Consider the following 55,582-nt stretch of genomic DNA (forward strand, 5'->3'; position numbering starts at 1 on the left):
CCCCCTCGGCGCCGGTGGCCGGACCCGAATTGTTGGCGCCGCCGTCGCCCTTGGCACTGACATTTGCCTGCTGCCCGACCTCCTGGGCTATCTCGGCAAGCACCGAATAGGGGTTCTGGAAAAAGTCCGCTTCCGAGTAATTGGTCTCGTCGCCGGAACTGGACGTCTGGTCCTCGCCGGTCGCGGCCGCGGAGCCGACCTTGTCCGCGTCCGCCTTTACCTGGGAGCGCTCGCGCTTTTCCTGCCCGTCGGAGGATTCCACCGGTTTCTGCAGGCCCTTCTTGGCCGGCGTCTCGTCGGAAAGCTTGATCGGGTTGAAGTAGCTGGCCACCGAGGCCTTGGTTTCCTCGTTGGAAGCATTGACCAGCCACATCACGAGGAAGAAGGCCATCATCGCCGTCATGAAGTCGGCATAGGCGATCTTCCAGGCGCCGCCATGCGCACCACCGTGGCCGCCGCCATGCTTCTTGACGATGATGATTTCATTCTTGCCGTGATGATGGTTCTGCTCGCTCATGCCAGCACCTTCTTCAGGCTGGCCGCCCAGGCGGACAGACGCGTGACGAGCACGCTGTCATCGAGATCGACGGCGATGTCGAGATCGGCCGCCGGCTGGTGGCGAAGCGCCGGAGCATCCTCTCCAAGCGCCAGCTTCAGCCGCTCGAAAAGATCGGCGGGACCATGCACCGCAAGCTCCGCCGCATGGCCGGCACCGAGCGACTGGCGAATGACCTCGGCAAGATCGGCAACCGCCTTGGCCGCCAGTGCCTCGGTGATCACCGGCGCGAGCACCTCGGCCACCTGGTTGGACAGCGAGACGCCGAGGCTTTCCGCCATCCTGCGGTATCCCTCCGCCACCCGCAGCGCGGCAGCCTCTTCGAGCTGGCGACGCAGGGCGGCGAGTTCCTCGGCATGACGGGCCTCCATCTCGGCCCGGTCGGCCTCGCGAAGAGCCTGGATCTCCTGCCGGCCGGCCTCCTCCCCTTCCGCCCGTGCCGCGGCGCGCTCGGCATCGATGTCGATCTCCGGCTCCGGCGGAAAGGCATCGAAGGAGAACGAGGGCGCGGCCGCATCCTCCATCAGGCTTTCGGACAGGATCGGCGGCGCGGGCGGCTGCACCGCGCCGAAATCCTTCAGGTAGCGTGCAAGCATCGCGCTCATCGGCCGGTTCCTTCCTGGGAAGAGGCGTTGCGGGCTGTCGGGCAGGTTCCGGCGCACCGGCCGCCGCTGAAGGATGCAAATTTCGCCAACGCAATCATGACACTGTCCCGTTTGGAATACCGGCGCACTCAGCCAGTTTTTAGACAAAGAGCGTGAATATATTGGAACCTTAGGCAGCCAAACTTGCGCGAAAATGAAGATGCCGGACCGCGACCGGGCAAGTCGCGATCCGGCATTGCCGCGCCGATGACCAGCGGCGCGACCGGGATGGGGCCAGAAGCTTACTGCTGGAAGAGCTGGAGGATGTTCTGGGCGTTGGTATTGGCGATGGAAAGCGCCTGGATACCCAGCTGCTGCTGCGTCTGCAGCGCCTTGAGGCGTGTCGATTCCTCGTTCATGTCGGCATCGACGAGGCGGCCGACACCCTTGTCGATCACGTCCATCAGCGTGGAGACGAACTCGTCCTGCATGTCGATGCGGCTGGTAATGGCGCCGAGCGTCGACGCAGAATCGGTCAGCGACTGCAGCATCGCTTCGACCGCGCTCAGCATGCCGGACAGCTGGTCGGTGGTGGTGGTGTTGTCGATCGAGATCTCGGCGCCCGTCCCCATCAGGGTCGAACTGGCATCCAGCAGATAGTAATAGGCGGTGGTGGTGCCGGCCGTGCCGTTCGGCTGCGTCACCGCCCAGTCCTTCGTCAGAAGACCGCGGCCGGCGCTGTAGGTATCGATCATCACCGACCCGGCCGCATCATATTCCAGCGTCGTCAGCGAGACGGCGCCATCGGCCGAGCGGTTGAAGGAGGCGACGATATTCTTGGTGGTCGCGGCGGCTGTCGCGGAATTGTAGAGCCAGTTCTCGCCGGAGAACGATGCCGATTCGGCAATCGAGGCGAGCTGGTTCTTGAGCTCGGTCAGTTCCTTGTTGATCTTGGTCTTGTCGACGCCCGGCTCGGAAGCCGCCACGATCTTGCTCTTGATGTCGTCGACCACCGAAATCGCCGATTCCAGACCGGTATAGGCTGTGTCCGTCTTGGCGGCGCCGAGACCGAGGGCGTCCTGAACGGTGGACAGCGCCTTGTTGTCGGACCGCATGGTGGTGGCAATCGACCAGTAGGCCGCGTTGTCCGCCGCGGTTTCGACACGGTAGCCGGAGGAGATCCGGTTCTGGACCGTTTCCATGTCCTGGTTGATGGCGCGCAAGGTCTGGAGCGCGGCAAGCGCTCCGGTATTGGTGATAATGCTGGTCATTGAGGACTGCCCCTGACAATTGACGGGACATACCGGAGGCTCGACCGGTAACGCACGGGCGCATCATGCTCGCTGACCGGAGATCATTGCCCTGTTGGTCAGCTCGGCGTTCTTAAGCGGTGATTCATGCGTATATGGTTAACAACATATGAACACAAGAACCAATCGTTAAGACATAGTAAAAACGCCGAAGCCTGCGCCAGGCTGGATTGAAGCCTTCCCCACAACGGAAAAGGCCGCGCGGGGCGCGGCCTTGGTGATCGAGGCAAGAAGAATATCTGCTGCGTCAGTCTTACTGGAAGAGCTGGAGGATGTTCTGCGTGCTGGAATTGGCGATCGAGAGCGCCTGGATGCCGAGCTGCTGCTGGGTCTGCAGCGCCTTGAGGCGGGTCGACTCTTCGTTCATGTCGGCGTCCACCAGCTTGCCGACGCCCGTGTCGATCGAGTCGATCAGGTCGGCGACGAAGGTGTTCTGCATGTCGATGCGGCTGTTGATCGCGCCGACGTCCGCAGCGGCGTCCGTCATGTCCTGCAGAACCTTGTCCACGGCCTTGAGGGCTTCGGTCAGGTCGTTGGTGGTAACGTCCAGCGTCAGGACCGAGAAGGAGGTCGTGGCGGTGGAGCCGGCATCGGTGGTGTATTCGATGTTCGAGGACAGCAGGCCACGGCCGACGGAGGTGACGTAGTTGCTGGAGGAGTCAACTTCGATCAGCGAGGAGTTGCTGGTGTCGTAGGTCAGCGTGGTCAGGCTGACATTGCCGGATGCATCGCGGTTGAACGAGCCGACGATGGCCTGCGTGCCGGCACCGGCGGACGCCGTGTGATAGACCCAGTTTTCGCCCGAGAAGGAGGCCGACTTGGAGATCGACACCAGCTGATCCTGGAGCTGGTCGATTTCCTTCTGGATCTTGGCCTTGTCGACGCCCGGTTCGGAAGCGGCAGTGATCTTGGACTTGATCTCGTCGACGACGTTGATCGAGTTTTCGAGAGCGGTGTAGGCGACGTCCGTGGTGGCGGCACCGAGACCAAGCGCGTCCTGTACGGTCGACAGGGCCTTGTTGTCCGAACGCATCGTGGTGGCGATGGACCAGTAGGCGGCGTTGTCAGAGGCAGTCTCGATCTTGTAACCCGACGAAATGCGGCTCTGCGTGGTCGCCATGTCGCTGTTGATCGAACGAAGGGTGGAGAGAGCTGCGATCGCAGCGGTGTTGGTCAGAATGCTCGTCATAGAAAGTGCCCCTTATTGCGGACGAATGGTTCAGGGACATTCCGGTTTCTCTCCGGCAAGAGGTGGTGTGCTTCATGCCCGTCTCAGCTGAAACCAGCAGCGAGACGCACCGCTTGAGTGAGATCAGTTAACCCTAACGTAGTTAACGAAGGGTAAAGCTGGAGCACGATTTCTTTAACATTGCCGCAAAGGCGCAGAGCGGGACAAGGCTGGCGGCGGGGCGGAGACGACGACGGTCTGCGATGCACCTTGGCAGACCCTTCAAAACGAAAAGATCGCGCCCCTTGCGGGGCGCGATCCATGATCGGATTTCCGGTTGGCGCTGTGCGACGATTAACGGAAGAGCGACAGAACGTTCTGCGAGTCGCTGTTGGCGATCGAGAGCGCCTGGATGCCGAGCTGCTGCTGGGTCTGCAGCGCCTTGAGGCGGGTCGACTCTTCGTTCATGTCGGCGTCCACCAGCTTGCCGACGCCCGTGTCGATCGAGTCCATCAGGTCGGACACGAATTCGTCCTGCATGTCGATGCGGCTGTTGAGGGCACCGACGTCCGCAGCGGCGTCCGTCATGTCCTGCAGAACCTTGTCGACGGCCTTGAGGGCTACGGTCAGGTCGTTGGTGGTAACGTCCAGCGTCAGGACCGAGAAGGAGGTCGTGGCGGTGGAGCCGGCATCGGTGGTGTATTCGATGTTCGAGGACAGCAGACCCTTACCGACGGAGGTGACGTAGTTGCTGGAGGAGTCAACTTCGATCAGCGAGGAGTTGTTGGTGTCGTAGGTCAGCGTGGTCAGGCTGACATTGCCGTCGCCGTCACGGTTGAACGAGCCGACGATGGCCTGCGTGCCGGCACCGGCGGACGCCGTGTGATAGACCCAGTTTTCGCCCGAGAAGGAAGCCGACTTGGCGATCGACACCAGCTGGTCCTGGAGCTGGTCGATTTCCTTCTGGATCTTTTCCTTGTCGACGCCCGGTTCGGAAGCGGCGGTGATCTTGGACTTGATTTCATCGACAACGCTGATGGAGCTTTCCAGAGCGGTGTAGGCGACGTCCGTGGTGGCGGCACCGAGACCAAGCGCGTCCTGAACGGTCGACAGGGCCTTGTTGTCCGAACGCATCGTGGTGGCGATGGACCAGTAGGCAGCGTTGTCGGCAGCGGTTTCGACCTTGTAACCCGACGAGATGCGGTTCTGCGTCGTTTCCATGTCGCTGCTGATCGAACGCAGGGTGGAGAGAGCTGCGATCGCAGCAGTGTTGGTCAGAATGCTGGTCATTGTGAATTTAGTCCCTTGTTAGACGGATTACTTTTGGGGGACATACCGGGCTATGAATACCGGTGATGACGTCTGGCCTCATGCCCACTCGGTTCCGGATCTTCTGGGAAACCAAACCCGTCATGTGAGGATGACACTCGCAGACATTCATTGCGGATTCCTTAAGTCGCTATGGACAATTGCAGTGAAAACGGCATTGATTCGTCAAGCCTGTGAAAGCACCGGTTTCGGGCAAGGTCTGCCGTCTAGCATGGCTAATCGAACGTGGATGAGCGCGTCCGCGAACCATGATCGGCAACCCCTTTCCCGGAGCCTGGATGTTGAGCCCGCAGACCTTGTTTTCCGATGCCTCGAAGAGCTTTCATCGCGGCCACTACACCGAGGCCCTGGCGTCTCTCAACAAGCTTCTTGACCATGCCAGGGACGCCAAGACCTATACGCTTCTGGCGCGCACACTGCTGGCGCTCGGCTTTCGCGAGGATGCCGCCCGCACCTATGTGCTGGCGGCGGAACTGGGCGGCTCTCGGGCGGAGGATCATTATGCGGAGGCCATGAAGCTCTACTTCGAGCTCGGCCAGGAGGACATGGCGCTCAGCCTCGGCCGGCCGCTGCTGCAGCGGGCGCAGAAGGACCCGGACCTCGCCTTCATCATCGCCTCGTTGTTCATGAAGCGCGGCGAGAAGGACATGGTGCGCGTCTTCCTGCCGGCCCTGTCGATGAGCCAGAACTCCCAGCACAACAGCCTGGCCTTCCTGCTTCTGACCGGCACACCGGAAAACGATCGCGACCGCGAATCCGTCGCCAACCTGCTCAACCGGATGCCGAACAGCCTGATCCTGATCATGGCCCATCTGGTGGCACAGCGCGAAGTCAACAACTACCAGGAAATGGAACGCCTGCAGCCACGGCTCGACCGCCTCGTCGCCAGCGGCGACCACCGCATTCTCGGCGTGGAGACCCCCTTCTACAATCTGCACTGGCTGACGGACGAGGCCCTGAACAAGCTGGTCGGGCACAAGGCGGACGCTTTTCCGGCAACCCATCCGGCCGAGCGACGCACCATGCCGCACCGCTGGGGACGCAAGCTGCGCATCGGCTATCTCTCCTCCGACTTCTGGTCGCATCATGCCACGATGAAGCTGTTCCGCGCCGTGCTGACCGCGCATGATCCCGAGCGTTTCGACGTGACGCTGTTCTGCTACACCGATCCCAAGCATCTGGAGCACGAGACCGGACGCGACAACTGGGGCCGCATCGTCAATGTGCGCGACCTCAGCTATCCGGCAACGGCGCAGGTGATCCGCGAGCACGAGATCGACATTCTGGTGGAGATGAAGGGGCACACGCGCGGCGGACGGCCCGGCATTCTCAACTTCAAGGCAGCTCCCGTGCAGGTGGCCTGGCTCGGCTTTCCCGGCACCACCGTCAACACCGATCTCGATTACATCATCGGCGACCATCACGTGCTGCCGGATGCCGCCAAGCCGCATTACTGGGAAAAGTTCTGCCGACTGCCGGACACCTACCAGCCGAACGATCCCCACCAGCGCCCGCGCCGCGACCTGTTCAGGCGCGCCGATGCGGGCCTGCCGGAGGATGCCTTCGTGTTCGGCTCGTTCAATGCAACGCGCAAGATCTCGATCGCCAACATGAATCTCTGGATCCGCATCCTCAAGGCGACGCCGAAGAGCGTACTGTGGATCATGTGCAAGAGCAGCGAGGCGCACGACAACATCCTGCGCAAGCTGACCTCGGCCGGCATCGAGAGCCGCCGCATCATCTTCACCAAGGTGGTGCCCTACGAGGAGCACCTGGCGCGTCTGTCGCTTGCCGATGTCGGCCTCGACACCTATCCCTACAACGGCCACACCACCACGTCCGAGCAGCTGTGGGCCGGCCTGCCGGTGCTGACCATGAAGGGCCAGCATTTCGCCTCGCGCGTCTCGGAAAGCCTGCTGAACGCCATCGGCCTGCCGGAACTGATCGCCCGCGACGAGGCGGATTATCTCGCCATGGCTGTGGATCTCTACCAGAACCCCGAGCGGGTGAAGGCTTTCAGGCAGCGGCTGGACGAGAACCGGCTGGTGAAGCCGCTGTTCGACGCAGAGCGCTTCTGCCGCCACCTGGAAACCGCCTATGAGATGATGGCGGAGCGCGCGCGGCAGGGCCTGGAGCCGGACCACATCGACGTGCCGGCGCTTGCGCCGCGCACCACGCCCTTCCTCATCGAAGCAGACTGAGCAACGCCCCGCTCCGGCGGCCGCGCGTCCCCTCCCCGGTCGCCGTCCAGCGCTCCCCGGTCCTCCGGGGAGCGCTTTCTGTTTGCCGTCGCCCCGCCGGGCAGACCGCACGAAAAAAGGGCACCGCCTGCCTGAGGCGATGCCCGTCAGGGACGAGAAACGGGGAGACCGGGACTGCCGAAGCGGTGCGCCGCGGCGCCCGGCGGCCTGCCGGTCAGGAGAACTGTGCCATATAGTTGCGCAGCTGAAAGACGCCATCGCCGGGTGGCACGCGGGCGGCAAAATCCGGATGCATCACCAGCCAGGAGCGCGGCCCCGCATGGTCCGGCGGCAACTGGCGCACCACGCTTGCCTTGAGATTGTCGGGCAGAAGCTGCAGCGCCTCGTCGGTGATCAGCGGATCGACCATCACCGGCCCGCCGCTATAGCCGGAAGCCTCCGTCAGCGCCGTGACGATGGCGGCCAGCGTGCAGACCTGATCGAAGGCCTCCTTTGTGGCCGGCGCGGCATGATAGGCCGCCATGCGATGATAAAGAATGTAGGCCTCCGGCCAGTAGCGGAAGGCCATCAGCAGGCGCAGCGCCACCGACTTGCGCACCAGCATGAACTGCACGAAGCGCTCATGGAAGTGCATGCGTTCGGCATTGCCGAGCCGGCTTGCGATCTGCGCATGCGAGGCGAGATATTCCAGGCCGCCGAGATAGGTATCCCACTGGAACATGCATTCCTTCTTGCCCTGCTGCACGTCGCCATCGGCGGGAACGCCGGTCACGCGGGCAAAGGGGGCCGGCAGGAACAGCACGTCGCCCTTGCCGAGCGCCCGGGTGGTGAACAGAAAGGCCCAGAAGATGAAGGGACCAAGGCTGGAAATGGTCTGGTCGAGGATCTCGCGCCGGATGATCAGGAATTCCGGGAAGACGTGGTGGGTAAGGATGAAGTCCAGCATCTGCTGGTACTCGCCCTTCTGGAAGCGGGAGGGGCCGGGAATATGATAGAAGGGCTGCATGTCGGCGCCGCCCATGCGCTCGTTGACCAGCATCCACGGCGCCTGGATCATGCCAAGCGCCGGATCGTTTTCCAGCATGCGCAGATATTCCGACACCTTTTCCGGGATCAGCAGGTCGTCATCGCCGAGGAACAGCGCATACTTGCCGCGGGCGCGCTGCATGGCAAAGGCATAGTTGCTGAGGAAACCCGAGTTCTTGACCCGGCGGTGATGGGAGATCTCCGGCACGCCGGACAGCGATTCGAGATATTCATGCGTGCCGTCCGTGGAGCGGTCATCGACGATGACCATCTCGAAAGGAATGCCGAGCCGCCGGAAGGCATCCAGATGGAAACGGACATTGCGCTCCAGCATCGGTCTGCGGTTGTAGGTTGGAACGCAGATCGACAACATCGGTATTGTGGCCGGCATGGGGCTCTCCCTGTGCAACATCATGAGCCCTTCGCGCGTGAGGGCCGCTTAGACTGTCGCAATACCTTTCCTTGCTTTCGCGAGGCTGTCGTCACACGCCGGCCCGATCATGCCACAACGCCAGCGCGTCAGCCCTGCACAAGCTATCGCGCCTAGTCTCCTCTTCCAGGGTCATCCGAGGCCTCCTTGCGGCAAGGGTGACAGGGTGTTTCGCGCGCCCGGGCCCCAGCCACGCTTTGCTGCACGTCCGCGCCGACTTGGAGATCATTCGTGAACAAGATCGTTCTCGCACGCTATCTGGAACCGATCGACTGGGTCGTCGAGATTCCGCAGGACTTCGAAGTCCATATCTATAACAAGGGCGACGCGATCACCTCACCGGCCGTAAGGCGGCGGGCGCACCGGATTGTCGAGCGCCCCAATGCCGGGCGAGAATCGGAAACCTATCTCTTTCACATGATGACGGAGACCGAGGACAACGACGACTTCACCGTCTACGCGCAGGCCGACCCCTTCACCCACAGTCCCGACTTCCTGCAACTGCTTCGCGCCTGGCGCCAGTGGGACGATCTGCAGCCGCTCTCCTGGCAGTGGAAGGGCGACCACGAGGTGCCTCCGTCCACCGTCCTCAGACATTACGAGCAGCAGCTGGCCGGACGGCTGCGCGTCCGTCCGGAGCGCTTTTCGCTCTACACCTGGGCGCCGATCGAATTCTTCGACGTTGGCGCCATGAACACCGGGCGCACCTATCGCCATGTGCATGGCCAGCTGCCGGAAGGCATCAACATTGCGGCCCACTTTCTCAGGATGGCACAGCTGCCGGAACTGGCCGAAGAGGCGGAGGCCCATTCGCTCGGCATCTTCACCTATGGCGCGCTGTTTGCGGCCCGCAACCATGTGACCAAGCAATTGCCGCTGGAGGCGGCGAAGCGGCTCTACCAGGCATCCCTGGCCCATCCCTGCTACGGCTACGTTCTGGAGCGCATGTGGCTTCACTTCTTCGGCGCCGAATTTGAACTGCCGCAATCGGCCCCGGCCCGCTCCACGTCCGCCGCATCGACGTCGGTGCAGTCCACACAGGTCGCGGCTCAGTCGGCTTTGTCTCCTTCGGCTCCGACCGCATCGATGAAGCCAGCAGCAGGACAGTCCGCTCCGCCAGAGCCCGCCCAGCAGGTTGCTCGGGCGGAGGCGAGGAAGGGCGCCTGGGAACACCCGCTTGGCTGCGGTCCCGCCTCCGGGCAGACAGCGCCGGCATGGCCGGACCTTCAGCAAACCCAGTACCGGGAGGGCCACGCGGGATGAGGTATCCCTTCACCGAACAGGCGGACGCGGCAACCTCAGCCAGACCGGCATCCTGGACCTCTGTCGCCTTCGTCGACGACGTCTTCCGCCATGCCTTCTGGCCCGCCAAGGAATTCTTCTACGAACTGCTGGCAGCGCCGCTGCAGGCCGTGCTCGGCCGGCCGATGCCACAAAGCATCCGTCGCCAGATGTGGCAGAACGGCACGCTCGGAAACAGCACCGCCACGCCACTGCCCCGGGGGCCGGAAACGCAATGGCTTGCCGAGTTTCGTCAGCTGACGGCGGAAAGCCGCCGGCTGCTCGAGCCCTACATCGATCCGGCAGCCCTTCATATCTGTTACGAGCCGTCTCCCGGACTCCTCGGCTTCCTCGACGAAATCGGCGCAACGTATATCGACATTCGCCTGTCGCCGATCCGCTTCCTCCCGGACGTCGTGCTGGCCCTGAGCAGCAATTCGCCCATCATCCGCGCAGCACTGTCGCGCATTGGGCTGCCGCGTTATGAGATCGGCGCCGAAGCCACCAAGCTTGCCGCCGCCTTCCGGCACCGGGATCGTTACACGCCCCAGGCTAATATTCCACGGCGGGCAGGCGCGCAGGTGGTCGTGGTCGGCCAGACGGCGTCCGATGCCAGCATCATCGCCGGCGACCGTTTCTTCCATTTCCGCGATGCATCCGACATCCTACAGCAGACGCTGCAGGGCAAGCATGTACTTTATCTGCGCCATCCCAGTGCCTCGGATGCGCATATCCGCAGCGAGACGGACCTGCTCCGCAGCTTCTATCCTGCGCTCGAGGTCACGACGGCCAACAGCTACGACCTGCTGTGCTGCGACCAGCACCTGGAATTTCTCGGCATTTCCTCCGGCCTGCTGCAGGAGGCCGCCTTTTTCGGCAGACAGGCCACCTCGCTGCTGCCGCCGATCTGCCCGCTGGCCTTCGATGACGACGTCTACGACACCAAGGGCTATACGCAGGTGACCTTCGACACGTTCATGGACCCGCAGTTCTGGCGCTGCCTTTTCGGCCAGGCCGACGTCACGGCCCGCGACAGCCTGCGCGGCATGACACCAAACCAGCTGCGCGAATTGCACAATGTCTGGTGGGGCTATCCGGCGCACAAGATCAAGCCGAACGATTTCACCCGCACCCTGACCGGCGACATGCGGCCCGAACTCGAGCGGGTCTACGGGGCGACCCGCTTCGTGCTCGACATCATCTCGGGACAGCAGCCAAGCCTCGTCAGCGACGACATCACCAATCGCGGCTGGCAGTGGCCCAGCGGCGGCGTGGTGCGCCTGCAGGCCGACGGCATCATCACACGGAACGATCGCCGCGCCGGTACCTGGCGCCGGCTGGCGCTGGCGGAACCCGCCTATTTCCTCCTCTGGGACGAAGGCTTCTGGATCGATTTCGTCCGCTACGGCGGCAACGGGCGTCTGGTGTGCCATAACAATATCGGCGGCCAGTTCTCCGTCAACGAGGCCTAGTCCCGCGACCGGGGGCCGCGATGGCGGGGCAAGAGGCCCGCATCGCACCAAGGCCCTTTTCGGGACACGTGCCACCCACGAGACCCTAACCCGCTTCAGGGCGCCGAGCGCAGCGCCTCGCAAGGCGGTTCCAAACAAGGAGACTGACATGCATCACCCGGACGCCGCCTCCTTGCAGGCGCATGACGACAACGGCGCCTCGCCGACGGGCCAGAGGGGCGAAATCGAACGATGCGACGCCGCGATCGACTTTCTGCGCGCGCAGATCGCAAACCTGACCACCCAGCTTGCCGAGAATGAAAGACGCCGTCATGAGGCCGCAAGCCGGCTCGCAGCGCCGGCGCCGACGACCGGCTCCGGCCTCGAGGAGACTGCCGTCCGGAAGATCACCGGCGCGCTACACGCCAGCAGCCAGCAGACCTTCGTGATGCAGACGGTTTTGTCCGAAGTGGCTCGCGGCTCATTTGCCCGCTATGCGACCCTGCTGATGGAACTTCGCAAGGTTCCGGGTCTCGAATCGCTCATCGACCAGCATATTCTGCGGACCGGCTATGCGACGGGCCTAGACCGGTCGGCTGCCGTACGCAACATTTCGGCGACCGATTATCAGCGCCTGCACGAGGAGGACGTGGCCTATAAGACCAATAACTGGTTGGTGGAACACCTGCCGTTCATCCTCGCCATGAAGCCCACAAGCCTTGTGGACGTCGGCTGCGGCAACGGGCGCTTCCTCAACGTGGTGGCTCACCATGTGGAGAAGGTGACCGGCCTTGACTGGGCACGCTCGCCGCTTTTGACGACGCTGCCGCAAAACGCCACCTTCCAGCAGACCAATGTGCTGACTGATGCCATTCCGCCGGCCGATGTTTGTTGCTCGGCGGACGTGCTGGAACATTTCGAACCGTCAGCGCTGCCGGCTCTCATCCGAAAGCTGCACAAGTCCGCCCGCATCAACTACCACGTAATCGCCTGCTATGACGATGGACACAGCCATTGCGCCGTTTTCAATCCTGGCCAGTGGCTGGCGCTCTTCCAGACCATCGACCCGGCATACCACCTCACTATGATCAGTCCGCGCCGGCAGCGGCCGGACCAGCTCCTTTGCGTCGTCACCAACTTCGCCCCTGCAGCAAATCCCGGCGCCCATCTCGGTCCGATCGCCGGGAACTGGCTGACAGGCAGCGGCAAGGACGTCCGCTTCGACCATGACATGGGCGTCAAACTTTCGGGCGTTCCGGTGGCAACCTGGGTGCCCTCTCAGGATCGGGAAAGCGCATCGGTGCGCTGGATCGAGAGCGGCATGACCGATCTCGTCTGCCTGTCGAAGGACAGGCGCACGCTCACCATCGACAACCTGAACGGCCAGCAATTCCAGGTAACCCGCGCATGACCGCTGCTGTCTTGCCTCCTTCTGCGCCTTCGACCCAACAGGATCATCTATGAACATGTTTATTCACGACACCGCGGCACCCGCCGCCTCCGAGTGGGGCGTTGCTCCCGCCGTGACCACTGCCGACCTCACCGGCAGCTTCTGGCAGTTGAGCAGCCTCGATGCCGGCCTTCTCTCGCCGTTCCTGGTACTCGCACCGGAGGGCCGTATCGGCAACGCCTTCGATCCCTCCCTGCAGTATTGGCATGCGTTCCAGGACCGCCTCTGCCTGGTGAACGCCAGAGGCGAGCTGTCGGTCATCTTCAACACTGCACAGACGGAGAACGGTGCGATCACGGGCCTTGCCGGGCGGGGCAACATCGGCGGCATCAGCGGCGTCTTCATGCTGGGCCGCACGCAGCATCCGGCCCATCCGATCCACCCGACCCCGGCCGACGTCGAACGCAAAGCCACTTTTCTCGTGCAGCCAGAACGCCCGCTGCGTCCCAATCTGGTGGTGGTCCCGGCCAATGCACAGACCCTGCACGGACACTGGCTGGAAAACCTGCCGGACACCAAGCGCAGCTGGGATCTGTGCGTCGGATATTACGGTACCGAGCGCCCCTTCCTGCCGGCCCCGGCGGAATATCTCGCCCACCTGCCGCAGAAGCGCAAGTTCATGCTGCTGGCCGATCTCTTCCACGCCGAAAGCCCGTTGTGGGACTACGAGCGCATCTGGCTGCCCGATGACGACCTGATGGTGACGGGTGAAGAGATCAACCTGATGTTCCATTTGTCCCGCATGCATGGCCTGGATCTCTGCCAGCCGGCCATTACCGATGCGCCAGGCAGCCATCCCAACCACCCGATCACCATCAAGCGGGCCGCGGGCGGTGTGCGTCACGAACCCTTCGTCGAGATCATGTGTCCGCTGTTCTCCCGGCGGGCGCTGAAGATCTGCATCGGCAGCTTCAAGGATTCGGTGTCAGGCTATGGCCTAGACCATCTGTGGCCGAGCTTCCTTGGCAAGCCGCATGGCCGCATGGCCATCCTCGACGATATCGGCGTTGCCCATACTCGGCCGATCGGTGCGACCTACAACATCGCTGCGGCGATCGGCGAGCAGAACGCCACCTTCCGCGGTTATGGCTTCCGCTACGAACCGATCCCCGGCGTGCGGTGACCAAACGCCGGCTCCCGACCACGAAAACCCGGCGGTTGCAGCAACCGCCGGGTTTTCGTGCCGGACAAGGGGGAGCGGGACGCGCGACGCCGGTTCCGCGAGAGGCCTCAGTTGAACGAGCGAACCAGACTGCCGACCAGCAGGTTCCAGCCGTCGATCAGCACGAAGAACAGGATCTTGAAGGGCAGAGAGATCGAGGTGGGCGGCAGCATCATCATGCCCATGGCCATGGTGATGGCAGCCACGATCATGTCGATCACCAGGAAGGGCAGCACGATCAGGAAGCCGATCTCGAAGCCGCGGCGGATTTCCGACAGCATGAAGGCCGGGATCAGCACGCGATAATCGATCGCCTCGGGCGTGCCGACCGATTGGCCGCGTTCTCGGGCGAGGTCGACGAACAGCGACAGGTCCTTGTCGCGCGTATTGGCGCTCATGAAGGTGCGGAAGGGCTCGGCAATGCGCTGCACCGCCTCCGCCTCGTTGATCTCGTTGCGCAGCAGCGGCTGGACGCCGTCGTTCCAGGCCCGGTCGAAGGTGGGCGACATGACGTAGAAGGTCATGAACAGCGCCATGGAAATCAGTACCAGGTTGGACGGCGCCGTGGCGAGCCCCATGCCGGTGCGCAGGATCGAGAAGGCAATGATAAAGCGCGGAAAGCTGGTGACCATCACCAGGATGCCCGGCGCGATCGACAGCACCGTCAGAAGGCCGAAGGTGCGGATGATCCAGGCAGCGGCCGAGCCGTCGATCGGCAGGTTCAGGAGGTCGGTCGGCGATTGCTGGGCAAGCGCGACACCCGGTATCGCCAGAAGCGCGATCAGCAGAGAAAGCAGTCGAATCATTCGATCACGAAGGTCCTGAACATCACCTTGGATACTTTGCCTTGCGAACGCAGGTCAACTCGTTCCTGAATGTCGTCCCGAAGATATTGGAAGCCGCGCGCGCCTTCGATCTGCTGCAGCGAAACGGTGCGCATGTAGGCGAGGATGTCCTGGTGGATCTCCTCGGCCAGCGCCAGTTCCGGCGGCCCGTTGAAGGCCAGCGCCACCTCCAGCCGGACCCAGCTTTCGGACGGATAGGCCAGATTGGTGGTGATCGGCTCGAGCTGCACCACGCCCGCCGCTTCGGTGGCGATGTGCGGCAGCCCCTCCTCCTTCTTCTCGCCGTGCCCGCCGGCGGCCGGCGCGGCGGCGGCCGCCTTTGCCTCGGCCGCGGCCTGTTCGGCTGCCGGGTTCTTCGGCGCGATCATGCCGCCGACCACCCAGCCGCCACCGGCCCCGGCCAGCGTGACGATGGCAATGCCGGCGATGGTGGGCACAAGTGCGCCCTTCTTCTTTTCCGTCTGGCCTTCGCCTGCCTCTTCCATTCGGCTGTCCCTTCCCCGTCCTGTGCCGCGATCAGAAGGGCGAGAACAGGTCGACGACCTGCTGGCCGACCGGCGGCTGCTGCACCTCCATCAGACGGCCACGGCCGCCGTAGGAAATGCGGGCCTCGGCGATCTTGTCATAGGAGATCATGTTCTTCGAATCGACATCCTGCGGGCGCACGATACCGGCCACGTTGAGGATGCGGATCTCGTGGTTGACGCGCACCTCCTGGGAGCCGCTGATCAGCAGGTTGCCGTTTTCCAGCACGCCGGTCACCACGGCAGCCACCAGCAGCGTCAGCTTTTCGGAACGCTTGGTCGAGCCCTTGCCCTTGGTCGAGGTGTCGGAATCGGTGCCCATGTCGCCGTCGCTCTTGGGGCTGAGACCCAGAATGCTGGCTGCCACGTTCCAGGTGAGGCTGGTGGAATTGGTGCGGCTGCGGTCGGTCTCGTTGTCGAAGTCCGCCTTGTCATTGATCTGGATGTCGACCGTCAGGATGTCGCCGATATTGAGGGCGCGGGCATCCTTGAACAGCGCTGCCTGGCTGTCGCTCCACAGCGAATAGCCGCTGGCCATCTGACGCGGCTGCTTCGGGTAAAGCCCCATCTGCGGCGTCTGGGCATATTGCAGGCCACTGCCGATCGGGCTCATGGCCGGCGCATTGCCGATTTCCTTGAGGGTCTGGCTCTGGCAGCCGGCAAGCAGGAAAACGGCCAGAAGGGCGGGTGCGCGCTTCGTCATGAACGGTCCTTCGAAGTATTGGGATTGGCCGCGCTGGAAATGATCATCGAAATGACGCCGGCCTTCTGCGGGTCCATTTCGCTGAGGATCAGACCCGACTGGCGCGCCGGCAGTTTCATGATGATCGCCGCGGCGATCTCCACGTTCATTTCCTGAAGCTGCGGTGCGGCCGCATCGGCCTTCATGGTCTTGTAGATGTCGACGAGGCCGGCCTGGGCGCGCTCGAGAAAGTCGTTGCGCCGCTTCAGCCAGTCCTCGTATTCGGCCTTGCGGGCCTCGAGCACCTCGATGCGGGAATCCACGTCGCTGCGCAGCTTCTCAAGCTCCTGCTTCTGCAACAGGTAGCGCTGGTCGCGTGCCGGATCGGCAATGTTGGTGCAGAACTTCTGGATGTCTTCGGAGGTGGTGGTGGGCAGGCGCGGATCCTGCTGCGCATTAACCTGCGGCACCAGCAGAAGGACGAGGCCGGCGGCCAGAAGCTTCAGCAGCAGGCCGGGACGCCGCGGCTGCGCGGCTGTGTGGCGAGACATCTCCGTCATGGCAGTGTCCTTGCTCTCGTTTGCCGTCATTGGATCACCAGCTCCGCCTGCAGCGCGCCGGCCGATTTGATGCCCTGCAGGATGGCGATGATGCCGTCGGGCTTCACGCCGATGCTGTTGAGGCCGGCGACAAGGCTGCGCAGGTCTGGACCGTTCAGGATCGCGACATTGCTGCCTTCCTTCATCACGCTGATGTCGGTCTGCGGCTGCACGGCGGTCACGCCGTTGGAAAAGGGCTCCGGCTGCACGATCTGCGGGGTTTCCGTCACCTGCACGGTCAGCGTTCCATAGCTGACGGCCACGCGCGAAACCTTGACGTCGGCGCCGATGACAATCGTGCCGGTGCGCTCGTTGACCACCACCTTGGCCGGCGTGTCCGTCTCGACCACGAGGTTCTCGATCTCGGCCATCAGGCGCGCCAGATCGGCCATCTTCGGCTTCTGGACGATCACCTCCTGCGAATCGCGCGGCTCGGCAATCGGCCCGCCATAGCGCTGGCCGGCGAAGTTGTTGACGATGTCGGCAATGCGCACGGCCGTCGAAAAGTCCGGATTGCGCAGCTGCAGCACCAGGTTCACCGCATCCTTGAACTTCGAGGGCAGCTCCCGCTCGATGATGGCGCCGTTCGGCACGCGGCCGGTGGTCGTGACGCCTTCGGTGACGGAGGCCGCCTGGCCCTGTGCCGAGAAGCCGGAAACGACGACCGACCCCTGCGCCACCGCATAGATCTGGCCATCGGCGCCGGTGAGCGAGGTCATGATCAGCGTTCCACCACGCAGCGAGGTGGAATCGCCAAGCGAGCTGACGGTCACGTCGAGCCGGCTGCCGGGGCTGGCGAAGGGCGGCAGGCTGGCCGTTACCATCACCGCCGCGGTGTTCTTCGAACTGGACTGACCGCCCTGCGTGGAAATGCCGAGATTCTGCAGCATGGCGCGCATGGACTGTTCGGTAAACGGCGAGGAGCGCAGGCTGTCACCCGTGCCCTGCAGGCCGACGATGAGGCCGTAGCCGATCAGTTGGTTGTCTCGCCCGGCCTGCAGCGAGGCGATGTCCTTGATGCGCGCCGCATCGGCGCGGGCAACGCCCGCCAGCGGCAGGGCGGCGAGAAGTGAAAGGCCGGCGGCCAACAGGAACTGCTTGATCATTTTGCCATCACCTGCACGGAGCCATCGCCCATCACGGTGCCCGATACGGTCACCCCGGAATCAAGATTGCGCACCCGGATCACATCGCCGACCGAGGCATTCTCGAGCGGCGTTCCGGAGGCGGAGATCACAAGGCTGCCCACGGCGAAGGTCAGGCGCACGGTGGTGCCGCGCTTGACGGCGAAGGGCTGGCGCAGCGCGCTGACCTGGATGGTCCGGCCGGGCAGCAGGGTCCTCTGGCTGATCATGCCGGCAACCTCGTCGATGCGCGTGGCATAGCCGCCGGCCAGATTGGGATTCGTCACCTCGACTTCCTTCAGGGCGGCAGGCGAGATTTCCTGGCCGGGATAGATGATCTGCGTGGGCACGACGGCAACACCCATGTCGGCCCATGCGCTGCCGGCCACCAGTCCGGCAGCCAGCAGGAGGCAGGCCGCCAGTGCGCCCCTGCCCTTGCTGTGTGTCCGGCGAAACATCATGTCTGCCACCCCTTTCCGCTTACTTGAGGTTCTTGCTGACGATCGAGGCCATCTCGTCTGCGGTGGTGATCACCTTGGAGTTCATCTCATAGGCGCGCTGGGCGGAGATGAGGTCGGTGATCTCCTTGACGGCATCGACGTTGGAGGCTTCCAGATAACCCTGCTTCAGATAGCCGAAGCCCGGATCTTCCGGTGCGGCGACAATTGCCTCGCCGGAGGCCGCCGTCTGCTGGAACAGGTTGTCGCCGAGCGGCTTCAGGCCGGCCTCGTTGACGAAGTTGGCGATGGTCAGCTGGCCGATCTCGGTGAAATCGGTATCTGTGCCGATGCGCACGCTCACCTGGCCGGTCCGGCTGATCACGGTTTCGGTGACATTGGCGGGGAAGGTGATGTTGGGCACGACGGCATAGCCGTCGATCGTGACCAGCTGGCCATCGGCATTGGTGTTGAAGGCCCCGGCGCGGCTGTAGAGCGTGGTGCCGTCCGGCGACTGGACCTGGAACCAGCCGCGGCCGACCACCGCGACGTCCAGATCGTTTTCGGTCTGGGTCAGCTGGCCCTGGGTGTGGATGTTGCGCACCGCGGAGGTCTGCACGCCGAGACCGATATTGGCGCCTTCCGGCACGATTGCCTGGTTGGCACGGTTGGGCACGCCCTGCGCCCGCTCGGTCTGGTAGAGCAGATCGGCAAACTCGGCGCGGGCCCGCTTGTAGCCGGTGGTGTTGATGTTGGCGATGTTGTTCGCGATGACCTCAAGATTGGTCTGCTGGGCATCCATGCCCGTCGCGGCGACGGAAAGCGCTCTCATGTCTTCGTCCTCAAGCCGTTAAATCTGCATTTTCGTGATTTCGAGATAGGCGTTGACGATCTTGTCGCGGAACGCGATGGCGGTCTGCAGCGACTGTTCCGCCTGCATCACGGCATCGACCACCTCGCGGGTATTGGCCTTGCCCTGAATGCCCTCGAACGACTTGACTTCCGCCTGCTTCAGGCTGTTGGCGGCATCGGAGGCCATGTTGCCCATGACGCTGGCAAAGCTCATCGCCTGGCTGGCGGCTTCGGAGGCCTGACCCATCAGGGGCGAGCCCGAGACGAGGTCGGTGGCGGCGGAGCCGATTCCGCGGGTCAGCGAAAGGGCACTGGCGGACTGGACATTCTCAATCATTGGGAAGCCTTCAGGAGATCGATCGTCGCGGAAACGAGTTCGCGCGTCTGCTTGATGGTCTGGAGATTGGCGTCGTAGGTGCGGTTTGCTTCCCGTAGGTCCGCCATCTCGATGAGCATGTTGACGTTCGGCATCTTGACCATGCCGCGCTCGTCGGCGGCCGGGTTGCCGGGGTCGTATTCCTCGACGAACTTCGTCTGGTCGGTGCCGAGCTTCTTGACGCTGACGACTTCAGCGCCGGAGGCCTTGTCCAGTTCGGCACCGAAGGTGATCGTCTTGCGGCGATAGGGATCGGCGCCCGGCGTATCTCCGGTGGAGCGCGCATTGGCGATGTTTTCCGAAACGATGCGCAGGCGCGTTGCCTGCGCCTCCAGGCCGGAACTTGCAATTTTCGAAGCGGCTGAAAGCGGATCCATGTCGGGACTACCTCTTCACTGTCATCAACATCATGCGATGGAAGGACTTCACCAGATTGGTGCTCAACTCGTACTGGCGCTTGATTTCGCCGGTCTTGGAGAGTTCCTGGGAGAGCGAGACCGTGTTGCCGGATTCCTGCACGCCAATCTCGTTGTTGAGCTCCTCCTCCTCAACGTTCACGTCGATGCGGCTGCTGACGGTGTTGCCGGACAGGTGGCCGGGCTGGGTGCGGGCCATGGTCAGGCCGGAGGCGTTGAGGACGGCGGCGAAGGGCGTCACGTCCTTCGCCTTGTAGTGCGGCGTACTGGCATTGGCGATGTTGCCGGCAACGACTTCCTGGCGCACCGACAGCCATTCGGCTTGGCGCGATGCCAGATCGAACAATTGGATGGGTTGCATGGCTTCTCTCCATTTTCTGAGCAAAGCCTAGACCCGTAATCTTGCGTCAGACTTACGGACCGTCCTCAGCGGCCAGATGTCGCCGCTTCGTCGTAGACGGCCCCGGTCGAGGTGACGATCACCCAACTGCCGTCGCGCTGCTCGATGCTGGCAAGGCGGCTGTTGTCGGGCAGGATCGAGCCGACGCGGACCATGTACATGCCGGCCTGGTCCTGGATGAGGGCGCGGCCGTTGGCGACATGCATCAGCCGGAAGCTGCCTGCGCCCGGAAAGGGCTGCTCCTCGCGCTGCAGGCGCTCGCTGCCGCTTTCGCGGCCGGTGGAGGAAACGGTCGCCGTCGTCAGGCTGTCGATCGGGTCGATCGGCACCTGCGGCGGCGTGGTGGTCGTGTCGTTGTCGACCATGGCGAGAGGCGAAACGCTGAAGACCGGGCGTGGCGGGCCTTCCGGCAGATCCCGCGTCCAGCCGATCGGCGAGGTGCGAATGCCGAACTTGTCCTCGTTGAAGAAGACGTACCAGGGAAAGGCGGCCGAGGCGACCGCCAGCAGGATGCCGGTTCCGGCAAGAAGCCGGTCGCCGAGCGAGGTGGTTCTTGGCGGTTCCGGATGGTGCGGGGTGGATTCGTCCTCGAAATCCTGCATGGGACTAGCCTTTCTGTCGCATGCCGCCGGCCGGCTGGGCGGCGCCCGCCCTCAGCGCCGTTGCGAGATCCGCATAGGCGTCGGCCGCCGGCTTTTCGCCGGGTGTCTGCTTCAGCACGTCATAGATGATCGGAACCTGCTTGATGGCCATGTCGAGATCCGGATCGCTGCCGGTTCGATAACCGCCGATCAGGCGCAGGTCGCGGGTTTCCTCGAAGCGGTGGATCAGGGCCTTCAGTCGCGAAACCAGCTTTTCCTGGTCGCCCGTCCAGGCCTTGCGGGCAAGGCGCGAGATCGACGACAGCGGATTGACCGGCGGATAGCGCCCCTCCTCCGCCAGGCTGCGCTCCAGCACGATATGGCCGTCGAGGATACCGCGGGCGGAATCGGCGATCGGATCGTTGTGATTGTCGCCGTCGACCAGAATGGAAATGATCGCGGTGATCGTGCCCGTGCCCTCCGCGCCCGGACCGCAACGTTCCAGAAGACGCGGCAGCTCCGTGAAGACGGAGGCGGGATAGCCGCGTGCGACCGGCGGCTCGCCGGAGGCAACCGCCACCTCGCGGATGGCATGCGCAAAGCGGGTCACGCTGTCGGCGATGAAAAGGACGTTTTCCCCCCTGTCTCGGAAATGCTCGGCAATGGTGATGCCGACGAGCGGCGCCATCTTGCGCAGCATCGGGCTTTCGTCGCTGGTCGCCACCACGGCGATGGATTTCGCCATGTTGTCGCCGAGCGTGTCCTCGATGAATTCGCGCACTTCGCGGCCGCGTTCGCCGACAAGCGAGATGACCACCTTGTCGAAGGCGTCCGCGCGCGCCAGCATCGACAGAAGCGTCGACTTGCCGACGCCCGAACCGGCGAAGATGCCCAGGCGCTGGCCGAGGCACAGCGGAGCGAAGATATCGATGGCGCGCACACCGGTGCGAAAACCGGTCTCGACGCGCCGGCGCGTCATGGATGGCGGCGCGGTATTTGCAATCGACCGTTTCGCGGGGCCGTTGCGCAAGGGGCCCTTGCCGTCGATCGGCTCGCCGAGCGCGTTGATCGTGCGGCCACACCAGCTGTCGTCGGGGGCAACCCGGAAGGCCCCCTTGCGGATCACCACGTCGCCGATGCCGATCGGCTCGCCCGGCTCGATCGGGCAGACATAGACCAGATCCGGCTCGACGCGCACCACCTCGCCGAGATGGATGCCGGTCGGGCTGCGATGGGCGACGAACTCGCCGAGGCGCACATGCCGGGAGAGGCCGGACACCGTATAGTGACCGGCCGCGATGGTGCGCACCCGTCCGCCGGGCGCGATGGCGATCGCCGGATCGGCAAAGCGCCGCACCAGATCCGCCATGTGGGACAGCTTGCTGCCGGCTGCCGGCTCGGCCGGATTGATTTCCATGTCCTATCCTTCAGCCGGTCAGCGCGAGCCGCCGAGGGTCTTGATCGCCTCGCCGAAACTCTGCTCGGTATCGCGCATCAGCGCCGAGATGCCTTCGAAGGCGCGGTTGACCTGAATGAGCTGCGTCATCTGGCCGATGCCGTTGACATTGGACTGTTCGAGATAGCCCTGGGCCACGCCGACATCGAAGCTGTCGACCACCGGCTGCGGCTGATCGACCGGGATCACGCCGGAATTCTCGTAGCGCAGATAGCCCTTGGAGATATCGGCGGTGAACATGCCGAGCGTGGCGACCGGGTTGCCGTCCTGCAGGATGCGCCCGTCGGCCCCCACCTGCGGCGGGCCGCCGGCACGATTGAGCTGGATCGGCGCGCCGCCGGCATCCAGCACCGGATAGCCCTGCAGCGAGACGAGTTCGCCGGTCTCCTTCATGGTGAAGCGTCCGTCGCGGGTCAGCACCTGGCCGGCCGGCGTGTCGATCGCGAACCAGGCGTCACCCTTGACGGCGAAATCCAGCGGATTGCCGGTCTGCTCCAGCGCACCGCTGCGGGTGGACAGATAGTCGTTGCCCTGCGACACGAAGGCCACCTTGGCGTTCAGTTCGTTGCGAGTGTTGCTCAACACCTCGTCGAACTTGACTTCGGTCGCGCGAAAGCCGACCGTGTTCATGTTGGCCATGTTGTCGGCAATCGTGTTCAGCCGCCGCTCGAGCGCGATCTGCGACGAGATGCCCACATACAATCCGGACTGCATGTCATCTGCCTCCGTGTCACTTAACCAGTCGATGCGAAGGCATGGCCCATGATGGGCACCCCTCCGCCAGGATGAAGAGGGGACGATGCATCCCCCATGACCAGACCCTTAGGACGGCAGACTTGCGCGAAGCTGTTTGGCGCGGGCGCTCCCTTCAGGAGTGCCAAGCCCAGCCTCACGCAAGCCACGCCCTCTATTCCGACACCTGTTACAACGACGGCACAGGCACGCGATGACCATCATTATCGGATTCGTAATCACACTTGGCTGCGTGCTCGGCGGCTACATGGCGATGGGCGGCCACCTGGACGTTCTCGTGCAGCCGTTCGAGCTCGTGATCATCGGCGGCGCCGGCATCGGCGCCTTCGTCATGGCCAATCCCATGAAGACGGTGAAGGATGCCGGCAAGGCGCTGGGCGAGGCCTTCAAGTATGCCGTCCCCAAGGAACGCAACTATCTCGACGTGCTCGGCGTGCTCTATTCGCTGATGCGCGACCTGCGCACCAAGTCGCGCAACGAGATCGAGGCGCATATCGACAATCCCGAGGAATCGACCATCTTCCAGCAGGCGCCGACCGTGCTGAAGAACAAGGAGCTGACCTCCTTCATCTGTGACTATGTCCGCCTCATCATCATCGGCAATGCCCGCAGCCACGAGATCGAGGCGCTGATGGACGAGGAAATCGAGACCATCCTGCACGACAAGATGAAATCCTACGACGCCATGGTGACCATGGGCGACTCCTTCCCCGCCATCGGCATCGTCGCGGCCGTTCTCGGCGTCATCAAGGCCATGGGCAAGATCAACGAATCGCCGGAAGTGCTGGGCGGCCTGATCGGCGCGGCCCTCGTCGGCACCATGCTCGGCATCTTCCTGTCCTATTGCGTGGTCAGCCCGCTCTGCTCGCAGATCAAGATCGTCCGCCACAAGCAGCACCGGCTCTACATCGTCGTGAAGCAGACGCTGATCGCCTACATGAACGGTTCGGTGCCGCAGGTGGCGCTGGAGTACGGCCGCAAGACCATTTCCGGCTACGAGCGTCCGTCGATCGACGCGGTCGAGCAGGAGATGATGAATCCCGGCGGCGGCGGCGAAAGCAAGGCGGCCTGATCCATGAGCGACAAAGAGAACAGTATCCCGCGCATCGATCACGCGCTTCTTGCCAAGCTGACCAACGGGCTCGGCGACCACAAGACGGTCGAGAAGATCTGCAGCGATTTCGGCCAGCTCTACTCGGTCTTCCTGCCGGACGTCTTCCACAGCGAGACCGGTATCGGCATCGAGGTTTCCTATGTCGGCTTCCAGTCCGGACTGATGCGCGACCTGATCGCCGAACTCGGCGACACGGTTTCCTTCAGCGACGGCCAGCTGCGCAACTGGTGTCCGAATTTCGTGCTGGCCTGCGGCAACGGCTTCGTCATCGCGATGATGGAGCGCATGCTGGGAGCGGAAGAGAACATGGTGGAGCAGCCGCCGGAGCGTCCGCTTTCCGACATAGAGCTTGACCTGGCCACCATGGTCTTCGAGCGCGTGGCCAGTGTGCTGCGTTCAGGCGTCAATGCGGCGGGCGGCTTCGAAGCGCTTCTGGAGCGTCCCCACAATGCCGGCGACCGGCCGGCGCCGGATCCGGAAGCACCGCTGGAATATGGCGCGACGATCCGGCTGGCGGTCGATCTCGGCAAGGTCACCTCGGAAATCGCCCTGATCATTCCCCAGCGCGCGCTACTGAAGACCAAGGTCGTCGTGCCGAAGCCGAAGGGTCAGGTGGCCAAGAACCGGCAGGAGTGGCACGACAAGCTGGTCGAGCAGGTCCACCGTTCCCAGGTGACGCTGGAGGCCCGCATCCGCCTGCAGAGCCTGGCGCTGCAGACCATTTCGCGCCTGGCCGTCGGCGACGTCATTCCCTTCGAGGACAAGGGCGACGTGAAGGTGCAGGTACGGGCCAACGGCAAGGACATGTACAACTGCGAATTCGGTCGCTCGGGAGAGCGATACACGGTGCGGGTGAAGGACAATGTCAGCACCGAGGACGAGCTTCTGCGACATCTGATCGGCTAATTCACGACCGCCCGTTCTGCAGCGCACAAATGGGCAGCCTGACGCAAGTTTCAACAGGAATAATGTTTCCATGGCTACGAAGAAGACACCCGCTACCGAAGAGGATGCTTTCCCGCCCGTCGGCAACGAGGCGGAGCTCGACCAGGCAATCGACGACCTGCGTGGCGTGCTGAAGGCGGATTCGAATGGAGCAGCGAGCGATTTCGGCGCGGAATTCGGTTCCGAGTTCAGCGCCGGCGACACGGCGAGCCCCGCCTCCGATTTTGGCGGCGGCCTCGACATGGGCTCCGATTTCGGAGGCCCGGACCTTGGCGCCTCCCCCTTCGGCGGCGGCGACCTCGGCAATGACTTCGGCGGCGGCGATTTCGGCGGCGCAGGCTTCGGCAGCGGTGCCACGGCCGGAACGCAGGAGCCGGGCAGCGCGCTGAATGCCAATCTCGACCTGATCATGGATATTCCGATCACGGTCGAGATCGTACTCGGCACGAGCCGCATGCAGGTTTCCGGCCTGATGGGTCTCGAGGAAGGCGCGATCATCGCGCTCGACAAGAAGATCGGCGAGCCGGTGGAAATCACGGTGAACGGACGGCGTATCGCCAAGGGCGAGATCACCGTTCTGGAAAATGACGATACGCGCTTCGGCGTGAAGCTGACGGAAGTCTTGAGCACAAAGAAAGTCTGATCCCGGATGGGACAGTGAGGGAAGACCATGATGGACTTTGACGATTTCGGAAGCGCCGTCTCCACGAAACCGTTATCCCAAGCTGAGAAAGCCGCTGCCGTCCTTCTTGCGATGGGCAAGGGGGTGGCCGGAAAGCTGTTGAAATATTTCACCCAGGGCGAGTTGCAGACGATCATTGCGGCCGCCCAGACGCTGCGTGAAATCCCCCCGGACGAACTCCTGCAGCTCGTCAACGAGTTCGAGGACCTGTTCACCGAGGGTGCCGGCCTGATGGACAATGCCAAGGCCATCGAGAGCATTCTCGAGGAAGGCCTGACGCCGGAGGAGGTCGATGGCCTGCTCGGCCGCCGCACCGCCTTCCAGGCCTACGAGACCTCGATCTGGGACCGCCTGCAGGATGCCGATCCGGAATTCGTCGGCAGGTTCCTGCAGCGCGAGCATCCGCAGACCATCGCCTACATCCTCTCCATGCTGCCCTCCGCCTTCGGTGCGAAGCTGCTGCTGCAGCTGCCCGACAGCCGCCGCGCCGACATCATGAACCGTACGGTCAACATGAAGGATGTCAGCCCCAAGGCGGCGCAGATCATCGAGAACCGGGTGATGGAACTCATCCAGCTGATCGAGGCCGAGCGCAATTCGAACGGCTCCAACAAGGTTGCCGAACTGATGAACGAGCTGGAAAAGCCGCAGGTCGATACCCTGCTCAGCTCGCTGGAGACGATCAGCAAGGAATCGGTCAACAAGGTTCGTCCGAAGATCTTCCTGTTCGAGGATCTTCTGGCCATGCCGCAGCGCAGCCGCGTGCTGCTGCTGAACGACATCGCCGCCGACATCCTGACCATGGCGCTGCGCGGCGCCCCGGCCGACATCAAGGAAGCCGTCCTGTCGGCGATCAGCCCGCGCCAGCGCCGCATGATCGAATCGGATCTGGGCGCCACCAACGTCGCCATCAATCCGCGCGAGGTGGCGATTGCCCGCCGCGCCGTGGCACAGGAAGCCATCCGTCTGGCCAATGCCGGCCAGATACAGCTGAAGGAAGCCGCAGCCGAGGGCGACAAGCCCGCCGAAGCCGCTGCCTGACGACGACCGGGGGCCCGCAGGGCCCCCGGCAGGCCGGACCATGAAGGGACGGCGCGACCGCAACGATCCGACGCGGCAACAGCCGCCTGACGCAGGGATGATGCCTTGTCCGAGGATAAAGACAGTAAGACAGAAAGCCCGACTCACAAGAAACTGCGGGACGCCGCGGACAAGGGCAATGTGGCATTCTCCAAGGAGGCGACGCTGTTTGCGTCGTCTCTTGCGTTTTACTTCTACGTCATCTTCTTCCTGCCGGAAGGGACCGCCTCGCTCGGGGAGACGCTGAAGGACCTGTTCGAGAAGCCCGAGCAGTGGCAGCTGGAAACCTCCACCGACGTCGTCTCGATCGGCCTGCACATCGCCTGGGCCTCGGCCGGCTTCCTGGCGCCGGCCTTTCTGCTGTTCTGCCTGTTCGGCATTGCCTCTTCCGTGCTGCAGAACATGCCCTCGCCCGTGCTGGAACGGGTGCGGCCGCAGATGTCGCGCGTGTCGCTGGCCAAGGGCTTCAGCCGCATCTTCTCCATTCCCGGCATGGTGGAATTCGGCAAGTCGCTGTTCAAGATCATCCTGGTCGGCATCGTGATGTATGTCGCCATGCGCAGCGATTTCCTGCACGCGATCGACGCGATGTTCTCCGACCCGCTGGCCATCCCGACCATGCTCTATGCATCGCTGAAGAAGATGATGGTCATCATCCTGCTGGCGACCGCCACGCTGGCGGTGATCGACTTCTTCTGGACAAGGCACCACTGGTACAGCGAACTGAAGATGACCAAGCAGGAGGTCAAGGACGAGAACAAGCAGGCGCAGGGCGACCCGGTGGTCAAGTCGCGCCAGCGTTCGCTGATGCGCAGCCGCGCCCGCAACCGCATGATGAAGAACGTGCCGCGCGCCACCCTCGTCATCGCCAACCCCACCCATTATGCGGTTGCGCTGCGCTATGTGCGCGAGGAAAGCGACGCGCCGGTGGTGCTGGCCAAGGGAACCGACCTCGTGGCGCTGAAAATCCGCGAACTGGCCGAGGAGGCCGGCATTCCCGTGTTCGAAGATCCCCCGCTTGCCCGCTCCATGTTTGCGCAAGTCTCGGTCGATAGTGTCATTCCACCGGTCTTTTACAAGGCCGTGGCAGAACTGATCCACCGGGTTTACGCCTCGCGGTCGCCCAAGCAACGGATGCACTAGAGCACATGAGAAAATGCAACCACTCGTTAGAAAGAGAAAAGATCCTGGCGCATGCGATCAATCCGGTGGCGACGGAATTACGGCTCCTCGATGCGGGGGACCTGATTTCGCTCCTGCGGCTCGAGCGCTATGGCAGCATCGCGGATCTGGTATCCTCGGCCGCTGAACTCTATTTTCATCCGGGCACCGTCAACTTCGGTGCGGGCGGCGAATACCGCCTCGAATGGAACGGGCCGCCGCAGATCGTCCTCGACCTGGAAATCAAGCCGCGCGGTGTTTCCGTCTACGCCCGCCTGACCCTGACCGACCAGACGGCCGGCATCGAGATCGATCACATCAGCTTCCAGACGCCCTCCGACGACCCGCAGGAAAACACCGCCTTCCTGTCGCGCAGCCTGCATGACGCACGCTTCGTCCGCCAGCCCGACACGCTCGCCGGCTGACATCCAAGCTCATCGAAAGACAGACGAAGATTACTGGATATACCCCAGGCGGATCGCCTTGGCGATCGCCTGGATCCGGTTGACCGAATCGAGCTTGATCGTCGCCGAGCCGAGATAGGCATTGACGGTGTGCACCGAAAGCCCCAGTTTTTCGGCGATTTCTTCACTGATCTGGCCGTCGCCGGCCAGTTGCAGGCAGGCGATTTCGCGCTCGCTCAGGGTTTCGGAGGGCACGGCCCGGCGCTCGTCCAGCGCCAGCAGGTCCATCATGATCTGGCAGCTGCGCACATGCTGGTCGATCACCGTATCGCTGGACAGATCGAGCGCGGCACCGCTGAAGGCGACATAGCCGTTGCCCACGGCTCCGAGCCTGACGGGAAAGGCAATGCCCGCATAGGGCATGCTGTGCAGGTTGACGTGGCGGATCAGCGGCGACGGTTCCTCGGCGACGGTATCGGTCCTGCGCGGCTCGTCCGGCCCAGGCCAGCTCATCGGCAGCAGCGACATGTCGATATGATGGATCAGCGTCTCGCCGAAGGCCTCGATCAGGGCATTGGTGTTCTCGGCGGCGGCCGCGCCCCAGTTGTCCAGTTCGCAGACGAGCTTGCGCTTGTTGGGCAGCCCGGCACCTGCGATGCGGAACACGGCGAAATGGCTCGCCCGCATGCTTTTCAGCATTCCCACGAGCTTTGGGAAGATATCCGAGCGGCTGGCTGCGCGCTGAACGCGAAGATACTGCATTCCCGCCTCCGGCTCTCCTCCCGTTGTTCGCGAGTAGCCCATTCAGCCTTCCCTAGACAAGGTTGTTGCGTACGGCATAGGCAATCGCCTCCGAGCGCGTCTTGGTCGCGGTCTTGCGCATGACGCTGGTGATATAGTTGTTGATGGTGTTGCGCGAGATGCCGAGGATGACGGCGATCTCGTCGCTGGTCTTGCCCTCGGCGATCCAGAACAGGCATTCCAGTTCGCGGTCGGTCAGTTCGAAATCACGCTCGATGCGGGCATTCTGCGTGTCGCCGAGGCTGAGGGCATAGCCTGCCAGCAGCCCGACCTCGCGCAGCCGGTCCTGCGACAGGATGATGCCCTCCAGAAACAGAAGCATCACCGAAAAGCGCGTGCGGCCGGCACAGAAGGTCAGCGCGCAGTACTGGCGGCTGATATCGTCCGAGAGGCTCGGATCGTCGGGCAGCAGCGCAAATTGCGGCGTCAGCAGCGACAGACACTTCTCCACCTCGGTGGAGCGGGAATAGCCGCGCGCCAGTTCCGCGCCGAGGCGCCGCACCAGATCGAAGGGCCAGTTGGAGGCCACCACGAAATCGAGCCCCTGCTCCTGGATCAGGTCGTAGCGGGCGAGCAGGTAATGCGAGGCGCCGACATAATCGGACAGGATGCGCATGGCGGCCTGGATATTGCCGGAGGCTCCGGCAAGGGCGAGGCGCCTGAGGACCTGCTCTCGCAGCAACGTTCTTGGCGGACTGGCCTCAACGAAATGCCGTCCTTCCAATGTAGTCTCTGCGCTCCGCAACTCCATTCCGCATCAACTCCCTTCGAGGGAAAAACTCGCTACGCGCATGTCACATCTGCACGACAACGTCATTCACGCCCATCGATCCGATTCCGTTGTTCGCATGTTTTCAAAGGCCCACCCGAATCATGGCCATTTTAGGAACCTGCCACGGAATTGCCATAACGCGTTTCGGTTTTCCTAAGAAGCTTGGTAACATGTGCACCTTCACATGCAATCATACGTTACGGGATAAGTCTAATATAAGCAAAAGGCCGGCAATGCCGGCCCCTGTCATCACGAAAACGTGATCGTCGATCCTGTTCAGGCCGCCCGGTCCACAGCCCACTTGCGCAGGATCTTGGCGGCGCGTTCCTCGCTGATTTCCACCATGCGGGCCAGCCGCTTCTCCGGGCCTTCCTTCACGCGGCGGTTGAAACCGCCATTCGGATCGTCCTCGGCGCCGAACAGGTCGGACGAGCCGTCGAAGCCGAAATCCGAGCCGAAGCCGTCCATGAGGGCCGGGCTTGCGCCGCCTGGCGAGAAGTCCGGCAGTTCGAGGCCGGCACTCTCGGTGGCCGTCTCGCCGGCGACCGGGGCAGCCCCGCCGACGCTGCGCACCACCGGACGGATGCCGAGCCAGACGACCAGGAAGGCAACCGCGACGAAGGCGAGCGAATTGATGATGCCGCCCATGTTGCGCATCAGGATCTCTGAGAAGCCGGGGCCTGCGGCCGCCTCATCGAGAAGCTGGGTTTCCAGGAAGTCCATCGCCGTGACGGTGACCACGTCGCCGCGCGCCGGATCAATGCCTGCGGCCGTTGCCACGATCTTCTGCATCTCGGCGAGATAGGCGTCGATCTTGGCCTGGTCGGCCGGCTCGCCGACCATCTTGGCGATGCGCCCGCGATTGACCACGACGGCGACCGACAGTTTCTCGATCTTGTAGCCGTTGCGGGTGGTGGCGGTGGTCTTCTGGTTGATCTCGTAGTTGGTCTGCTCTTCCTTCTTGTCCGACTGGTCGGAGGATTCCGGTCCGTTGGCACCACCGGGCTGGGGGGCTGCCTGCGGAATGTTCTGCTCCACCGTTGCGGCCGAATCCGACTGGCGCTGCTGCGATTTCTGCACCTCCTTCGTCACTTTCACCGAACGTTCCACGCGCGATTCCGGATCGTAGACGACCTCCTGCACCTGCTGGGTGTCGAGGTTGAGCAGAGCCGTGGCACTGGCGCGGAAATTGTCCATGCCGAGGAAGGGAGCGAGCGCCTTGTCGATATTGCTTTCGAGTTCCTGCTGGACGGACTGCACGACATTCAGCGAGCGGCTGGCGGAACTGTTGCCCGCCTCGTCGCCGGCGGCGAGCAGCTGCCCGGTCGAATCGAGAATCGTCACATCGTCCACCTCGAGGCCCGGCACGGCGGCGGCCACCAGATGGCGGATGGAGGTGGCGGCCTTGCGGCCGGTGTCGTTGCCGGCGCGGATCATCACCGAGGCCGTCGGCTTCTGGCCGGCGCGCCGGAAATTGCCGACATCCGGCATCACGATATGGACGCGGGCGGCCGATACGCCGCTGATCTGCTGGATGGAGCGGGAAATCTCGCCTTCCAGGGCGCGCACGCGCGTCACTTCCTGCATGAAGGAGGTCAGGCCGAGCGAGCCGACATTGTCGAAGAGTTCATAGCCGGCATTGCTGCTGCTCGGCAGGCCGCGCTCGGCAAGCAGCAGCCTGGCCTTGCTGGTCATCCCGACCGGCACCTGAATGCTCGACCCGTCCTGCCCGACTTCGAAATTGATGCCCGCTTCGGCAAGCGCCACGCTGACCTGGTTCAGATCCGAGGGCTCCAGCCCCACATACAGCGCTTCATAGGATGGCTTGTTGACGAACAGTGCCGCCGCGATCACGATCGCCATGGACAAGACACTGACACCGGCCAGCGTCAGCAGCTTGGTCTGCCCCAGCGATCCCAAATTCTTAAAGATTTGTGTGAATTGAGCTAACAGATTCATTCTGTTCCCGCACCGTCAAAAAGGATTAAAGAGCCCTTTGCCCAGCCGCAACATAAGGAGCGAAGCTTGTGCGAGCATTTCGCTGCGGCGGTTTGACGGTGTTTGCCCGAAGCCGGTGACCGGCGTCAGAACAGATCGAAGTCCCCGGCGGTCTTGCTGAGCGGCTGCGAATGGCCGTGGCGCAGCCCCTGGCTCAGCGCCTTGTGCATGTCGGCCAGCTTGACGAGGCTGAGGGCCGTCGACACATCGACGGTCCATTCGTCGGGGATCGTGCTGGTGATCGTGTCAATGTATTCGGCCAGACCGCGCGTCTTCTGCACGGCCAGGTCGATCCCCTGCAGCACCTTCATGCTGTCGGGCGACTGCAGCACCGCCGCGCCGCCGACCTCCAGAAGTTGCGGCTCCACCCGTTCGATCAGATAGGCCACGTCGTGCAGTTCCGAGACGATCCGCATCAGCACGTCGGGGAGCTTTTCGTCGAGCAAGCCGGGTGGCTTCGAATAGATATCGGTCATTGCTTCCTCGATCAGAAAAACTCGATTGAACTCTCGACGGGCTTTGCCGGACGCGCGGGACGCTGTTCCAGCGCCACCGTCTTCTGCGTTTCGGCGCCGGTCAGGGGATAGGTGCGCGCCCGTCCGCTTGCCGGCCAGTATTCCAGCTTCCGACCGAATTCCCCGCCCACGGAGGAACCGACGATCTTGATGCCTTCGTCGCGCAGGAACTGCGTGGCGAAGGCCGAGTTCTGCTCGCCCACATTGGAGAAGCTCGCAATGGTCTTCGCGCCTCCGAAGATCTTGGCTTCCAGACGCTCGCGCCGCCCGCCTCGCTTCAGGATGCCGTTGATCAGAAGTTCCATCAGGTGGACGCCGTACCGGGACATGTCCCCGCCCGACATTCCTCCGGGACCGGTTCCCGGCAGGAGGAAGTGGTTCATCCCACCCACTCCGGCCACCGGATCCCTCAGGCACGCAGCCACGCAGGAGCCCAGGATCGTCGTGATGACGGCATTGGGTTCATCCGTTACCTTATATTCGCCCTGGATAATATTTATCCGCTTGGCTGCGGCCATTTCATTCATTTAAGCGCTCCGAACACTGCCTCGATGGCAGCTTTCATCTTTTCGATCGTGAATGGCTTTGCGAGCACGTTGTTCGCGCCCAGTTGCGCCGCCTTCTGCACCAGCGCACGGTCGCCCTGGGCGGTGAGGATGATGAAGGCGGCCTTTTTGGTGGCCGGGTTGGTGCGCACCGCCTGAAGAAGGCCCAGTCCGTCCATCTTCGGCATGTTGAAGTCGGAGATCACCAGATGATGCGGCTGCTCGGCCATGATCTTCATGCCCTGCTCGCCATCGCCTGCGGCCGTGATCTGCTTGAACCCGAGCTGCGTCAGGGCGTCGCTGAGCAGCAACCGGCTCGTCACCTGATCATCCACGATCAGAACTTTGATTTTTTCAGCGAGAGACATTTATTCGGTACCTTCTTTTCGGGCAGCGGTTAATTTCAAGATTTCTTCTCCGATCGCACCGAGCGGCAACTGCTGCTCGACGGCTCCTATGTCATGCGCGACCCGGGGCATGCCGTAGACGACGCATGTCTTTTCGTTCTGCCCAATGGTGCGCGCGCCCGCATTGCGCATCTTGAGCAGGCCCGAGGCGCCGTCCCGGCCCATGCCGGTCAGGATCACCCCGACAGCATTCCGACCGGCCAGGTCCGCCACCGATTCGAACAGGACGTCCACCGAAGGTCGGTGCCCGTTGACGGGATCGCGTTCGACGAGCCGGCAGCTTGGCGCGGAGGGATTGACGATCTGAAGGTGCCGTTCGCCACCGGGTGCCAGGTAGATCTTGCCGATCTCCAGCCTTGCACCATCGGTCGCTTCCTGCACCACAGGAGCGCAGATACGATTAAGCCTTTCTGCGAAACTTTTCGTAAACGTGGGCGGCATGTGCTGCGTAATGACAGTCGGTGGGCAGTTTCTGGGGAATTTCTGCAACACCGCGATCAGCGCCTCCACGCCGCCCGTGGAAGAACCGATCGCCACGACCTTGCGGCCGACGCGATACTCCGCCGTCGGGGCAAGCGCCGGCTGCGGAGCCGTGACCATGCGGCCGCGCTTGGAGCGGGCCGCGGCCTTGACCTTTTCGGCAAGATCGAAGAACGGGCGGGCATCGCCCGGCACCGGCTTGCTGACGCAATCGAAGGCACCGATTTCGAGCGCGGCCAGCGTCGCATTTGCGCCCTGATGCGTCATGGTCGAGACCATGATCACCGGCATGGGCCGCAGGCGCATGATCTTTTCCAGAAATTCCAGCCCGTTCATGTTGGGCATCTCGATGTCGAGCGTCACCACATCCGGGTTCAGCTGCTTGATCGCGGCACGGGCCTCGTGCGCATCGCCGGCCTGGCCGACGACGCTGACTTCCGGATCCGAATTGAGAACGGCGGTGATCAGCCCGCGCATGGTGGGCGAATCATCGACAACGAGCACTCTTGCCGGCATGGTCATGCAGTCCTCCCCGCGCTTTTGCCAGTATAGCGGTAGGTGGTTATCCCTATGTTGTCGAAGAGGTTCTTTGCCTCTCCCGTGACCCGTTCGGAATGGCCGATGTAGAGATGGCCCCCGACGGGAAAGAGCTGCGCGAAGCGCGACCAGATCTTCGTCTGTGTCGGCTCGTCGAAATAGATCACCACGTTGCGGCAGAAGATCACGTCGAAATTGCCCTTGAACGGCCACTGGGCCATCAGGTTCAGCTCGTTGTAGGTGATCAGCTTCTTGACGCGGTCATCGATCTGGAACTTGCGCCGGCCGCCGGCATCCACCTCGCGGAAATACTGCTTGCGCATGGCCGGCGTCACCGTTTCCAGCGCATTCTCGTCATAGATGCCGGCCCTTGCCTGCGCCAGGATCTTGGGATCGATATCGGTGGCGAGGATGCGGAAATCGTAATCGACGGCATTCGGCAGCAGCGACATGACGGTCAGTGCGATCGAATAGGGCTCCTGCCCGTCCGAACAGGCCGCCGACCAGATGCGCACGCGCCCGCCCGCCTTTGCCCGGGCGATCAGCCCCGGCAGGACCTCGTCGCGCAGGTGATCGAAGTGATGGTTCTCCCGAAAGAAACGGGTGAAGTTCGTCGTCAGGTGCGACAGCATCTCGCGCCGTGCCTGCGCCCCTTCCGGGGAGGAAACCAGCGCACAATATTCGCGAAAGCCCCTCAGGCCCAGATTGCGGATATGCTTCGACAGGCGCGAATAGACCAGCGACGCCTTGGTGTCGTTCAGATAGATGCCCGCATCGGAATAGATCATGGCCGCGATCTCCGTCAGATCGCGCCGGGTCAGCGGATATTCGCCGCTGGCAAGGACCTCATCCGGAGACTGTCTGCTATCGAGAACGCCGGTGGCCTTCATGCTACTTCGCTTTCGGTATCGGGGAAGAGCGCATCCAGCTCGATCAGGCAGATCATCCGCTTGTCGATCGCAAGGATGCCACGGGCATACTGCTTCTCCAGGTCGGACGACACTTCCGGAACAGGTTGAATGTTTTCGTCGGTGACGGTGAGGATGTCGGATACCGCTTCCACGAGAAGCCCTACGACACGGTTCTTGACCTGCGCCACGATGATGACGTGGCGCGGGGTCGGTTCGGCACGGCGCATTCCAAGGCGGGCAGACAGGTCGATGATCGGCAGTACGGCGCCGCGGAGGTTGATCACCCCCATCACATAGGACGGTGAATGGGGAAGCCCGGTGGCTTTCGTCCAACCGCGGATTTCCCTGACCGACATGATGTTGACGCAAAATTCCTGGTCTCCGATCCGGAAGGCAATGAGCTCCCGGCTTCCCTGAGCAAGATTTTTCACGGCGTACGACATACTCTACAACCCGTCACTTAACCCGTTGCTGCCAAAGACATGTCCGATTTCATTCCCGTGTCCTGCCGGAGCGACTGACCGCGGGAGGCTGCAACGACGGCGTCCACGTCGAGAATGAGCGCGACGCGGCCATCGCCCAGAATGGTGGCGGCGGCGATGCCCGGAACATGCGTGTAGTTCGCCTCGAGCGACTTGATCACCACCTGCCGCTGGCCCTGGATCGCATCGACCATCAGCGCACGCTGGCCGCCGCCTTCCGATTCCACCAGCAGCGCGACGCCTTCGACCGGATTCGCCTGGCTGGAGCGGAAGTTCAGGATGCGGCCCACATCGACAAGCGGGCAGAAGGAATTGCGGATGGAGATAAGCCGCTGGTTGGCGCCGAAGGAATGGATGGCGGAGGCTTCGGGCTGCAGCGTCTCGACGATTGCCGTCAGCGGCACGACCAGCGTCTGACCGGCCACCGTGACCACCATGCCGTCGAGGACGGCAAGCGTCAGCGGCAGGCTCATGGTGAAGGTCGAGCCGTTGCCCGGGCGCGAGCTGATGGAGATGCGGCCGCCGAGCGCCTGGATCGAGCGCTTCACGACGTCCATGCCCACACCGCGGCCGGAAATGTCGGAGATCTTGTCGGCGGTCGAGAAGCCCGGCATGAAGATCAGGTTGTCGATTTCCTCGTCCGTCAGGTTGGAGTCCGCCGGGATCAGATCCTTGTCGATGGCCTTCTGCTTGACCTTCTCGCGGTTGATGCCGGCGCCGTCATCCGACAATTCGATGACGATGCGGCCGGAGCGATGCTTGGCGGTCAGCTTGACCGTGCCTTCCGGGTTCTTGCCGGCGGCCTCGCGCCGTTCCGGGCTTTCGATGCCGTGGTCGACGGCATTGCGGATCATGTGGGTCAGCGGCTCGGCCAGCTTGTCGATGACCGTCTTGTCCACTTCGGTGTTTTCACCTTCCGTGACGAGGCGGATCGACTTGCCGACCATGTCGGCCACTTCGCGGACGATACGCGACATGCGCTGGAAGACGGGCTTCACCGGCTGGGCGCGGATGGCCATCACCGAGTCCTGGATCTCGCGGGTGAGCTGCTGCAGTTCCTCGAGGCCCATGTTGATCGACGAGGTGCCGGTCGTGTCGTTCTCGATGACGCTCTGCGAGAGCATCGCCTGGTTGATGACAAGCTCGCCGACGAGGTTGATCAGGCGATCGACGCGGTCGAGATCGACGCGGATTGTCTGGCCGGCGCTGTTGGCGGCATTGGCCGCATTGGCGGCATTGGCGGCGGCAGCCGCAGCAGCGGCGGCGGCCTGGCTTTCCTTCTTCTCGACCCTGGCCGCAGCGGCGGCCATCTTGGTCACGTTGCTGGCCGTCTCGGCAGCGGCAATCGCCTGGGCTGCGGCTTCGGCTGCCCCGGCGTCATCGCCGTCCTCATCGGAGGCTCCGTCGTCGAGGATCGACAGGTCGAAGGGAACCGGCACCATCGGCAGTTCCTCGGCGGAGCTTTCGGCCAGTTTCACGTCGAGGTCGCAATCCCATTCGGCAAATTCGAAAACGGTGCGGATGTCCTGCTCGGCCTTGGCGGTCTTCACCTGGATCGTCCAGGTGAAATAGGCCTCTTCCGGATCCATCTTGTCGAAGGCCGGCAGCTGGTCCATGTCGCAGTTGATGCTCATCTCGCCGACGCGCGACAGGTCGCGCAGCAAGAGCGCCGCCTCGTTGCCCTTGGCATAGAGTTCACGGCGCGGCTTGAACGTCACTTCGAAGGTGGAAAGATCCTCGGCCGGCTCGTCGGCGCCGAAGCCCTCGAAGGTGAAGGGAATGGGCTGGAAGCCGCTCTCGTCGGTCGGGGCCGGTGCGGCGGCGGCGGCAGGTGCCGGCGCGGCAGCCTTGGCCGGAGCCGGCTTCGGCGTTTCGACGGCTGCGCCGCCGGACGGCATCTCGCCGCGGGCGAGCGCTTCGAGTTCCTTGAGCAGGCCGCGGGTGCGCGATTCCTCGACGCTGCCGCCATCCCGGGAGGCACTCACCAGGTCGGCCAGAACGTCGGCCGACCTCAACATCACTTTCAGGACATCCTGCGTGGGTTCGAGCTTGTTGGAGCGAACGCAATCGAGCGTCGTCTCGAACACGTGGGCGAACGAAACCAGGTCATCAAGCCCGAATGCGCCGGCACCGCCCTTGATCGAATGGACGGCGCGGAAGACGGCATTCACCGTTTCCGGGTCACGGTCGCCATCATTGAGCTTGAGAAGACCAGATTCCAGTTCCGCGAGCTGCTCCTCGCACTCCTGGAAGAAGATCTCTTTGATTTCGTTCATATCCATCGCAGGAATTCCCGGTTCAGGCGGTTACACGCTCGATCGCATCAATCAGTTTTGCCGGATCGAAGGGCTTGACGATCCAGCCCGTGGCCCCGGCCTGGCGCGCACGGTTCTTCTTTTCCGCATCGCTTTCGGTGGTCAAAACGAGGATCGGCACCGCGCGATAACGCTCGTTGCGGCGCACGCCCTCGATGAAGCCGAAGCCATCGAGACGCGGCATGTTGATGTCGGTCACGATGACATCGGGGTTGCACTCTTCCAGAACCTCGAGGCCCTCGACGCCGTCTTCGGCCTGGATGGTCTCGAAGCCGGCATTGTTCAAGGTGACCAGAAGCATGTTCCGGATCGTCCTTGAATCGTCGACGGTAAGTACTTTCTTTTTCACTGCTGAATCTCCTTAGCGAGCAGATGATCTATATTGATGCCGATAAGCTGCATGGTCTTGCGGAAGGCGTCCGAGACTTTCTCGAACACGAATTGTTTCTTGTCCTCCTCCCAGGCGTTGGCTGCCGCCATCAGCACCTGCACGCACTGCACACCGACGCGGTCGACGCCTGACGCGTCGATCGACAGATCGTTGCCCCGCATGCTGCTCAACTGGCCGTGCAATACGGAGGCCTCGTTGAGATCCAGGACTGAGACCAGCTTCAGGCTTCCCGTCTCTGCTTTCCCGCTCGCCATCGCTTCATTCCTCATCGTTGTCGCCACACCCCCGGGGCATCCCGAGGCTGGTATTGTCATTTCCGGCCGTGCCCCTGCGGGAGCGCTACCGGGCAAGGCCCGCAAACTGCGGGGTCAGAAACAGTCCACCGGGCGCGGTCAAGCCGTCGCCCGTCTCTCCCGGATCCAGCGCTGCGGTCGCCGCGCCCTCCTGCACCTTCGGCTGCCAGACGCGCTGACCGCTGTCGCTTTCGCGTGCGATGCGGAACTCGCGGACCGTGCGGCCAAGTTCTATGATGACGGTGCGCAGCTCGTCGCTGCCTTCGGCGGTGCGCTCTGCCTGCCCGGCTGCAGACGACAGGCGGCCGTCGAGCGCCGCCACGTCGCCGGCCACGCGCTTCAGGCAGGTCGCCTGGTCGTCGGTCGCCCGGGCAATGCCGGCGATCGCCGCATTGATGCCGGCCACCTGCGCGACGATGCCGCCGATGGCATCCTGCGTGCGGTGCACCATCTTCACGCCCGCATCCACCTGTGCCTTGGTGCCGGTGACCAGCTGCTTGATTTCGCGGGCGGCCTCGGCGGAACGCTGGGCCAGCACACGCACTTCCTGCGCGACAACGGCAAAGCCCCGCCCGGAATCGCCCGCACGCGCCGCCTCGATGCCGGCATTCAGCGCCAGCAGATTGGTCTGGAAGGCAATCTCGTCGATCACCCCGATGATCTGGCCGATCTTTTCCGCTGACTGCTCGATGTCCGCCATGGCCGAAATCGCAAGACCGACCACCTCGCCGCTCTCCTCGGCGGAGCGGCGGGTCGCAAGGGCTGCCTGCTCGGCACTGGCACTTTCGTCGGCGCTCTGGCGCAACCGCTCGGCAAGCGCGGCCACCTCGGCCGCCGCCGCCGTCAGGTCCTCGGCATTGCGCCGGGCCATGGCCGCCGCCTCGCGGCCGTTTCGGCCCACCTGCTCGGCCAGCGCCTCTGCGCCGAGAACCCGCTCGGAGGCCGTGGCAATCGAGGCCGACATGGCCTCCAGCGCCTGGTTCAGCAAGGTGGCAAGCTCGCCATAGACATCGGGCCGCTCGTCGGCAATGCGGGCCGTCAGGTCGCGGTCGGCCAGACGTGCAACAACCGGCCCGAACAGGTCGTTGGCCTCGGCCTGATCACGGACACGCTGGGCGGCCAGCGTCTTCTGGTGCTTCTGGCGAATTTCGTTGATGCGCAGCGAAACCGCGATCTCCACGTCGACGAGGACGAGGCGGATGACCGCCCGCACCGCGTCGGCGATCTCGCGCTCACGCTTGCGCGCCGCCGGCAGCAGCAATTTCGAGGCCATCTGGTCGAGAAGACAGGAAACGAGGTTTTCCAGCATCACCGCATGGCCGGCGATGTGCCAGCGCGGATCGAGACCCATGCGGCCCTCCGCGTCGGAGAGAACCTTGACGCGCTCGGCATAGAGCGCATCGAAGCGCGCATCGGTCAGAACGCTCCAGTGCGAGGCCTGCAGATCGTGCAGCCGCTCCAGCTGATTGTCGCTATCGAAATGACGCATCGCGTCCGGCGAGGATTGCAGGCGGTGAAAGAAATCGCGCAATCCGTCCTTCAGGCAGGTTTCGAGCGCGGGTCGGAAACGACGCAGAAGCTCGCACGCCTCCGCATCCAGCCCTGCGAATGCAAGCCGGTCCCGCAGGCTGCCGGCCTGGGCCCTTCGCGCTTGATCCGATGGCATGTCCTGAGCCAAGGCCCGTCCCCAATTCCTGCCGCTGCCCGCAGGCAGCATCAAACCCCTCGTCGGCGGCTGCAGGCACCGTGCCGTCAGCCACCCATGCGAAAGCCACAGACGAAAAGCCGGCCGGAAACGGCCGTGCGTCATCGCCCTGAGGCAACCAGGGAACCTTGCTCGTGCGGATCGCAGGCACCGCGACCCTCTTCGGGGCCGACACGGCATGCGCTCCCGTCCACGACCGGACGTCTTCCTGGATAGAATGTGGAAAGTGATACCGGATCGGAACCGGTACGGCGGGGCGGCGTCATGCCTGAAAGGGAGATGTCGGGATCGTCCCATTTCGCCGTGTCAGAGTATTTGTATGGTTAATTCCTTGCCTGAAGGTTAATGGTGCAGCCCCTGCAACCGATTTCCTGCGGCAGGTTTTTCGGGAGGCCCCGCCAAGTGGAGACGCAAGCCACGGGCAAGTCCAGTCATAGAATATCCGCGCAGCTGAAACATGATGTCTTCGGAGTTGCGCGATGATTGTTCTCCATGTGAGCGCCCTGCTGATTGCGGTGATCATTTTCTTCACCATGCTGATGATCGCCGGCATCGATCCCCACCGCCGCGCGGTTGCCACGCGCGTCCTGTGAAAACCGCCAGCGCATGACCGCCAGCCGGCTCCGGGCAGACGGGCGAACGGGCAGTCGCGGCCGGTTTACCCCTGCCGGAGCCTGTTTCCGCCCCGCCAGAAAATCTTCTGGGCCTCGGCGCACGGATCGCGCTGTTCCGGAACGGTGCAGCAGCCGCACCGCCGAAGCTTGACGATCACGCGGAGTTTTTCCCTTTGCCGCATTCACGGCGACAAGTCCGTGTACAAACACTGCATTGCCTCCGGATCGGCCGCATTTTTGTCGAAGTCCGCGTCAGAGGACTAGCGCGCCGGTGCATCCACGAATAACCGTCATGCATCAGAGCTAGAAAATAGCCGTCACCGCAGGTTATCGATGAAAAGCCCGGAAAACATGAACGAACCGGAAGAACTCGGCATTCCCACCGAACCGGCCCGCAGCGCCATTGTCATGCTGCTGGCACGGTTCCGCATCTATCTCACCTCGATTGCCATGCTGGTGGTCGCAGTCATGATGGCCGTCGCCATCTACCGCCTGACCAGCGAAGTCCGCTATGACGAGGTCGTGACCGCGCTGAAGGATACGAGCTGGCGGGCGATCGGCCTTGCCGTTCTCTTTACAGCCCTCAGCTTCGCCGCGCTGATCTATTACGACATGAACGCGCTGGACTATATCGGTCGCAGACTGCCGGCCGTACCAGTGGCCGTCACCGCCTTCAGTGCCTATGCCATCGGCAATACCGCGGGCTTCGGTGCACTGAGCGGCGGCGCGATCCGCTTCCGGGCCTATAGCCGCCTCGGCCTGTCGCCGGAGGATATCGCCCGCGTCATCGCCTTCGTCACCTTTGCCTTCGGCCTTGGCCTGCTGGCCGTCAGCGCCATGGCGGCGCTGGTGACGGCCCCGCGGCTGGCCGCGATCACCGGCATGGAGCCGGACTGGCTGCGTGCAGGCGCCGTCGTGGTGCTGGCGGCGCTGGCCCTGCTGCTGTTCGTCGGCCGCAACGGCCGGCGCGTGGAAATCGCCGGCATTCGCCTGAGGCTGCCCGACACGCTCACCTCCTCGCGGCAGTTCCTGATCACCGCCTTCGACCTGGCGGTTTCGGCCACGACGCTTTACGTCCTGCTGCCGGAAACCAATATCGGCTGGCCCTCCTTCTTCGCGATCTATGCCGCGGCCATCGGGCTCGGGGTTCTCTCGCACGTGCCGGCCGGGCTCGGCGTGTTCGAGGCGGTCATTCTCGGCGCGCTCGGCGGCTCCGTCAGCGTCGATGCGCTGCTGGGCAGCATCGTGCTCTACCGCATGATCTATCACGTGCTGCCGCTGACCATTGCCATCGTCAGCATCGTGTTTTCCGAAGCGCGTGCGCTGGCCAGGCATCCGATGGCGGGCGAGATCGCCACCGTCGCAACCCGCATTTCGCCGCCACTGCTCTCCGCCTTCGCGCTGATGCTCGGCACCATGCTGATCTTTTCGAGCGTTACCCCGACGCCGGACGGCGATCTCGACATCGTGTCGCAGTTCCTGCCGCTGCCGATCGTCGAAGGCGCCCACTTCCTGTCCAGCCTGCTCGGCCTTGCGCTGGTCATCGCCTCGCGCGGACTTGCCCAGCGGCTGGACGGAGCGTGGTGGGTGGCACTGGTCTCCGCCAGCCTTGCCTTCGCCTTTTCCTTCATGCGTGCGCTGGCGCTGGGCGAGGCAACCTTTCTCGGCCTGTTCGTCGTCGCGCTGGCCGCAAACGGTCGCCGCTTCAGGCGGCCCGCCTCGCTGTTCAACCAGGTGCTGAGCCTGCCGTGGATCATGGCCATGCTGGTCATCCTCGCCGGCGCCGCCACGATCCTGTTCCTCGTCTATCGAGACGTGGATTACAGCCACCAGCTCTGGTGGCAGTTCGAATTCTTCGGGGAAGCCCCGCGTGGTCTGCGTGCCCTGCTCGGCGTCACCATCCTGTCGCTGGCGGTGGCGATCTTCAGCCTGCTGCGACCGGCCTTCCATCATCCCGAACCGCTTGACGCCGCGGATCTGGAAAAGGCAATCGCCATCCTGGACCAGAGCGACAATGCCGATGCCAATCTGGTGCGCATGGGCGACAAGCGGGTGATGTTCTCCGACAGTGGCAAGAGCTTCATCATGTTCGCCATTCAGGGCCGCTCCTGGATCGCGCTCGGCGATCCCGTCGGCGATCCGTCGGAGCGGGCCGAAATGATCTGGCGCTTCGTGGAACGCTCGCGCGGCGCCGGTGGCAGGGCGGTGTTCTATCAGGTCTCGCCGGCGCTTCTCTCCTTCTGTGCCGATGCCGGCCTCAGGGCCTTCAAGCTCGGCGAGATGGCCATAGTCGACCTCGTCCATTTCGATCTGAAGGGCGGGCGCCTTGCCGGACTGCGCCAGGCGCTGAACAAGGGCCGCCGCGACGGCATGGAGTTCGAGATCATCGAAACGGAAGAGGTCATGCGCGTCATGCCGGACCTCAGGCGCGTCTCCGATGGCTGGCTTGCCCATCACAACACGCGCGAAAAGGGCTTCTCGCTCGGCGTCTTCGAGGAAGGCTATGTTGCCTCCCTGCCCGTGGCTGTGCTGCGCAAGGAAGGCCAGATCGTTGCCTTCGCCACCATCTTCAGAACGGCAACCCTGAAGGAAGGCAGCGTGGACCTGATGCGCTTTTCCCCGGACGCGCCGCGCGGAGCGATGGACTTCCTGTTCGTCAGCCTGCTGGAATACCTGAAAAATGCCGGATATAGCACGTTCAATCTCGGCATGGCGCCGCTTTCGGGCATGTCGAAGCGGGAGGTTGCGCCCGTCTGGGACCGCATCGGAGGCACCTTGTTCGAACACGGCGAACGCTTTTACAATTTCAAGGGGCTCAGGGCCTTCAAGTCGAAGTTCCATCCGCACTGGCAGCCGCGCTACATGGCGGTGTCGGGCGGCACGGGCGTCGTACTGGCACTGATGGATGTGACGCTGCTGATCAGTGGCGGCGTGCGCGGAGTGGTTGGGAAATGAAGCATTACAGGAGTGGCCTTGTTGCGATGGCCCTGGCCGCGATCGCATCGCTTGCGCAGGCACAGACGCCGCCGCAGCAGGGCTTCGATACGGGCATGATCCCCTCGCCGCACATCATCAAGCCGAAGGGCGCGATGAAGGCGAACATCTTCCTGCTGTCGGACGGCGACGGCTGGAACGCGCTGGAGGAGAAGCAGGCCCAGGCACTTGCCGCCAAGGGCGCGCTCGTCATCGGCATCGACCTGCCGAGCTATCTTGCCTCGCTCGGCAAGGATGAGGACGATTGCATCTACATGATCTCCGACGTGGAATCACTGGCCCAGCAGGTACAGCGCTCGCTCGGCAACGGCAGCTATCGCTCGCCGATCATTGCCGGCATCGGCGCCGGCGGCGCAGTCGTGCTCGGCATGGTGGCGCAGAGCCCGCCGGCCACCATCGGCGAGGCGATTGCCGTCGACCCGGAAGCGGCGATCCGGCTGCCGAAGGTGTTGTGCACGCCGGCGGACAAGCGCACCGAAGGCGATGCCACCGTCTATGGCCTGACCGACGGCGATCTGCCGATGCCGGTCAGCATCTTCCTGTCGAAGGCTGCCGATGCCGCCGGGCGGGCACATGCCAAGGAATTGCAGGCCGCCCATGACGACATCGACATTCAGGGAACCGACAACGCCGCCACCGATGCGCTGATGCAGGCACTGTCCGACAGCATCGACGCGGCAAACAGCGACGACGAGCCGCTTGGCCTGCCGCTCACCATCCTCGATACCAAGCCGAAATACGACACGATGGCGATCATCTATTCCGGCGACGGCGGCTGGCGCGACATCGACAGCGATGTGGGCGCCGCCCTGCAGGCGGACGGGGTGCCGGTGGTCGGCGTGGATGCGCTGCGCTATTTCTGGTCGGAAAAGACGCCGGAGCAGACCGCAGCGGATCTCAGCCGCATCATCCGCGCCTATCGCAAGCAGTGGAACGTCTCGCGCGTGCTGCTGATCGGTTACTCCTTCGGCGCCGACGTGCTGCCTGCAACCTTCAACAAGCTGCCCGATACGGACCGGAGCAAGGTGGTGATGATGAGCCTGCTGGCGCTGTCGCACCTGGCGAACTTCGAGATCTCCGTCTCCGGCTGGCTCGGCGGACAGGGCACCGGCACCGGCGGCGATCCGACCGAGCATCTGAAGAGCATCGATCCCAAGCTGGTGCAATGCATCTACGGAACGGATGACGATGACGATGCCTGCAAGCCGCTGGCCGCACGCGGCATCGAGACGCTCGGCATCGATGGCGGACACCATTTCGACGAGGATTACGAGAAGCTGGCCCAGCACATCCTGGCCGCGCTGAAGACCCGCCTCGGCAAGTGAATTGCCGACGGCCAACCGAACAGGGGGAGACGCGAGCGCAGGTTCCGTCTCCCCTTTCCTTTGCGCCGCACACTTTCCGCTTGCCAAGCCGGCTGAAATATTCTGTAGCCAATCACGGAGAGTTGAGACTGCCGGCCGGCGCGGTCGGACAAAGGGAATCGTTTCATCATGGAAATCCTCACTGCGGCGGGCCTTGCGGCGCTTTTTCAGGTTATCGCCATCGATCTGGTGCTGGCGGGCGACAATGCCATCGTGATCGGCCTCGCTGCGGCGGGTCTTCCCGACCATCAGCGCCGCCAGGCGATCCTGGTCGGCATCGTGGCGGCCACCGTGCTGCGCATCGCCTTTGCCACGGTGACGGCCTATCTGCTCGGCATTGTCGGCCTGCAGCTTCTGGGCGGCCTTCTGCTTGGCTGGGTCTGCTGGAAGATGTGGGTGGAGCTGCGCGCGGCGGAAGCCGAGGCTGCCGATGCGCTGAGTGAAGCCGACCGGGAAATGACCAAGGTCAACAAGACCTTCCTGCAGGCCGCGACGCAGATCGTCATTGCCGACGTCTCCATGTCGCTGGACAATGTTCTGGCGGTCGCAGGTGCCGCCCAGGAGCACACCAGCGTTCTGGTGATCGGCCTCGTCATCTCCATTGCCCTGATGGGGCTTGCGGCCAATCTGGTTGCCCGCCTGCTGCACCGTCACCGCTGGATCGCCTATCTCGGCCTTGCCGTGATCGTCTACGTGACGCTCAACATGCTGTATCATGGCACGGTGGAAGTTCTTCCCTATCTGGGGAACCTGATCGGCTGAGAAACGGGAAACCGGGCAAGACTGCTCACTCCATGGCACAAGATGCGGTCGCGATCGTTGGAGGCGGACCCGCCGGCCTGATGGCGGCGGAGGTTCTGGCCGCGGCCGGCCGCCGGGTCAGCGTCTTCGAGGCCATGCCGACCTTCGGGCGGAAATTCCTGCTGGCCGGCAAGTCCGGCCTCAACATCACCCATTCGGAAGATTACGGCCGTTTCCGCACCCGTTTCGGCGCGTCGAACGGCCGGCTGGCCGCGGCCCTTGATGGCTTCACCCCGGCCGATATCCGCGCCTGGGCCGAAGGGCTCGGCACGCAAACCTTCGTCGGCTCCTCCGGCCGGGTGTTTCCCACGGTAATGAAGGCCTCGCCGCTGCTGCGCGCCTGGCTGAAGCGCCTGGCCGAGATGGGGGTCACGCTGCTGCCCCGCCACCGGCTGCTCAGTCTCACGCCCGGCGGCGGCCTCTTCGAGACGCCGGACGGCGAGCGCGAGATCCGCGCGGATGCCATGTTGCTGGCGCTCGGTGGCGCCAGCTGGCCGCGGCTCGGCTCGGACGCCGCCTGGGTGGCCGGGCTTCGGCATCAGGGCATCGCCATTGCCGATTTCCGCCCGGCCAATTGCGGCTTCGACGTGAACTGGAGCGACGCCTTCCGCAGCCGCTTTGCCGGCGAGCCGGTCAAGGCGGTACGGCTCACCTCCGAGGCGGGTGTGACACAGGGGGAATTCGTCATCAGCCGCCACGGCGTCGAAGGAAGCCTGATCTATGGCCACGCCGCTGCGTTGCGCGACCGGCTGGACCGCGACGGGGTGGCGGCGCTGCAACTGGATCTGGCGCCCGGCCGCAGCCTGGAAAGGGTCGCGGCAGCGCTCGAGCGCCTGCCGGCGCGCACCAGCCTGTCGAACCGGCTGCGCAGGGCGGCCGGCCTCGAGGGGGTCAAGGCGGCGCTGGTGCGCGAATGCGCGCCCGCGATTGCCGAGGCGGATCCGGCCGAACAGGCCGCCGCGATCAAGGCCCTGCCGGTGCCGCTGCTTCGCCCCCGCCCGATCGAGGAGGCGATCTCGTCGGCTGGCGGCATCGCCTGGGCGGGCATCGATGCAGGCTACATGCTGACGGCGCGCCCCGGCACCTTCGTGGCCGGCGAGATGATCGACTGGGAGGCGCCGACCGGCGGCTATCTGCTGACCGCCTGCCTTGCCACCGGCCGCGCCGCGGCCCGCGGCATCGACCGCTGGCTGGATGAAGGCTCGGGCGTCAGGTGAACAGAAAGACGATGTGCACGACGGCCACCAGCGTGATGCCGGCCACCGCCGTGTAGGAACCATAATAGAGGCATTCGTATTTCTGCGCGCAGATCTTGCTCATGTGATACTGTGCCTTCAGCCTCTCGCGGAAGATATCGCCATCCGAGCAGGCCTCCACCGCCTCGATATAGTCCTCCGGGCTGTCGTAATTGGCGACATTGCTGAAATAGACGATGCCCTTGGCCTTTGCCGTGCGCGAGCGCGGCCGGATGGCATTGAACGCAAAGAAGCAGGAGACCAGCAGCAGCACAAGCGGCAGCAGGATGAGCGCCGCATTCCACGAGAACGGCTCGCCCTTCAGGAAGCTTGCATAACGGTCGTTGGAGACGATCCACAACGAGATGGTGGACGAGGCGGCAAACAGCCAGGAGGACTTGGTATCGGCTTGCTGGATATACTGCCGCAGATAGGCATCGTGATAAGCCGTGAAATTTTTCTTGCTGTCTTCCATCGACGCAACCTGAACAAGACACCTGTCTGACTGAAACGAGCGGGCAGGACCGACAATACCATCCGCAGCAGACCCCATCAGGGTCCGCCGGACTTCAGCATCGCGCGAGAAAACTTGCACAGTCAAGCATCCGGGCACAGGATCTGCCCGCTGTCTCATCTTTGCCGCTGTGGGAATTTGGTGAAAACTGGTGCTGCCGAGTGGGATTGAACCACCGACCTCTCCCTTACCAAGGGAGTGCTCTACCACTGAGCTACGGCAGCAGTTTTGCGTCAGAGCGTGTCTGCGCTGCGGTGAGCGGGCTATTGCCATAGCTGATCCGGGAGTGCAAGCCGCAAATTTCACTTCTTTGCGGAAAGCGGTGAATTCATCCGCCCTCTTTGGCTTTTGATCGCTTTTCCGCTATGGAGACACCATGAGCGCCACAGACGAATCGAACCTGCAGAATCAGGAGCCAACGCGGCACCAGCCCACCGAAGCCGAGCTTCGCAAGGCCCGCGCCGCCCAGAAGCTGCGCGAGAACCTGATGCGTCGCAAGCAACAGGCCCGCGCAAGGCGATCCGGCCAGGCTGACATGACGGAGGGCCTGCCAGCCGCCAGGGCGGACGAATCATCCGCCTGAGGCGACAGCCCCGATTCGTCCGTCGGCGCATCCGAATTGAAGCGCCGGGGGAATTCGGCTAAGGACCCCATCTTTCGCGCATTATCAGGAAAGGCGGGCGCTTGCCCGTTGCAGTCATATGGATCGCATCAGAATTACCGGCGGCAACGCCCTGCATGGCATCATCCCGATTTCCGGTGCCAAGAATGCCGCCCTGCCGCTGATGATCGCCTCGCTGCTGACGAGCGACACACTGACACTGGAAAACGTGCCGCATCTGGCCGATGTCGAGGGCCTGATGCGCATCCTCGGCAATCATGGTGTCGACATTGCCGTCAATGGCCGGCGCGAACGCCAGGAAGAAGGCTATTCGCGCACCATCCATTTCACCTGCCGCACGATCGTCGATACGACCGCACCCTATGAACTGGTGTCGAAGATGCGGGCCAGCTTCTGGGTTATCGGTCCGCTTCTGGCCCGCGAGGGCCGCGCCCGCGTCTCGCTGCCCGGCGGCTGCGCCATCGGCACCCGTCCGGTCGACCTGTTTCTCGAAGGCCTTGCCGCGCTGGGCGCCGAGATCGAGATCGACGGCGGCTATGTCAACGCGACGGCGCCGAAGGGCGGGCTGGTCGGCAACCGTTACCGCTTCCCGAAGGTTTCCGTCGGCGCCACCCATGTGATGATGATGGCGGCCACGCTCGCCCGCGGCACGACGGTCATCGAGAATGCGGCGCGCGAGCCGGAAATCGTCGATCTCGCCAATTGCCTCAACGCCATGGGTGCGAGGATTTCCGGCGCCGGCAGCAAGACGATTACGGTCGAGGGCGTCACCGCCCTGTCCGGCGCGCGCCACCGCGTGCTGCCGGATCGTATCGAGACCGGCACCTATGCCATGGCTGTTGCCATGACGGGCGGCGACGTCGTGCTGGAAGGCACCAATGCGGCCCTGCTCGATAACGCGCTCGACATCCTGCGACAGACGGGCGCGGAGATCACCGCGACCGAGACCGGTCTGCGCATCGTGCGCAATGGCCACGGCATCCATCCGGTCGACGTGGTGACGGAGCCCTTCCCCGGCTTCCCCACCGACCTGCAGGCCCAGTTCATGGCCCTGATGACGCGCGCCTCCGGCGTGTCGCATATCACCGAGACCATCTTCGAAAACCGCTTCATGCACGTGCAGGAGCTGGCCCGCCTTGGCGCCCGCATCTCGCTTTCGGGCCAGATGGCGCGCGTCGAGGGCGTTTCCCGCCTCAAGGGCGCACCGGTGATGGCAACCGACCTGCGCGCCTCCGTCTCGCTGGTGATTGCCGGCCTTGCCGCGGAAGGCGAGACGGTGGTCAACCGCGTCTACCATCTCGATCGCGGTTTCGAGCGACTGGAGGAAAAGCTGACCCGTTGCGGCGCAATCGTCGAGCGCGTCAGCGAATAGGCCTCGGCTGTTGCGTCCGGCCGTCCGCCATCCTATCTCCATGTCCTGACGCAGAAAGCCGCCAAACCCTTGCGGCGCGACGAGGACATCATGGACACGATGACGGATCTGAAGCTTTTGGCACTGGACGAGGAAGACCTGAAGATCGTATCCGCCCACATGCAGGACAGCGTCTTCAAGCCGCATGATATTGACTGGAGCCCGAAGCGCAGGCAGTTCTCGCTGGTGGTCAACCGTTTCGTCTGGGAAGCGGCCGATCGCGGCGACAAGGGCTATGAACGTCGCCGCGCCGTGCTCAGCTTCAAGCGGGTGGAGGCCGTGCGCGCTCTGGGCGTCGATCGCGATAGCAGGAACGACGTCCACTCGCTTCTTGCCATCCGCTTCACGCAGAGCGGCGAGGGACCGGATGGTGTGATCGAGCTGACGCTGGCGGGAGGGGCCGCGATCAGCCTGGATGTGGAATGTATCGAGGCGCAGCTGGCCGATACCGGCGGTGCCTGGGGAACCGCGAACCTGCCGAAGCACGACTGACGTGCGAGGCGGAACGGCTTGCCCGAACGGGCGGCCCGTGGTTTTCAGTGTGAGGGGACGAGTGAAGTGGCAATCTGGCTTGAGCAGGCGTCGGCAGATTTCGAGGTGCAGTTTTCCGCCTTCCTGACGACGAAGCGGGAAGTTTCCGAAGATGTGAATGCGGTGGTGCGCGCCATCATCGAGGATGTGCGCGCCCGCGGCGATGCGGCGCTGCATGCGTATTCGCTGCGCTTCGACAAGGTCGATCTCGCCGCCGTCGGCATGCAGGTGACGGAAGCGGAGATCGAGGCGGCCTTCGACGCTGTCGAGCCGACCGTGGTCGACGCGTTGCGGCTGGCAGCTGAACGTATCGAGCGCCACCATGCCCGCCAGATGCCGAAGGACGACATCTACGAGGATGCGATCGGCGTCGGCCTCGGCTCGCGCTGGACGGCGGTCGAGGCCGTCGGGCTCTATGTACCGGGCGGCACGGCAAGCTATCCGAGCTCGGTGCTGATGAATGCCGTTCCTGCCCGCGTGGCCGGTGTGGAACGGCTCGTCATGGTCTGCCCGGCCTCCGGCGGCGCAATCAATCCGGCCGTGCTGGTCGCGGCGAAGATCGCCGGCGTTAGCGAGATCTACCGGATCGGCGGCGCGCAGGCGGTGGCAGCGCTTGCCTATGGCACCGAGACCATACGGCCCGTCTATAAGATCGTCGGCCCCGGCAATGCCTATGTCGCCGCCGCCAAGCGGCAGGTGTTCGGCACCGTCGGCATCGACATGATCGCAGGCCCTTCGGAAGTGCTGGTCATCGCCGATGCGGAAAACGACCCGGACTGGCTGGCCGCCGACCTGCTGGCCCAGGCAGAGCACGATGCCGGCGCGCAATCGATCCTGATCACCACCGACCGATCCCTCGGCGAAGCGGTGGAACAGGCCGTGGAGCGCCAGCTGAAGACGCTGTCGCGCGCCGAAACCGCCGCCGCCAGCTGGCGCGATTTCGGGGCGATCATTCTGGTGGAAAGCCTTGAGGCCGCACTGCCGCTTGCCAACCGGATTGCCGCCGAGCATCTGGAACTGGCGGTCGCCGATCCGGATGCGCTGCTGCCCGGCATCCGCAATGCGGGTGCGATCTTCATCGGCCGCCATACGCCGGAAGTGATCGGCGATTATGTCGGCGGCTCGAACCACGTGCTGCCGACAGCCCGTTCCGCGCGCTTCTCCTCCGGCCTGTCGGTCCTCGATTTCGTCAAGCGCACCTCGATCCTCCGGCTCGGCCCGGATCAGCTGAACGCGCTGGGACCGGCGGCCGTCACGCTTGCCCATTCCGAGGGACTCGACGCGCATGCGCGGTCCGTCTCCATCCGTCTGAACCGAGGGCGATGATTGATGGCCAAGGGCGATTTCCGGCTGTGCGACGTGGTGCTGGACGACAGCATCGGCCGTTCCACGCCGGATGTCGAGCATGAGCGGGCCGTCGCCATCTTCGATCTGATCGAGGAAAACCGCTTCGAGCCCGTGGGCCATGATGGTGGGCCCTACCGGCTGAACATTTCGCTGGTGGAACAGAAGCTGGTCTTCACCATCACCACCGATGGCGGCGAGCCGGTTGCCACCCATATCCTTTCGCTCACCCCCTTCCGGCGGATCATCAAGGACTATTTTATGATCTGCGAGAGCTATTACGAGGCGATCCGCTCCTCGACGCCCTCGCAGATCGAGGCGATCGACATGGGCCGCCGCGGCATTCACAACGAGGGGTCGGAAACGCTGCAGGAGCGGCTGAAGGGCAAGATCGCCCTCGACTTCGATACGGCACGGCGCCTGTTCACGCTGGTCTGTGTGCTCTATTGGCGGGGGTGAGCGTGCAGGAAGCGCCGGCCGCCGATACGAAGCTTGCGAAGCCCGGTGCCATTCTCTTCATGTGCGGCATGAACGCCATTCGCTCACCCATGGCCGAGGTCATTGCAAAACGGCTGCTGCCACACGATATCTATGTGCAGTCGGCCGGCGTTCGCGCCGGCGATTCCGATCCCTTCGTCGAGGTGGTGCTGTCCGAAATCGGCCTGTCCATGCCGAAGAAGCATCAGCCGCGCACGCTGGAGGACCTGGAAGACGACTATTTCGACGTGATCGTCACGCTCTCGCCGGAAGCGCATCACCAGGCGCTGGAACTGACCCGTTCCAGTGCGGTGGAGGTCATCTACTGGCCGACGCTCGACCCTTCGGTGGAAACCGGCACCCGGGACCAGGTGCTGGAGGCCTATCGCAGGGTGCGCGATGAACTGTGGCGGCGGATCGAGGCGCGATTCGTCCGGCCCGGCGTGCAGGAGGAGCAGCGGATCTGACGCCGCAACACAGGCGTTGACGGCGCCGCCAGATTCGCGCAGATGCAAGGTTCACAAACGGGCGGGGAACGTGTAGTTTCCGCGCAATTTTCAAGCTGCGGCCACTTTGCGGCCACATCCCTATCAACGACAGGAAGACAAGCTCTAGATGGCGAAAGAAGAAGTCCTCGAATTCCCGGGCATCGTAACGGAACTGCTGCCCAATGCAACATTCCGCGTGAAGCTCGAAAACGAACACGAGATCATTGCCCACACGGCCGGCCGCATGCGCAAGAACCGCATCCGCGTTCTGGCTGGCGACAAGGTTCTCGTCGAAATGACGCCCTACGACCTGACCAAGGGTCGCATCACCTACCGCTTCAAGTAAGCGGACCTTCCGCATCCGGGCGCGCTGCCTGCAGGAAACCCCATGTCTCTGGATCAAAAGCTCATCCTGGCCTCCGGCTCGCCGCGTCGCCTCGACCTGCTCAACCAGGTGGGGATCAAGCCCGCGCGCCTGATGCCGATGGATATCGACGAGACGCCGAAGAAATCGGAACATCCGCGCTCACTGGCGCGGCGCCTGTCCTGCGAAAAGGCCGAGGCAGCACTTGCCGCGATTCAGGGCGATGCCGCCTGGCGCAACAGCTATGTCCTCTCGGCCGACACGGTGGTCGCCGTCGGACGGCGCATCCTCTCCAAGACCGAATACATGGACGAGGCCTCGGCTGCGCTGCACCTGCTTTCCGGTCGTGGCCACTGGGTCTATACCGGCGTGTGCCTGATCACCCCCGGCGGGCAGTTCCGTCAGAAGGTGGTGGAAACCAAGGTGCGCTTCAAGCGGCTCTCCGAACGGGAGATCGAGGCCTATCTCGCCTCCGACCAATGGCGCGGCAAGGCCGGCGCCTATGCAATCCAGGGCATCGCGGCAAGCTTCGTGCAGAAACTGGTGGGTTCCTACACCAATGTGGTGGGCCTGCCGCTTTATGAAACGACGCTGCTGCTCAATGGCGAAGGCTTCACGGTATCCCGCCACTGGGCAGACGGCTGAGGACAGGCCATGACATCGAACGAGAACAGTCCTTCCGGCGCCAGAGTGGCGCCGCTGCGCAAGGCGCGCCCCTGCCCCGAATGCGGCAAGCCCTCCGTGCGCGATCACTATCCCTTCTGCTCCGATCGCTGCCGCACGCTCGACCTGTCGCGCTGGCTGAATGGCTCCTACGCCATCCCCGTTGCCGAGGACGAAACCCGGGCCGAGCCCGGAGACGACTAGGACGCAACACGGAAAACGCGCTAAACGGCGCGTTTTTCCTTTGCAGTTTCAGAGGCTTGGCAAGTTTTTCACAGAGCCGTCAAAAAAGTGCGCCAACGTGCTTGCCTTGGCCGAACAAGATGTTATAACCCCGCTCGCTCCCGGGGGAAACGCCCCCGGCGGTTTCGAGAGAAGCCGGAAGGTCTGACCAAAGGCCAAGATGCCCGGATAGCTCAGTTGGTAGAGCAGCGGATTGAAAATCCGCGTGTCGGTGGTTCAAATCCGCCTCCGGGCACCATTACAATTCCTGAAGACGTGCGAATGACAACTGAATAGCCGAAGCAGCGCGCTCGGTCCTGCCTGTGACCTGACGTCGTTCACACCGGACGAGATTTGCTCGATAACGGCGAAGGCTGCCGCCCGGCCATTGCAACATGCGAAGCCCTGTTCGGCATATGTTCATGCCAGATCACCGCCTGTATCCTGCGTCTCCTCCCAAGAGATTGAAAAACCTTCACAACAGCTGCCGATATCCGCGGGTTGAGACATGGCGGCAGGCCATTTTTTGCTGTAAATGCTTTCCTGATCGAAAAACAATAGACGCTTATTCAAGAGAATATTTCAGGATGGCCAGTATCGTATGGGGAGGAGCAGCGTGAACTCCTTGAGGAAGCAGGTCGGCATCGGTCGCGAGCGGTACTGGATCCTTGCGGACCCCGGCTATGGGCAGCATCTGGGAGATCGCTTCGAGCCTCATACCTTTGCCCTGCTGGAAACGCTGTGCACTCCCGATTCGCACGCACTCGATATTGGCGCCAATATCGGCATCACAGCGATCGCCATGGCCCAGCTTGCGCCCAAAGGGCGTGTCGATGCAATCGAGCCTGTTCCTGCCGCCTACCGATATCTGGAGGAAAATGTCGGGAATTCCGGATTTTCGAACATCGTGACGCATAATTTCGCCCTCGGACGCCGCGATGGCGAGGTGGCGATGCAAGGCAACCCCGGCAACCTTTCCGGCTCCTTTGTCGCGGATAAACATAGAATCGACGATGGGATCCATTTCCGCGAGATCGTCAGACAGCACAGGCTCGACGACGTCTTTTCCGGCCTGGGCCTCGAGCGGATAGACTTCGTCAAGATGGATGTCGAAGGTTACGAGCTTGATGTTCTGGAGGGCATGCGGGACCTGCTCTGCCAACACCAGCCGACCATCCTCCTGGAGATGAACTATCTGACGCTCAATCTCTGGCGCGGACTGTCGCTCACGGACTTTCGCGACCAGATCCTGGATATCTTTCCTGCCGTCTACGCGGTTCATGACGGCGAGTATGTGGATTTTCGCGATGAAGCGGCGAGCCACTCCGTCCTGTACAGGCATCTCACCAGTTGGGCCTTCATGGACATCGTCGCCGGCTTCGATCGCGACTTCATCACAGACAGGCT

At 63.5% G+C, this 55,582-nt stretch carries 58 protein-coding genes and 2 tRNA genes (2 of these 60 only partly in view); 26 read left to right on the plus strand and 34 right to left on the minus strand.

Annotated features, from left to right (window positions below):
- From KLP42_RS18670 to KLP42_RS18690, 5 genes are all read right to left on the minus strand, one after another.
- Positions 1-517 carry the 5' portion of a MotB family protein gene (locus KLP42_RS18670; RefSeq protein ID WP_215568465.1) on the minus strand. The gene continues 869 nt to the left of window position 1, outside the view, so 517 of the gene's 1,386 nt are visible here — the first part of the coding sequence; its start codon is at positions 515-517; its stop codon lies off the left edge, out of view.
- Positions 514-1,161 (minus strand): hypothetical protein, encoded by a 648-nt coding sequence (locus KLP42_RS18675; protein ID WP_215568466.1) that lies wholly within the window; start codon positions 1,159-1,161, stop codon positions 514-516. The genes KLP42_RS18670 and KLP42_RS18675 overlap by 4 nt, the downstream gene beginning before the upstream one ends.
- 281 nt (positions 1,162-1,442) lie before the next feature.
- Complete coding sequence (locus KLP42_RS18680) at positions 1,443-2,411, minus strand: flagellin N-terminal helical domain-containing protein (RefSeq protein WP_215568467.1); 969 nt, start codon at positions 2,409-2,411, stop codon at positions 1,443-1,445.
- A gap of 292 nt (positions 2,412-2,703) precedes the next feature.
- A complete protein-coding gene (locus KLP42_RS18685; protein WP_215568468.1) occupies positions 2,704-3,639 on the minus strand; it encodes a flagellin N-terminal helical domain-containing protein in 936 nt (311 codons plus the stop codon).
- Between the two features lie 333 nt (positions 3,640-3,972).
- Entirely contained in the window at positions 3,973-4,908 is a 936-nt protein-coding gene (locus KLP42_RS18690; protein ID WP_215568469.1) for a flagellin N-terminal helical domain-containing protein, read from the minus strand.
- Positions 4,909-5,225: 317 nt separating this feature from the next.
- Here KLP42_RS18690 and KLP42_RS18695 point away from each other — a divergent pair, with 317 nt between their 5' ends.
- Entirely contained in the window at positions 5,226-7,148 is a 1,923-nt protein-coding gene (locus tag KLP42_RS18695; protein ID WP_252193092.1) for an O-linked N-acetylglucosamine transferase, SPINDLY family protein, read from the plus strand.
- A 214-nt stretch (positions 7,149-7,362) separates the two neighbouring features.
- Here KLP42_RS18695 and KLP42_RS18700 read toward each other — a convergent pair whose 3' ends face one another.
- The gene (locus KLP42_RS18700; RefSeq protein WP_215568471.1) at positions 7,363-8,565 is read right to left on the minus strand and encodes a glycosyltransferase family 2 protein; all 1,203 of its coding nucleotides are present in this window, start codon (positions 8,563-8,565) and stop codon (positions 7,363-7,365) included.
- 270 nt (positions 8,566-8,835) lie between these two features.
- Here KLP42_RS18700 and KLP42_RS18705 point away from each other — a divergent pair, with 270 nt between their 5' ends.
- From KLP42_RS18705 to KLP42_RS18720, 4 genes are all read left to right on the plus strand, one after another.
- Positions 8,836-9,867, plus strand: coding sequence for a hypothetical protein (locus KLP42_RS18705; RefSeq protein ID WP_215568472.1), 1,032 nt, complete (start codon positions 8,836-8,838; stop codon positions 9,865-9,867).
- On the plus strand, positions 9,864-11,357 hold the full coding sequence (locus KLP42_RS18710) for a hypothetical protein (RefSeq protein ID WP_215568473.1): 1,494 nt from the start codon (positions 9,864-9,866) through the stop codon (positions 11,355-11,357). The genes KLP42_RS18705 and KLP42_RS18710 overlap by 4 nt, the downstream gene beginning before the upstream one ends.
- Before the next feature lie 148 nt (positions 11,358-11,505).
- On the plus strand, positions 11,506-12,747 hold the full coding sequence (locus KLP42_RS18715) for a class I SAM-dependent methyltransferase (protein ID WP_215568474.1): 1,242 nt from the start codon (positions 11,506-11,508) through the stop codon (positions 12,745-12,747).
- Positions 12,748-12,796: 49 nt separating this feature from the next.
- On the plus strand, positions 12,797-13,909 hold the full coding sequence (locus KLP42_RS18720) for a DUF707 domain-containing protein (RefSeq protein WP_215568475.1): 1,113 nt from the start codon (positions 12,797-12,799) through the stop codon (positions 13,907-13,909).
- Between the two features lie 107 nt (positions 13,910-14,016).
- On the opposite strand, the gene fliP is transcribed toward KLP42_RS18720, so the two are convergent.
- From fliP to flgF, 13 genes are all read right to left on the minus strand, one after another.
- Positions 14,017-14,754: a flagellar type III secretion system pore protein FliP gene (gene fliP / locus KLP42_RS18725; RefSeq protein WP_215568476.1), complete on the minus strand. Its 738-nt coding sequence runs from the start codon at positions 14,752-14,754 to the stop codon at positions 14,017-14,019.
- Positions 14,751-15,278: a flagellar basal body-associated FliL family protein gene (locus tag KLP42_RS18730; protein WP_215568477.1), complete on the minus strand. Its 528-nt coding sequence runs from the start codon at positions 15,276-15,278 to the stop codon at positions 14,751-14,753. The genes fliP and KLP42_RS18730 overlap by 4 nt, the downstream gene beginning before the upstream one ends.
- 31 nt (positions 15,279-15,309) lie before the next feature.
- Positions 15,310-16,020: a flagellar basal body L-ring protein FlgH gene (flgH, locus tag KLP42_RS18735; RefSeq protein ID WP_215568478.1), complete on the minus strand. Its 711-nt coding sequence runs from the start codon at positions 16,018-16,020 to the stop codon at positions 15,310-15,312.
- Positions 16,017-16,559, minus strand: a complete 543-nt coding sequence (locus KLP42_RS18740) for a MotE family protein (protein WP_502941316.1) — start codon at positions 16,557-16,559, stop codon at positions 16,017-16,019. Before KLP42_RS18740 ends, flgH begins: the two co-directional genes overlap by 4 nt.
- 26 nt (positions 16,560-16,585) lie before the next feature.
- The gene (locus KLP42_RS18745) at positions 16,586-17,704 is read right to left on the minus strand and encodes a flagellar basal body P-ring protein FlgI (protein ID WP_215568479.1); all 1,119 of its coding nucleotides are present in this window, start codon (positions 17,702-17,704) and stop codon (positions 16,586-16,588) included.
- A complete protein-coding gene (gene flgA / locus KLP42_RS18750) occupies positions 17,701-18,183 on the minus strand; it encodes a flagellar basal body P-ring formation chaperone FlgA (protein WP_215568480.1) in 483 nt (160 codons plus the stop codon). The genes KLP42_RS18745 and flgA overlap by 4 nt, the downstream gene beginning before the upstream one ends.
- Positions 18,184-18,202: 19 nt before the next feature.
- Positions 18,203-18,991: a flagellar basal-body rod protein FlgG gene (gene flgG, locus KLP42_RS18755; RefSeq protein WP_215568481.1), complete on the minus strand. Its 789-nt coding sequence runs from the start codon at positions 18,989-18,991 to the stop codon at positions 18,203-18,205.
- A gap of 18 nt (positions 18,992-19,009) precedes the next feature.
- A complete protein-coding gene (gene fliE / locus KLP42_RS18760; RefSeq protein ID WP_215568482.1) occupies positions 19,010-19,348 on the minus strand; it encodes a flagellar hook-basal body complex protein FliE in 339 nt (112 codons plus the stop codon).
- Positions 19,345-19,764 (minus strand): flagellar basal body rod protein FlgC, encoded by a 420-nt coding sequence (gene flgC, locus KLP42_RS18765; protein WP_215568483.1) that lies wholly within the window; start codon positions 19,762-19,764, stop codon positions 19,345-19,347. The genes fliE and flgC overlap by 4 nt, the downstream gene beginning before the upstream one ends.
- Before the next feature lie 7 nt (positions 19,765-19,771).
- Positions 19,772-20,164 (minus strand): flagellar basal body rod protein FlgB, encoded by a 393-nt coding sequence (gene flgB, locus KLP42_RS18770; RefSeq protein WP_215568484.1) that lies wholly within the window; start codon positions 20,162-20,164, stop codon positions 19,772-19,774.
- Between the two features lie 65 nt (positions 20,165-20,229).
- Positions 20,230-20,805, minus strand: coding sequence for a flagellar protein (locus KLP42_RS18775; protein WP_215568485.1), 576 nt, complete (start codon positions 20,803-20,805; stop codon positions 20,230-20,232).
- 4 nt (positions 20,806-20,809) lie between these two features.
- Positions 20,810-22,153: a flagellar protein export ATPase FliI gene (gene fliI / locus KLP42_RS18780; RefSeq protein WP_502941320.1), complete on the minus strand. Its 1,344-nt coding sequence runs from the start codon at positions 22,151-22,153 to the stop codon at positions 20,810-20,812.
- A 66-nt stretch (positions 22,154-22,219) separates the two neighbouring features.
- Positions 22,220-22,954, minus strand: coding sequence for a flagellar basal-body rod protein FlgF (flgF, locus tag KLP42_RS18785; RefSeq protein WP_215568487.1), 735 nt, complete (start codon positions 22,952-22,954; stop codon positions 22,220-22,222).
- Positions 22,955-23,186: 232 nt separating this feature from the next.
- On the opposite strand from flgF, the gene motA reads away from it, so the two are divergent.
- The 6 genes from motA (at position 23,187) to KLP42_RS18815 (ending at position 28,400) form a co-directional block, all read left to right on the plus strand.
- Positions 23,187-24,065, plus strand: coding sequence for a flagellar motor stator protein MotA (gene motA / locus KLP42_RS18790; protein WP_215568488.1), 879 nt, complete (start codon positions 23,187-23,189; stop codon positions 24,063-24,065).
- Positions 24,066-24,068: 3 nt separating this feature from the next.
- Positions 24,069-25,013, plus strand: a complete 945-nt coding sequence (locus KLP42_RS18795) for a FliM/FliN family flagellar motor switch protein (protein WP_215568489.1) — start codon at positions 24,069-24,071, stop codon at positions 25,011-25,013.
- Between the two features lie 70 nt (positions 25,014-25,083).
- The gene (fliN, locus tag KLP42_RS18800; RefSeq protein ID WP_215568490.1) at positions 25,084-25,695 is read left to right on the plus strand and encodes a flagellar motor switch protein FliN; all 612 of its coding nucleotides are present in this window, start codon (positions 25,084-25,086) and stop codon (positions 25,693-25,695) included.
- A 27-nt stretch (positions 25,696-25,722) separates the two neighbouring features.
- Positions 25,723-26,775: a flagellar motor switch protein FliG gene (gene fliG, locus KLP42_RS18805; protein WP_215568491.1), complete on the plus strand. Its 1,053-nt coding sequence runs from the start codon at positions 25,723-25,725 to the stop codon at positions 26,773-26,775.
- A 105-nt stretch (positions 26,776-26,880) separates the two neighbouring features.
- Entirely contained in the window at positions 26,881-27,957 is a 1,077-nt protein-coding gene (flhB, locus tag KLP42_RS18810; RefSeq protein WP_215568492.1) for a flagellar biosynthesis protein FlhB, read from the plus strand.
- Positions 27,958-27,962: 5 nt separating this feature from the next.
- Positions 27,963-28,400, plus strand: a complete 438-nt coding sequence (locus KLP42_RS18815; protein WP_215568493.1) for a BspJ family T4SS effector nucleomodulin — start codon at positions 27,963-27,965, stop codon at positions 28,398-28,400.
- A 30-nt stretch (positions 28,401-28,430) separates the two neighbouring features.
- Here KLP42_RS18815 and visR read toward each other — a convergent pair whose 3' ends face one another.
- From visR to KLP42_RS18880, 13 genes are all read right to left on the minus strand, one after another.
- On the minus strand, positions 28,431-29,183 hold the full coding sequence (gene visR / locus KLP42_RS18820; protein ID WP_502941317.1) for a transcriptional regulator VisR: 753 nt from the start codon (positions 29,181-29,183) through the stop codon (positions 28,431-28,433).
- Between the two features lie 10 nt (positions 29,184-29,193).
- The gene (gene visN, locus KLP42_RS18825; RefSeq protein ID WP_215568495.1) at positions 29,194-29,931 is read right to left on the minus strand and encodes a transcriptional regulator VisN; all 738 of its coding nucleotides are present in this window, start codon (positions 29,929-29,931) and stop codon (positions 29,194-29,196) included.
- Positions 29,932-30,228: 297 nt separating this feature from the next.
- The gene (gene fliF / locus KLP42_RS18830; protein ID WP_215568496.1) at positions 30,229-31,911 is read right to left on the minus strand and encodes a flagellar basal-body MS-ring/collar protein FliF; all 1,683 of its coding nucleotides are present in this window, start codon (positions 31,909-31,911) and stop codon (positions 30,229-30,231) included.
- Positions 31,912-32,036: 125 nt separating this feature from the next.
- Positions 32,037-32,426: a chemotaxis protein CheT gene (cheT, locus tag KLP42_RS18835; RefSeq protein ID WP_215568497.1), complete on the minus strand. Its 390-nt coding sequence runs from the start codon at positions 32,424-32,426 to the stop codon at positions 32,037-32,039.
- Positions 32,427-32,437: 11 nt separating this feature from the next.
- On the minus strand, positions 32,438-32,992 hold the full coding sequence (gene cheD, locus KLP42_RS18840; protein WP_215568498.1) for a chemoreceptor glutamine deamidase CheD: 555 nt from the start codon (positions 32,990-32,992) through the stop codon (positions 32,438-32,440).
- A complete protein-coding gene (locus KLP42_RS18845) occupies positions 32,989-33,378 on the minus strand; it encodes a response regulator (protein ID WP_137132554.1) in 390 nt (129 codons plus the stop codon). The genes cheD and KLP42_RS18845 overlap by 4 nt, the downstream gene beginning before the upstream one ends.
- Entirely contained in the window at positions 33,379-34,419 is a 1,041-nt protein-coding gene (gene cheB, locus KLP42_RS18850; RefSeq protein ID WP_215568499.1) for a protein-glutamate O-methylesterase CheB, read from the minus strand.
- A complete protein-coding gene (gene cheR, locus KLP42_RS18855) occupies positions 34,416-35,324 on the minus strand; it encodes a protein-glutamate O-methyltransferase CheR (protein ID WP_215568500.1) in 909 nt (302 codons plus the stop codon). The genes cheB and cheR overlap by 4 nt, the downstream gene beginning before the upstream one ends.
- Positions 35,321-35,788 (minus strand): chemotaxis protein CheW, encoded by a 468-nt coding sequence (locus KLP42_RS18860; protein WP_215568501.1) that lies wholly within the window; start codon positions 35,786-35,788, stop codon positions 35,321-35,323. The genes cheR and KLP42_RS18860 overlap by 4 nt, the downstream gene beginning before the upstream one ends.
- Before the next feature lie 17 nt (positions 35,789-35,805).
- Positions 35,806-38,109, minus strand: coding sequence for a chemotaxis protein CheA (locus tag KLP42_RS18865; RefSeq protein WP_215568502.1), 2,304 nt, complete (start codon positions 38,107-38,109; stop codon positions 35,806-35,808).
- 16 nt (positions 38,110-38,125) lie between these two features.
- Entirely contained in the window at positions 38,126-38,491 is a 366-nt protein-coding gene (gene cheY1 / locus KLP42_RS18870) for a chemotaxis response regulator CheY1 (protein WP_062555331.1), read from the minus strand.
- A complete protein-coding gene (locus KLP42_RS18875; protein ID WP_215568503.1) occupies positions 38,488-38,787 on the minus strand; it encodes an STAS domain-containing protein in 300 nt (99 codons plus the stop codon). The genes cheY1 and KLP42_RS18875 overlap by 4 nt, the downstream gene beginning before the upstream one ends.
- 85 nt (positions 38,788-38,872) lie before the next feature.
- A complete protein-coding gene (locus KLP42_RS18880) occupies positions 38,873-40,492 on the minus strand; it encodes a globin-coupled sensor protein (protein ID WP_215568504.1) in 1,620 nt (539 codons plus the stop codon).
- A 1,004-nt stretch (positions 40,493-41,496) separates the two neighbouring features.
- On the opposite strand from KLP42_RS18880, the gene mprF reads away from it, so the two are divergent.
- The 4 genes from mprF to KLP42_RS18900 all read left to right on the plus strand — a co-directional run bounded on the left by mprF (position 41,497) and on the right by KLP42_RS18900 (position 47,521).
- Entirely contained in the window at positions 41,497-44,100 is a 2,604-nt protein-coding gene (gene mprF / locus KLP42_RS18885) for a bifunctional lysylphosphatidylglycerol flippase/synthetase MprF (RefSeq protein WP_502941321.1), read from the plus strand.
- On the plus strand, positions 44,097-45,464 hold the full coding sequence (locus KLP42_RS18890; RefSeq protein ID WP_252193093.1) for a virulence factor family protein: 1,368 nt from the start codon (positions 44,097-44,099) through the stop codon (positions 45,462-45,464). Before mprF ends, KLP42_RS18890 begins: the two co-directional genes overlap by 4 nt.
- 168 nt (positions 45,465-45,632) lie before the next feature.
- Positions 45,633-46,265: a YjbE family putative metal transport protein gene (locus KLP42_RS18895; RefSeq protein ID WP_215568506.1), complete on the plus strand. Its 633-nt coding sequence runs from the start codon at positions 45,633-45,635 to the stop codon at positions 46,263-46,265.
- A 32-nt stretch (positions 46,266-46,297) separates the two neighbouring features.
- The gene (locus tag KLP42_RS18900) at positions 46,298-47,521 is read left to right on the plus strand and encodes a TIGR03862 family flavoprotein (protein WP_215568507.1); all 1,224 of its coding nucleotides are present in this window, start codon (positions 46,298-46,300) and stop codon (positions 47,519-47,521) included.
- Here KLP42_RS18900 and KLP42_RS18905 read toward each other — a convergent pair.
- Both KLP42_RS18905 and KLP42_RS18910 read right to left on the minus strand, forming a co-directional pair.
- Positions 47,514-48,014: a Pycsar system effector family protein gene (locus KLP42_RS18905; protein ID WP_215568508.1), complete on the minus strand. Its 501-nt coding sequence runs from the start codon at positions 48,012-48,014 to the stop codon at positions 47,514-47,516. The two genes, KLP42_RS18900 and KLP42_RS18905, sit on opposite strands and share 8 nt — an antisense overlap.
- A gap of 188 nt (positions 48,015-48,202) precedes the next feature.
- Positions 48,203-48,277, minus strand: a tRNA-Thr gene (locus tag KLP42_RS18910).
- 152 nt (positions 48,278-48,429) lie between these two features.
- Between KLP42_RS18910 and KLP42_RS18915 the strand changes: the two genes are divergently transcribed.
- The 11 genes from KLP42_RS18915 to KLP42_RS18965 all read left to right on the plus strand — a co-directional run.
- Complete coding sequence (locus tag KLP42_RS18915) at positions 48,430-48,636, plus strand: hypothetical protein (RefSeq protein WP_215568509.1); 207 nt, start codon at positions 48,430-48,432, stop codon at positions 48,634-48,636.
- Between the two features lie 118 nt (positions 48,637-48,754).
- A complete protein-coding gene (gene murA / locus KLP42_RS18920; protein WP_215568510.1) occupies positions 48,755-50,047 on the plus strand; it encodes a UDP-N-acetylglucosamine 1-carboxyvinyltransferase in 1,293 nt (430 codons plus the stop codon).
- A 99-nt stretch (positions 50,048-50,146) separates the two neighbouring features.
- Positions 50,147-50,578 (plus strand): DUF2948 family protein, encoded by a 432-nt coding sequence (locus tag KLP42_RS18925; protein WP_215568574.1) that lies wholly within the window; start codon positions 50,147-50,149, stop codon positions 50,576-50,578.
- Positions 50,579-50,644: 66 nt separating this feature from the next.
- The gene (gene hisD, locus KLP42_RS18930; protein WP_215568511.1) at positions 50,645-51,943 is read left to right on the plus strand and encodes a histidinol dehydrogenase; all 1,299 of its coding nucleotides are present in this window, start codon (positions 50,645-50,647) and stop codon (positions 51,941-51,943) included.
- 3 nt (positions 51,944-51,946) lie between these two features.
- Entirely contained in the window at positions 51,947-52,420 is a 474-nt protein-coding gene (locus tag KLP42_RS18935; RefSeq protein ID WP_215568512.1) for a UPF0262 family protein, read from the plus strand.
- A 59-nt stretch (positions 52,421-52,479) separates the two neighbouring features.
- Complete coding sequence (locus KLP42_RS18940) at positions 52,480-52,905, plus strand: arsenate-mycothiol transferase ArsC (protein ID WP_215568575.1); 426 nt, start codon at positions 52,480-52,482, stop codon at positions 52,903-52,905.
- Positions 52,906-53,053: 148 nt separating this feature from the next.
- Positions 53,054-53,272: a translation initiation factor IF-1 gene (gene infA / locus KLP42_RS18945; protein ID WP_007759621.1), complete on the plus strand. Its 219-nt coding sequence runs from the start codon at positions 53,054-53,056 to the stop codon at positions 53,270-53,272.
- 42 nt (positions 53,273-53,314) lie between these two features.
- A complete protein-coding gene (locus tag KLP42_RS18950) occupies positions 53,315-53,935 on the plus strand; it encodes a Maf-like protein (RefSeq protein ID WP_215568513.1) in 621 nt (206 codons plus the stop codon).
- A gap of 9 nt (positions 53,936-53,944) precedes the next feature.
- A complete protein-coding gene (gene yacG / locus KLP42_RS18955) occupies positions 53,945-54,157 on the plus strand; it encodes a DNA gyrase inhibitor YacG (protein ID WP_215568514.1) in 213 nt (70 codons plus the stop codon).
- 201 nt (positions 54,158-54,358) lie between these two features.
- Positions 54,359-54,434, plus strand: a tRNA-Phe gene (locus KLP42_RS18960).
- Between the two features lie 357 nt (positions 54,435-54,791).
- A protein-coding gene (locus KLP42_RS18965) for an FkbM family methyltransferase (RefSeq protein ID WP_215568515.1) crosses the window boundary here: on the plus strand, positions 54,792-55,582 show its 5' portion. 205 nt of this gene lie beyond the right edge of the window; only the first 791 of its 996 coding nucleotides appear in the window; its start codon is at positions 54,792-54,794; its stop codon lies beyond the right edge, outside the window.

Source organism: Rhizobium sp. CSW-27, from assembly GCF_018760785.1.
Lineage (GTDB): Bacteria > Pseudomonadota > Alphaproteobacteria > Rhizobiales > Rhizobiaceae > Neorhizobium.

Excerpts from the sequence above, each read along its gene's own strand:
- flgA (WP_215568480.1), bottom strand. The coding sequence starts at position 18,183 with ATGATGTTTCGCCGGACACACAGCAAGGGCAGGGGCGCACTGGCGGCC.
- flgF (WP_215568487.1), bottom strand. The coding sequence starts at position 22,954 with ATGCAGTCCGGATTGTATGTGGGCATCTCGTCGCAGATCGCGCTCGAG.
- KLP42_RS18845 (WP_137132554.1), bottom strand. The coding sequence starts at position 33,378 with ATGTCTCTCGCTGAAAAAATCAAAGTTCTGATCGTGGATGATCAGGTG.
- visR (WP_502941317.1), bottom strand. The coding sequence starts at position 29,183 with ATGGGCTACTCGCGAACAACGGGAGGAGAGCCGGAGGCGGGAATGCAG.
- motA (WP_215568488.1), top strand. The coding sequence starts at position 23,187 with ATGACCATCATTATCGGATTCGTAATCACACTTGGCTGCGTGCTCGGC.
- KLP42_RS18700 (WP_215568471.1), bottom strand. The coding sequence starts at position 8,565 with ATGCCGGCCACAATACCGATGTTGTCGATCTGCGTTCCAACCTACAAC.
- KLP42_RS18795 (WP_215568489.1), top strand. The coding sequence starts at position 24,069 with ATGAGCGACAAAGAGAACAGTATCCCGCGCATCGATCACGCGCTTCTT.
- fliG (WP_215568491.1), top strand. The coding sequence starts at position 25,723 with ATGATGGACTTTGACGATTTCGGAAGCGCCGTCTCCACGAAACCGTTA.
- KLP42_RS18925 (WP_215568574.1), top strand. The coding sequence starts at position 50,147 with ATGACGGATCTGAAGCTTTTGGCACTGGACGAGGAAGACCTGAAGATC.
- KLP42_RS18715 (WP_215568474.1), top strand. The coding sequence starts at position 11,506 with ATGCATCACCCGGACGCCGCCTCCTTGCAGGCGCATGACGACAACGGC.
- KLP42_RS18895 (WP_215568506.1), top strand. The coding sequence starts at position 45,633 with ATGGAAATCCTCACTGCGGCGGGCCTTGCGGCGCTTTTTCAGGTTATC.
- KLP42_RS18680 (WP_215568467.1), bottom strand. The coding sequence starts at position 2,411 with ATGACCAGCATTATCACCAATACCGGAGCGCTTGCCGCGCTCCAGACC.
- fliF (WP_215568496.1), bottom strand. The coding sequence starts at position 31,911 with ATGAATCTGTTAGCTCAATTCACACAAATCTTTAAGAATTTGGGATCG.
- KLP42_RS18815 (WP_215568493.1), top strand. The coding sequence starts at position 27,963 with ATGAGAAAATGCAACCACTCGTTAGAAAGAGAAAAGATCCTGGCGCAT.
- KLP42_RS18875 (WP_215568503.1), bottom strand. The coding sequence starts at position 38,787 with ATGGCGAGCGGGAAAGCAGAGACGGGAAGCCTGAAGCTGGTCTCAGTC.
- flgG (WP_215568481.1), bottom strand. The coding sequence starts at position 18,991 with ATGAGAGCGCTTTCCGTCGCCGCGACGGGCATGGATGCCCAGCAGACC.
- KLP42_RS18865 (WP_215568502.1), bottom strand. The coding sequence starts at position 38,109 with ATGGATATGAACGAAATCAAAGAGATCTTCTTCCAGGAGTGCGAGGAG.
- KLP42_RS18860 (WP_215568501.1), bottom strand. The coding sequence starts at position 35,788 with ATGTCGTACGCCGTGAAAAATCTTGCTCAGGGAAGCCGGGAGCTCATT.
- KLP42_RS18740 (WP_502941316.1), bottom strand. The coding sequence starts at position 16,559 with ATGACGGAGATGTCTCGCCACACAGCCGCGCAGCCGCGGCGTCCCGGC.
- cheT (WP_215568497.1), bottom strand. The coding sequence starts at position 32,426 with ATGACCGATATCTATTCGAAGCCACCCGGCTTGCTCGACGAAAAGCTC.
- flgB (WP_215568484.1), bottom strand. The coding sequence starts at position 20,164 with ATGCAACCCATCCAATTGTTCGATCTGGCATCGCGCCAAGCCGAATGG.
- KLP42_RS18710 (WP_215568473.1), top strand. The coding sequence starts at position 9,864 with ATGAGGTATCCCTTCACCGAACAGGCGGACGCGGCAACCTCAGCCAGA.
- fliN (WP_215568490.1), top strand. The coding sequence starts at position 25,084 with ATGGCTACGAAGAAGACACCCGCTACCGAAGAGGATGCTTTCCCGCCC.
- KLP42_RS18950 (WP_215568513.1), top strand. The coding sequence starts at position 53,315 with ATGTCTCTGGATCAAAAGCTCATCCTGGCCTCCGGCTCGCCGCGTCGC.
- visN (WP_215568495.1), bottom strand. The coding sequence starts at position 29,931 with ATGGAGTTGCGGAGCGCAGAGACTACATTGGAAGGACGGCATTTCGTT.
- murA (WP_215568510.1), top strand. The coding sequence starts at position 48,755 with ATGGATCGCATCAGAATTACCGGCGGCAACGCCCTGCATGGCATCATC.
- KLP42_RS18940 (WP_215568575.1), top strand. The coding sequence starts at position 52,480 with ATGTGCGGCATGAACGCCATTCGCTCACCCATGGCCGAGGTCATTGCA.
- KLP42_RS18720 (WP_215568475.1), top strand. The coding sequence starts at position 12,797 with ATGAACATGTTTATTCACGACACCGCGGCACCCGCCGCCTCCGAGTGG.
- cheR (WP_215568500.1), bottom strand. The coding sequence starts at position 35,324 with ATGAAGGCCACCGGCGTTCTCGATAGCAGACAGTCTCCGGATGAGGTC.
- KLP42_RS18935 (WP_215568512.1), top strand. The coding sequence starts at position 51,947 with ATGGCCAAGGGCGATTTCCGGCTGTGCGACGTGGTGCTGGACGACAGC.
- mprF (WP_502941321.1), top strand. The coding sequence starts at position 41,497 with ATGAACGAACCGGAAGAACTCGGCATTCCCACCGAACCGGCCCGCAGC.
- KLP42_RS18695 (WP_252193092.1), top strand. The coding sequence starts at position 5,226 with ATGTTGAGCCCGCAGACCTTGTTTTCCGATGCCTCGAAGAGCTTTCAT.
- KLP42_RS18685 (WP_215568468.1), bottom strand. The coding sequence starts at position 3,639 with ATGACGAGCATTCTGACCAACACCGCTGCGATCGCAGCTCTCTCCACC.
- KLP42_RS18730 (WP_215568477.1), bottom strand. The coding sequence starts at position 15,278 with ATGGAAGAGGCAGGCGAAGGCCAGACGGAAAAGAAGAAGGGCGCACTT.
- KLP42_RS18775 (WP_215568485.1), bottom strand. The coding sequence starts at position 20,805 with ATGCAGGATTTCGAGGACGAATCCACCCCGCACCATCCGGAACCGCCA.
- KLP42_RS18900 (WP_215568507.1), top strand. The coding sequence starts at position 46,298 with ATGGCACAAGATGCGGTCGCGATCGTTGGAGGCGGACCCGCCGGCCTG.
- yacG (WP_215568514.1), top strand. The coding sequence starts at position 53,945 with ATGACATCGAACGAGAACAGTCCTTCCGGCGCCAGAGTGGCGCCGCTG.
- cheB (WP_215568499.1), bottom strand. The coding sequence starts at position 34,419 with ATGACCATGCCGGCAAGAGTGCTCGTTGTCGATGATTCGCCCACCATG.
- infA (WP_007759621.1), top strand. The coding sequence starts at position 53,054 with ATGGCGAAAGAAGAAGTCCTCGAATTCCCGGGCATCGTAACGGAACTG.
- flgC (WP_215568483.1), bottom strand. The coding sequence starts at position 19,764 with ATGGATCCGCTTTCAGCCGCTTCGAAAATTGCAAGTTCCGGCCTGGAG.
- KLP42_RS18915 (WP_215568509.1), top strand. The coding sequence starts at position 48,430 with ATGAGCGCCACAGACGAATCGAACCTGCAGAATCAGGAGCCAACGCGG.
- fliP (WP_215568476.1), bottom strand. The coding sequence starts at position 14,754 with ATGATTCGACTGCTTTCTCTGCTGATCGCGCTTCTGGCGATACCGGGT.
- KLP42_RS18905 (WP_215568508.1), bottom strand. The coding sequence starts at position 48,014 with ATGGAAGACAGCAAGAAAAATTTCACGGCTTATCACGATGCCTATCTG.
- KLP42_RS18880 (WP_215568504.1), bottom strand. The coding sequence starts at position 40,492 with ATGCCATCGGATCAAGCGCGAAGGGCCCAGGCCGGCAGCCTGCGGGAC.
- KLP42_RS18690 (WP_215568469.1), bottom strand. The coding sequence starts at position 4,908 with ATGACCAGCATTCTGACCAACACTGCTGCGATCGCAGCTCTCTCCACC.
- fliI (WP_502941320.1), bottom strand. The coding sequence starts at position 22,153 with ATGGCGGATCTGGTGCGGCGCTTTGCCGATCCGGCGATCGCCATCGCG.
- cheD (WP_215568498.1), bottom strand. The coding sequence starts at position 32,992 with ATGAATGAAATGGCCGCAGCCAAGCGGATAAATATTATCCAGGGCGAA.
- fliE (WP_215568482.1), bottom strand. The coding sequence starts at position 19,348 with ATGATTGAGAATGTCCAGTCCGCCAGTGCCCTTTCGCTGACCCGCGGA.
- KLP42_RS18675 (WP_215568466.1), bottom strand. The coding sequence starts at position 1,161 with ATGAGCGCGATGCTTGCACGCTACCTGAAGGATTTCGGCGCGGTGCAG.
- flgH (WP_215568478.1), bottom strand. The coding sequence starts at position 16,020 with ATGACGAAGCGCGCACCCGCCCTTCTGGCCGTTTTCCTGCTTGCCGGC.
- KLP42_RS18745 (WP_215568479.1), bottom strand. The coding sequence starts at position 17,704 with ATGATCAAGCAGTTCCTGTTGGCCGCCGGCCTTTCACTTCTCGCCGCC.
- KLP42_RS18890 (WP_252193093.1), top strand. The coding sequence starts at position 44,097 with ATGAAGCATTACAGGAGTGGCCTTGTTGCGATGGCCCTGGCCGCGATC.